The organism is Methanoculleus sp. 10 (assembly GCF_913757945.1).
In the GTDB taxonomy this organism is placed as follows: domain Archaea; phylum Halobacteriota; class Methanomicrobia; order Methanomicrobiales; family Methanoculleaceae; genus Methanoculleus.
This window is the reverse complement of record NZ_CAJYDP010000001.1, coordinates 279,636-336,349: the sequence shown is the minus strand read 5'-3', so window position 1 is coordinate 336,349 and position 56,714 is coordinate 279,636. Positions and strand designations below refer to the sequence as shown.

55 protein-coding genes and 2 tRNA genes (1 of these 57 only partly in view) are annotated in these 56,714 nt (G+C 59.3%); 15 read left to right on the top strand and 42 right to left on the bottom strand.

All coding sequences use genetic code 11. The annotated features are described in order from the left end of the window. The 4 genes from QZ408_RS01735 to QZ408_RS01720 form a co-directional block, all read right to left on the bottom strand. Window positions 1-783: the 5' portion of a site-specific DNA-methyltransferase gene (locus QZ408_RS01735; RefSeq protein ID WP_292489170.1), read on the bottom strand. It extends 90 nt beyond the left edge of the window; 783 of the gene's 873 nt are visible here — the first part of the coding sequence; the start codon lies at window positions 781-783; the stop codon falls past the left edge of the window. Window positions 784-874: 91 nt separating this feature from the next. Beyond that, the gene (locus QZ408_RS01730; protein ID WP_292489169.1) at window positions 875-1,147 is read right to left on the bottom strand and encodes a hypothetical protein; all 273 of its coding nucleotides are present in this window, start codon (window positions 1,145-1,147) and stop codon (window positions 875-877) included. Between the two features lie 316 nt (window positions 1,148-1,463). Further along, window positions 1,464-1,536, bottom strand: a tRNA-Thr gene (locus QZ408_RS01725). A gap of 71 nt (window positions 1,537-1,607) precedes the next feature. Next, window positions 1,608-1,892, bottom strand: coding sequence for a DUF504 domain-containing protein (locus QZ408_RS01720; RefSeq protein WP_292489167.1), 285 nt, complete (start codon window positions 1,890-1,892; stop codon window positions 1,608-1,610). Window positions 1,893-2,036: 144 nt separating this feature from the next. On the opposite strand from QZ408_RS01720, the gene QZ408_RS01715 reads away from it, so the two are divergent. Then, a complete protein-coding gene (locus QZ408_RS01715; protein WP_292489165.1) occupies window positions 2,037-2,849 on the top strand; it encodes a DUF6544 family protein in 813 nt (270 codons plus the stop codon). A gap of 94 nt (window positions 2,850-2,943) precedes the next feature. After that, window positions 2,944-4,170 carry a methyl coenzyme M reductase-arginine methyltransferase Mmp10 gene (gene mmp10, locus QZ408_RS01710; protein WP_292489162.1) on the top strand — a complete coding sequence of 409 codons (1,227 nt, stop codon included), beginning with the start codon at window positions 2,944-2,946 and terminating at the stop codon, window positions 4,168-4,170. On the opposite strand, the gene QZ408_RS01705 is transcribed toward mmp10, so the two are convergent. The 3 genes from QZ408_RS01705 to QZ408_RS01695 form a co-directional block, all read right to left on the bottom strand. After that, a complete protein-coding gene (locus tag QZ408_RS01705; RefSeq protein WP_292489160.1) occupies window positions 4,151-6,061 on the bottom strand; it encodes an ATP-binding protein in 1,911 nt (636 codons plus the stop codon). The two genes, mmp10 and QZ408_RS01705, sit on opposite strands and share 20 nt — an antisense overlap. Window positions 6,062-6,174: 113 nt before the next feature. Next, the gene (locus QZ408_RS01700; RefSeq protein WP_292489159.1) at window positions 6,175-6,741 is read right to left on the bottom strand and encodes a hypothetical protein; all 567 of its coding nucleotides are present in this window, start codon (window positions 6,739-6,741) and stop codon (window positions 6,175-6,177) included. After that, window positions 6,738-7,418 carry a diphthine--ammonia ligase gene (locus QZ408_RS01695; RefSeq protein WP_292489157.1) on the bottom strand — a complete coding sequence of 227 codons (681 nt, stop codon included), beginning with the start codon at window positions 7,416-7,418 and terminating at the stop codon, window positions 6,738-6,740. Before QZ408_RS01695 ends, QZ408_RS01700 begins: the two co-directional genes overlap by 4 nt. 291 nt (window positions 7,419-7,709) lie before the next feature. Between QZ408_RS01695 and QZ408_RS01690 the strand changes: the two genes are divergently transcribed. Together QZ408_RS01690 and QZ408_RS01685 are read left to right on the top strand one after the other, a co-directional pair. Beyond that, window positions 7,710-7,901, top strand: coding sequence for a hypothetical protein (locus QZ408_RS01690; RefSeq protein WP_292489155.1), 192 nt, complete (start codon window positions 7,710-7,712; stop codon window positions 7,899-7,901). A gap of 213 nt (window positions 7,902-8,114) precedes the next feature. Beyond that, window positions 8,115-9,266 carry a cytochrome c biogenesis protein CcdA gene (locus tag QZ408_RS01685; RefSeq protein WP_292489153.1) on the top strand — a complete coding sequence of 384 codons (1,152 nt, stop codon included), beginning with the start codon at window positions 8,115-8,117 and terminating at the stop codon, window positions 9,264-9,266. Between the two features lie 104 nt (window positions 9,267-9,370). Here QZ408_RS01685 and QZ408_RS01680 read toward each other — a convergent pair. Then, window positions 9,371-9,455 (bottom strand) — tRNA-Leu (locus QZ408_RS01680). A 330-nt stretch (window positions 9,456-9,785) separates the two neighbouring features. Between QZ408_RS01680 and QZ408_RS01675 the strand changes: the two genes are divergently transcribed. Further along, entirely contained in the window at window positions 9,786-10,136 is a 351-nt protein-coding gene (locus QZ408_RS01675) for a rubredoxin (RefSeq protein ID WP_292489151.1), read from the top strand. A gap of 22 nt (window positions 10,137-10,158) precedes the next feature. Here QZ408_RS01675 and QZ408_RS01670 read toward each other — a convergent pair whose 3' ends face one another. From QZ408_RS01670 to QZ408_RS01650, 5 genes are all read right to left on the bottom strand, one after another. Next, window positions 10,159-12,087: a DUF4118 domain-containing protein gene (locus tag QZ408_RS01670; protein ID WP_292489149.1), complete on the bottom strand. Its 1,929-nt coding sequence runs from the start codon at window positions 12,085-12,087 to the stop codon at window positions 10,159-10,161. Continuing rightward, window positions 12,074-12,652 (bottom strand): potassium-transporting ATPase subunit KdpC, encoded by a 579-nt coding sequence (gene kdpC / locus QZ408_RS01665; protein ID WP_292489147.1) that lies wholly within the window; start codon window positions 12,650-12,652, stop codon window positions 12,074-12,076. Before kdpC ends, QZ408_RS01670 begins: the two co-directional genes overlap by 14 nt. Before the next feature lie 2 nt (window positions 12,653-12,654). Next, window positions 12,655-14,721: a potassium-transporting ATPase subunit KdpB gene (gene kdpB / locus QZ408_RS01660; protein ID WP_292489145.1), complete on the bottom strand. Its 2,067-nt coding sequence runs from the start codon at window positions 14,719-14,721 to the stop codon at window positions 12,655-12,657. A 4-nt stretch (window positions 14,722-14,725) separates the two neighbouring features. Further along, window positions 14,726-16,405, bottom strand: coding sequence for a potassium-transporting ATPase subunit KdpA (kdpA, locus tag QZ408_RS01655; RefSeq protein ID WP_292489143.1), 1,680 nt, complete (start codon window positions 16,403-16,405; stop codon window positions 14,726-14,728). A 235-nt stretch (window positions 16,406-16,640) separates the two neighbouring features. Further along, the gene (locus tag QZ408_RS01650) at window positions 16,641-16,763 is read right to left on the bottom strand and encodes a hypothetical protein (protein WP_292489141.1); all 123 of its coding nucleotides are present in this window, start codon (window positions 16,761-16,763) and stop codon (window positions 16,641-16,643) included. A 246-nt stretch (window positions 16,764-17,009) separates the two neighbouring features. Here QZ408_RS01650 and QZ408_RS01645 point away from each other — a divergent pair, with 246 nt between their 5' ends. Both QZ408_RS01645 and QZ408_RS01640 read left to right on the top strand, forming a co-directional pair. Further along, complete coding sequence (locus tag QZ408_RS01645) at window positions 17,010-17,567, top strand: nucleotidyltransferase domain-containing protein (protein ID WP_292489139.1); 558 nt, start codon at window positions 17,010-17,012, stop codon at window positions 17,565-17,567. Then, window positions 17,554-18,009, top strand: a complete 456-nt coding sequence (locus QZ408_RS01640) for a HEPN domain-containing protein (protein WP_292489137.1) — start codon at window positions 17,554-17,556, stop codon at window positions 18,007-18,009. Before QZ408_RS01645 ends, QZ408_RS01640 begins: the two co-directional genes overlap by 14 nt. 203 nt (window positions 18,010-18,212) lie before the next feature. Here QZ408_RS01640 and QZ408_RS01635 read toward each other — a convergent pair whose 3' ends face one another. The 17 genes from QZ408_RS01635 to QZ408_RS01555 all read right to left on the bottom strand — a co-directional run bounded on the left by QZ408_RS01635 (window position 18,213) and on the right by QZ408_RS01555 (window position 34,858). After that, entirely contained in the window at window positions 18,213-18,530 is a 318-nt protein-coding gene (locus tag QZ408_RS01635) for a nucleotidyltransferase domain-containing protein (protein ID WP_292489135.1), read from the bottom strand. Window positions 18,531-18,975: 445 nt separating this feature from the next. After that, the gene (locus QZ408_RS01630) at window positions 18,976-19,308 is read right to left on the bottom strand and encodes a hypothetical protein (RefSeq protein ID WP_292489133.1); all 333 of its coding nucleotides are present in this window, start codon (window positions 19,306-19,308) and stop codon (window positions 18,976-18,978) included. After that, entirely contained in the window at window positions 19,305-19,577 is a 273-nt protein-coding gene (locus tag QZ408_RS01625) for a hypothetical protein (RefSeq protein WP_292489131.1), read from the bottom strand. Before QZ408_RS01625 ends, QZ408_RS01630 begins: the two co-directional genes overlap by 4 nt. A 159-nt stretch (window positions 19,578-19,736) precedes the next feature. Continuing rightward, on the bottom strand, window positions 19,737-20,855 hold the full coding sequence (locus tag QZ408_RS01620; protein ID WP_292489129.1) for a hypothetical protein: 1,119 nt from the start codon (window positions 20,853-20,855) through the stop codon (window positions 19,737-19,739). A 173-nt stretch (window positions 20,856-21,028) separates the two neighbouring features. Continuing rightward, window positions 21,029-21,283, bottom strand: coding sequence for a type II toxin-antitoxin system HicB family antitoxin (locus QZ408_RS01615; RefSeq protein WP_292489127.1), 255 nt, complete (start codon window positions 21,281-21,283; stop codon window positions 21,029-21,031). 46 nt (window positions 21,284-21,329) lie between these two features. Further along, entirely contained in the window at window positions 21,330-21,899 is a 570-nt protein-coding gene (locus QZ408_RS01610; RefSeq protein ID WP_292489126.1) for a nucleotidyl transferase AbiEii/AbiGii toxin family protein, read from the bottom strand. Further along, window positions 21,863-22,219 carry a nucleotidyl transferase AbiEii/AbiGii toxin family protein gene (locus QZ408_RS01605; RefSeq protein WP_292489124.1) on the bottom strand — a complete coding sequence of 119 codons (357 nt, stop codon included), beginning with the start codon at window positions 22,217-22,219 and terminating at the stop codon, window positions 21,863-21,865. Before QZ408_RS01605 ends, QZ408_RS01610 begins: the two co-directional genes overlap by 37 nt. A gap of 8 nt (window positions 22,220-22,227) precedes the next feature. Continuing rightward, window positions 22,228-22,986 carry a type IV toxin-antitoxin system AbiEi family antitoxin gene (locus tag QZ408_RS01600; protein WP_292489122.1) on the bottom strand — a complete coding sequence of 253 codons (759 nt, stop codon included), beginning with the start codon at window positions 22,984-22,986 and terminating at the stop codon, window positions 22,228-22,230. 191 nt (window positions 22,987-23,177) lie between these two features. Next, window positions 23,178-23,498: a nucleotidyltransferase family protein gene (locus QZ408_RS01595; RefSeq protein WP_292489120.1), complete on the bottom strand. Its 321-nt coding sequence runs from the start codon at window positions 23,496-23,498 to the stop codon at window positions 23,178-23,180. Window positions 23,499-23,647: 149 nt separating this feature from the next. Further along, entirely contained in the window at window positions 23,648-26,650 is a 3,003-nt protein-coding gene (locus QZ408_RS01590) for a type I restriction endonuclease subunit R (protein WP_292489118.1), read from the bottom strand. A 246-nt stretch (window positions 26,651-26,896) separates the two neighbouring features. Beyond that, entirely contained in the window at window positions 26,897-27,049 is a 153-nt protein-coding gene (locus QZ408_RS01585) for a hypothetical protein (protein WP_292489117.1), read from the bottom strand. A 20-nt stretch (window positions 27,050-27,069) separates the two neighbouring features. Further along, entirely contained in the window at window positions 27,070-27,669 is a 600-nt protein-coding gene (locus tag QZ408_RS01580; RefSeq protein WP_292489115.1) for a DUF4276 family protein, read from the bottom strand. Further along, on the bottom strand, window positions 27,666-28,886 hold the full coding sequence (locus QZ408_RS01575; protein ID WP_292489113.1) for an AAA family ATPase: 1,221 nt from the start codon (window positions 28,884-28,886) through the stop codon (window positions 27,666-27,668). The genes QZ408_RS01580 and QZ408_RS01575 overlap by 4 nt, the downstream gene beginning before the upstream one ends. Before the next feature lie 12 nt (window positions 28,887-28,898). After that, complete coding sequence (locus QZ408_RS01570; RefSeq protein WP_292489111.1) at window positions 28,899-30,275, bottom strand: restriction endonuclease subunit S; 1,377 nt, start codon at window positions 30,273-30,275, stop codon at window positions 28,899-28,901. Next, window positions 30,272-30,715, bottom strand: a complete 444-nt coding sequence (locus tag QZ408_RS01565) for a DUF6508 domain-containing protein (RefSeq protein WP_292489109.1) — start codon at window positions 30,713-30,715, stop codon at window positions 30,272-30,274. The genes QZ408_RS01570 and QZ408_RS01565 overlap by 4 nt, the downstream gene beginning before the upstream one ends. Window positions 30,716-30,782: 67 nt before the next feature. Continuing rightward, entirely contained in the window at window positions 30,783-32,876 is a 2,094-nt protein-coding gene (locus QZ408_RS01560; RefSeq protein ID WP_292489107.1) for a DUF262 and DUF1524 domain-containing protein, read from the bottom strand. Beyond that, window positions 32,873-34,858 carry a class I SAM-dependent DNA methyltransferase gene (locus QZ408_RS01555; RefSeq protein WP_292489105.1) on the bottom strand — a complete coding sequence of 662 codons (1,986 nt, stop codon included), beginning with the start codon at window positions 34,856-34,858 and terminating at the stop codon, window positions 32,873-32,875. The genes QZ408_RS01560 and QZ408_RS01555 overlap by 4 nt, the downstream gene beginning before the upstream one ends. Window positions 34,859-35,958: 1,100 nt before the next feature. Here QZ408_RS01555 and QZ408_RS01550 point away from each other — a divergent pair. Beyond that, window positions 35,959-36,735, top strand: coding sequence for a HEPN domain-containing protein (locus QZ408_RS01550; RefSeq protein ID WP_292489103.1), 777 nt, complete (start codon window positions 35,959-35,961; stop codon window positions 36,733-36,735). 1 nt (window position 36,736) lies between these two features. Here QZ408_RS01550 and QZ408_RS01545 read toward each other — a convergent pair whose 3' ends face one another. Continuing rightward, window positions 36,737-37,612, bottom strand: coding sequence for a hypothetical protein (locus tag QZ408_RS01545; protein ID WP_292489101.1), 876 nt, complete (start codon window positions 37,610-37,612; stop codon window positions 36,737-36,739). A 115-nt stretch (window positions 37,613-37,727) separates the two neighbouring features. Between QZ408_RS01545 and QZ408_RS01540 the strand changes: the two genes are divergently transcribed. Then, the gene (locus tag QZ408_RS01540; RefSeq protein WP_365995312.1) at window positions 37,728-38,156 is read left to right on the top strand and encodes a type I restriction-modification enzyme R subunit C-terminal domain-containing protein; all 429 of its coding nucleotides are present in this window, start codon (window positions 37,728-37,730) and stop codon (window positions 38,154-38,156) included. Window positions 38,157-39,211: 1,055 nt separating this feature from the next. Here the strand turns inward: QZ408_RS01540 and QZ408_RS01535 are convergent. Further along, window positions 39,212-39,454 carry a hypothetical protein gene (locus QZ408_RS01535; RefSeq protein WP_292489098.1) on the bottom strand — a complete coding sequence of 81 codons (243 nt, stop codon included), beginning with the start codon at window positions 39,452-39,454 and terminating at the stop codon, window positions 39,212-39,214. 237 nt (window positions 39,455-39,691) lie between these two features. On the opposite strand from QZ408_RS01535, the gene QZ408_RS01530 reads away from it, so the two are divergent. Then, entirely contained in the window at window positions 39,692-40,198 is a 507-nt protein-coding gene (locus QZ408_RS01530; RefSeq protein ID WP_292489096.1) for a hypothetical protein, read from the top strand. Between the two features lie 217 nt (window positions 40,199-40,415). Here QZ408_RS01530 and QZ408_RS01525 read toward each other — a convergent pair whose 3' ends face one another. Then, window positions 40,416-41,387: a DUF4268 domain-containing protein gene (locus QZ408_RS01525; RefSeq protein WP_014867131.1), complete on the bottom strand. Its 972-nt coding sequence runs from the start codon at window positions 41,385-41,387 to the stop codon at window positions 40,416-40,418. A gap of 179 nt (window positions 41,388-41,566) precedes the next feature. After that, window positions 41,567-42,427, bottom strand: a complete 861-nt coding sequence (locus QZ408_RS01520; protein ID WP_238320542.1) for a DUF6293 family protein — start codon at window positions 42,425-42,427, stop codon at window positions 41,567-41,569. 101 nt (window positions 42,428-42,528) lie between these two features. Between QZ408_RS01520 and QZ408_RS01515 the strand changes: the two genes are divergently transcribed. The 4 genes from QZ408_RS01515 (at window position 42,529) to QZ408_RS01500 (ending at window position 46,442) form a co-directional block, all read left to right on the top strand. Beyond that, entirely contained in the window at window positions 42,529-43,257 is a 729-nt protein-coding gene (locus tag QZ408_RS01515; RefSeq protein ID WP_292384372.1) for a hypothetical protein, read from the top strand. Between the two features lies 1 nt (window position 43,258). After that, window positions 43,259-44,569, top strand: coding sequence for a tetratricopeptide repeat protein (locus QZ408_RS01510; RefSeq protein WP_014867127.1), 1,311 nt, complete (start codon window positions 43,259-43,261; stop codon window positions 44,567-44,569). A gap of 27 nt (window positions 44,570-44,596) precedes the next feature. Beyond that, entirely contained in the window at window positions 44,597-45,001 is a 405-nt protein-coding gene (locus QZ408_RS01505; RefSeq protein ID WP_014867126.1) for a hypothetical protein, read from the top strand. Window positions 45,002-45,671: 670 nt separating this feature from the next. Then, window positions 45,672-46,442 carry an integrase gene (locus QZ408_RS01500; RefSeq protein ID WP_292489091.1) on the top strand — a complete coding sequence of 257 codons (771 nt, stop codon included), beginning with the start codon at window positions 45,672-45,674 and terminating at the stop codon, window positions 46,440-46,442. Between the two features lie 59 nt (window positions 46,443-46,501). Here the strand turns inward: QZ408_RS01500 and QZ408_RS01495 are convergent, their stop codons facing one another. From QZ408_RS01495 to QZ408_RS01475, 5 genes are read right to left on the bottom strand one after another with little or no spacing between them, the layout of a single operon-like run. Continuing rightward, window positions 46,502-47,464, bottom strand: a complete 963-nt coding sequence (locus tag QZ408_RS01495) for a zincin-like metallopeptidase domain-containing protein (RefSeq protein WP_292489089.1) — start codon at window positions 47,462-47,464, stop codon at window positions 46,502-46,504. 3 nt (window positions 47,465-47,467) lie between these two features. Beyond that, on the bottom strand, window positions 47,468-47,623 hold the full coding sequence (locus QZ408_RS01490; protein WP_292489087.1) for a hypothetical protein: 156 nt from the start codon (window positions 47,621-47,623) through the stop codon (window positions 47,468-47,470). Continuing rightward, complete coding sequence (locus QZ408_RS01485) at window positions 47,620-47,763, bottom strand: hypothetical protein (RefSeq protein ID WP_292489085.1); 144 nt, start codon at window positions 47,761-47,763, stop codon at window positions 47,620-47,622. Before QZ408_RS01485 ends, QZ408_RS01490 begins: the two co-directional genes overlap by 4 nt. After that, complete coding sequence (locus QZ408_RS01480) at window positions 47,763-48,089, bottom strand: hypothetical protein (RefSeq protein ID WP_292489083.1); 327 nt, start codon at window positions 48,087-48,089, stop codon at window positions 47,763-47,765. The genes QZ408_RS01485 and QZ408_RS01480 overlap by 1 nt, the downstream gene beginning before the upstream one ends. Further along, window positions 48,090-48,353 (bottom strand): hypothetical protein, encoded by a 264-nt coding sequence (locus QZ408_RS01475; RefSeq protein WP_292489082.1) that lies wholly within the window; start codon window positions 48,351-48,353, stop codon window positions 48,090-48,092. It lies immediately after the preceding gene. Window positions 48,354-48,489: 136 nt separating this feature from the next. On the opposite strand from QZ408_RS01475, the gene QZ408_RS01470 reads away from it, so the two are divergent. Next, entirely contained in the window at window positions 48,490-48,639 is a 150-nt protein-coding gene (locus QZ408_RS01470) for a DUF2080 family transposase-associated protein (protein ID WP_250317314.1), read from the top strand. Window positions 48,640-49,316: 677 nt separating this feature from the next. Here QZ408_RS01470 and QZ408_RS01465 read toward each other — a convergent pair. The 3 genes from QZ408_RS01465 to QZ408_RS01455 all read right to left on the bottom strand — a co-directional run bounded on the left by QZ408_RS01465 (window position 49,317) and on the right by QZ408_RS01455 (window position 56,482). Further along, window positions 49,317-50,747: a competence protein CoiA family protein gene (locus QZ408_RS01465; protein ID WP_292489078.1), complete on the bottom strand. Its 1,431-nt coding sequence runs from the start codon at window positions 50,745-50,747 to the stop codon at window positions 49,317-49,319. A gap of 188 nt (window positions 50,748-50,935) precedes the next feature. After that, window positions 50,936-53,752, bottom strand: a complete 2,817-nt coding sequence (locus QZ408_RS01460; RefSeq protein ID WP_292489076.1) for a BPTD_3080 family restriction endonuclease — start codon at window positions 53,750-53,752, stop codon at window positions 50,936-50,938. A gap of 3 nt (window positions 53,753-53,755) precedes the next feature. Further along, window positions 53,756-56,482, bottom strand: coding sequence for a site-specific DNA-methyltransferase (locus QZ408_RS01455; protein WP_292489074.1), 2,727 nt, complete (start codon window positions 56,480-56,482; stop codon window positions 53,756-53,758). Window positions 56,483-56,714 lie beyond the last annotated feature (232 nt).

Below are 56,714 nucleotides of genomic sequence, written 5' to 3'. Positions count from 1 at the left end.
GGCGCCGAGGGCGATTGCCGCAAGCGCCGTGCTCCCGATGCCCATGAAGGGGTCAAGGACCAGTATCCCGGGCCGGCAGCCGTGGAGCCGGATGCACATCTCGGGGAGTTTCTCCGGGAAACTGGTTGGGTGGGGCCGGGAGGAGCGGACGGTCCGGTAGGGGATGAACCAGGTATTCCCCCGGTCCCGGAGGTCGCGCTCCGCCGCTTTCCACCGCCCGATGTTGCTCTTATCCTGGTAGGGCACGCCGATGCCCAGTTTTTCGAGGGCGACGTCTCCCTCCTTCGTGAAGTGGAAGATGTGCTCATGGCACTGGCTCAGGTACCGGGAGCTGTTCACCGGCTGGTAATGGCCGACGGCGACATCACCGGCGATATTCTCGTAATTGCCCGCGTCCTCCTTCGCGATGGCGATCGACTTGACCCAGTGGATGACGTTCTGCAGCGTAAAGTGGGGGCGGAACCGCTGGACCACATCAAAGGGTATCCAGGGGTCCCGGGGTTTGCCGCCGATGTTGAGGAAGAACGAGCCGTCGTCGGCGAGAACCCGCGCCGCCCCGCTGGCGACCCGCTCCATCCAGTCGAGGTAGTCATCCCGGGGTTTCTGGTCGTCGTAAGAATTGTATGCCTTCCCGATGTTGTAGGGCGGCGACGTGACGATGATATCAACCGAGCCTGCCGGGAGGCGCTGCATGCCCTCTATGCAGTCCATGGTATGGATAGCGTTTCGGGCAAGCCCGCCGGACCCGCACACCCCTCTCTCCTCTTCTGCCACTCCGATCACCTACAGGTTCGCGGTCCTCCGCAAAAAGGTGAACGAATCGGGGGCCGGTTGCCGGTGCCACACGGCCGGACCGCGCCTGCCGGAGAGGGCGTCAGGGGGTGTTGCCGCCCTCAAGCGCCCTCTGCCGTGTCTTCTCGAGCGTATCGACGAAGTCTTCGACCTCATAGGGGTTGAGCCCCCCGGCTCCTTCAGGTTCGAGGCGTATGACCTGGAGGAGCGCGTCCTTGAGGATCTCAAGACGACTCTCCAGCGGGAGGATGATCTCGAACCGGCGGAAGATGCGGTCCGGGACACAGACAAAGTCCCCGTGGACGGACGCGAACGAGAGGATCTCGTCTGCGGAAGGGACGTCTCCCTGGTCCACCTCGATCTCGAGGACCGCCGGCGAAACCGCGGGCGTGTCGGCGTCCTCTTCTTCAAAACAGCGGGTGACCCTGATCTTCGTGGCTGCTCCTCCTCCGGTTCCGGTTGAACTATTCTCTCCGGGAGATAATATAGTTACGACGGCGAAGATGGCGGGCCGGCGGGATAGATGCCCGTTTCATCGTAACGCCACACCGCGCGTTGGGACGCCGATGGGGTTGAGCACGACCAGACGGTATGTATTTTCATGGGCTGGAGACAAATAATGCCTGGGGAACAACCCGTTCTGGAAACGGGCTTTACACAAAAGGGTAAAGAGCCCCAGCCGTGATTTGAACACGGGACCTGCTGATTACAAGTCAGCCGCTCTGCCAGCTAAGCCACTGGGGCATACTCTATATTATTGGTCGTCTGCGGTAAAAAAGGTGGCGTCGAAATCCTCTCGCGGCTCCCGGGCGCACTCAGGGCCCTTCGGGTTTCCCACGCCCCGCCGCTGGCGGAGCGCCGCGTTCCCACACGGTCCCGCCGTCGTAGAGGATGCGCCGGACCCGGTGGTAGGGAATAGAGGCGACATGGGTCCCGGCGTCCACCTCCAGGTACTGCGCATCGAGCGCGAGGACCCGGTCGCCCTGCACCGTCGAGCGGTCGCCGGGCGCCCCTCTGTCGACGTACTCGATCTCGACCCGGGAGAAGTCATAGCCGGGGTCATGGTAGAGCCGGAGCAGCAGCCGGTGGCTCGTTCTCATCTCTGGTTAGAGGGAGTTCACATAGTATAAAACCCTCCGCAGACAAACGGCAGTTCTGCAGGTACTCCTCGACCGTAGGGGAGCACGATGCGCCGATCCAAACAGGGGCCGACAGGACAGGATGAGCATTGCAGGTGTGAGGAGATGAATCTCGTAACTACGATAATCATCATCGTGGCCGTTCTTCTCGCCCTCCTCCTCGTGGGCTGGGTGGGATTGCAGGTAGAACCCGCTCCCTTTCCACCGCCGGTGGGGTCAGCGGCCGCACCAGAGACGGTCCCGTTGCCGGAGGGGCTGCCTCAACCCGTGGAGCGTTTCTACCGCACTCTCTACGGCAGCGATCTGCCGCTGATCGAGTCGGCAGGGATCGGCGGGCGCGGCACCATGCGCATCGGCGGGATCACATTCCCGGCGCGGTTCCGGTTTACCCACAAGACCGGGCGGAACTACCACCACTACATCGAGAACACGTTCTTCGGGCTGCCGGTGATGAAGGTCAACGAGTATTACACCAACGGCACCGCCCGCCTGGAACTGCCGTTCGGCGTCGTCGCGGGTCCGAAGATCGACCAGGGCGCCAATCTTGCCCTATGGGCCGAGGCCGTCTGGATGCCGGCCGTGTGGGTCACCGATCCACGAGCGCACTTTGAGCCCGTGAACGAGCATACGGCAGAGCTGGTGATCCCGTTCGGCAATGCAGAGGAGCGGATCATCCTGCGCTTCGACCCGAAGACCGCCCTGCTGCAGGAGATGCGGTCGATGCGCTACAAGGGCGAGGAGACCGAGAAGAAGATCCTGTGGCTGAACGAAGTCAGGGAATGGAGCAGGATAGACGGGCGGCTGCTCCCCGGGACCGTCGCGATTGCCTGGGAGGACGAGGCCTCCCCCTGGGCGGTGCTCACAACCGAAGAGGTCACGTATAACGCGCAGGAGCCCCTTCGAACCGGTGGGATGTAACCGCAAGGCAAACGCCTGACCATAACGGTGCAGGATGCCGCCGGAAGGCGGGTCTACAAGGTTCATAACAGAAGAGCGCAGAAGTACCAACAGAATGTCGCATCTCACCGTCGATCTCGGGGGCCGGCCCGGCCTCGACTGCCGGGGATTCTGTTCGTACTGCTACTTCAAACACGTCCAGGGGACGACGTCGTTTGGCTGCAAATACTGCCTCCCCTTCCAGAAAGGCTGCGACTACTGCACCCGGGGCGTGCGTGAGGGGTACGCGGGGTTCAAAGACCTCCGGACCGTCGCCGACGAAGTACTGGGCAACCTCCAGGTGATGGGCGACGACGTCGACCGGATCACCATCAGCGGCGGCGGGGACCCTAGCTGCTACCCCGACTTCTGCGACCTCGTCGAACTGCTCGCGAGCATGGAGGCGCCGCTCCACATCGGCTACACCAGCGGGAAAGGATTCGACGACCCGGGCATAGCCGACTTCCTCATCGAGAACGGCCTCTCCGAGGTCTCGTACACCGTCTTTGCCGCCGACCCCGGCCTCCGGCGGCGCTGGATGCACGACCCGACCCCGGAAGCCTCGCTCGCGGTCCTCGACCGGCTCTGCGGCGCGATTGACGTCTACGCCGCCGCAGTCGTCATACCGGGCGTGAACGACGGCGAAACCCTTGAGAAGACCTGTACGTGGCTCGAGGGGCGGGGCGCAAAAGGGCTGATCCTGATGCGGTTTGCCAACCGGACCGACCAGGGGCTCATCCTCGGCAACACGCCGCTCATCGAGGGGCAGCAGGTCCATACCGTCGACGAGTTCCACGAGCTCGTCACCGACCTCAACGAGCGGTTCTCGATGAAGATCAGCGGGACACCCCTCGGGGACCCCTCGATCGGGTCCCCGTTCGCGATCCTCCATGAACCCGACCTCTTGAAGAAGCTCCCCCGGGTCCAGAGACGTGCGACGGTGATCACCGGGAGCATCGCCGCCCCCTTCATCCAGCGGGTCCTCTCGATCCGCGGCTACCGCTCACGGGTCGTCAGGGTCAGAAAGGAGATTGCCTGCCTCATCACCGCCGAAGACCTCGCCGGGGTAAACCTGACGAGGCTTGAGGACGTCGTGATCATCCCCGGCCGGGCGTTCGTCCACGACGCCGAGGCCCGGACAATCCTCTCCGCCGACGGCGTCGACCGCGAGGTGGTGCGCGGCCCCGAGATGCTGACGGCCGATGCAGAGACGAGCATGGGCATGACCCGGACCGAAGTGCTCGAGAAAGAGATGGAAGGGTTCTCGGCCCTGATCAACACGATCAACCAGTACGGCCGGTGATGGGCAGGCAGGCCGGGAGCGTGAACCGGAAGGCGGCGCCGGACTCCGGGTGGCCCGGCACCCGGTCCTCGACCCGTATCCGGCCCCCGTAGCGTTCGATCAGGACGCGGACGATGTAGAGCCCGATTCCTTTGCCGCTCTTTGCCCCGCCTTTTCTGAACTTCTCAAAGACCCGGGGTTTCTCGGCGTCCGGTATCCCCGGGCCGGTATCTTCGACCGAGACTACAACGGTCCCGTCCTCCTCCCGGGTACTGATCCGGATCGAGACGCCGGGGCCGCCGAACTTGGCGGCGTTGCCGACGAGGTTTATGAAGACCTCCGACAGGAGGTCGTCGGCAGCGACCCACCGGCCCTGCGGCTCGTAGACGATGTCGGCGTCCGGAAAGAGGCAGATGACGTTCTGGATCACGGCATCGAGGTCCACCGGCCGGGGCACGAGGCTCTCCTGCGCGATCCGCCGGATCGCCGAGACGTTCCTGATGATCTCTGCGCTCTGCCTGACAGCGGCCGTGAGCTTCCCGGCAAGGTTCTTCTCCGGCCCGGAGAGCATCTCGCGGAGGAGCATCGCGTAGCCGATGGCGGCGGTGTTCGCGTTGTTGATGTCGTGCGTCAGGAGATCCAGGTAGAAGTTCGCCTGTTCGTGCGCTTTCTCCAGCCCTTCGCGGAGCCGCATCCGCTCGACGGCGCTCCCGATCTCCTGGCTGATGGAGGTGAGCAGTTCCCGCTCGGCGGGGGAGAAGATATGTGGACTCCGGCTGGCCAGGTTGACGGCGCCGATGACCTTCCCTTCGGCGGTGATGGGGATGCTCGCAAACGCCCGGATTCCGTCACCGGCGCCCTCCGGGTAGTCCTCCACGAAATGCGGGATGCCCTGCCCGATGACCGCGTCGTATGGCGGGATGTCCAGGTCGACGATCCGCTGCCGGAGCGAGTCCCCCTCCGGGAGCCCGGTCTCGGCGACCAGTTCGGCCCTCGACCGGCCGGGGTCGATCAGGTACACGCCGCCTCCTTCAAAACCGAGGAGTTCCAGGGTCTTTTCGAGCACGCCTGCCAACAGTTCGTCCATGTCCGCCGACGCCGCGGCGGTCCTCACCACCTGGTTGATGGCGTCGAGCTGGGCGTTCCTGCGCCTGACCTTCTCCTCGGCGGTCTTTTGCCCGGTGATGTCCGCAACACCGATGGCCATACCCGGGTGTTCCTCGCCCCCGGCGGTGACCGGGGAGGCAGCAACCCTCGCGGCAACCGCCTCGCCATCAGAGCGCCGGAGCCGGAGTTCAGCCTCCTTCCGCCCGTCCTCGCTCCACCGCCCGATCAGGGCCGCCGCCCGCGGCGCGTCGTCCTGGTCGACGAAGGAGAGGAAGGAAGTCCCCGGCAACTCGCCCGCGGGATAGCCGAGGATCTCCGCCATCCGGGCGCTGGCGAACATGATGACGCCTCCCCGGTCGACCACCAGCACCCCTTCGTGCAGGCTCCCGCCGATCTCGCGCCACATGCCCTCCACCCTCCCGAGCGCTGCCTCCGCACGCTTCAGCGCGAGGGCGTGGCGGAGGGTGCAGGCAAGGAGTTCGGGCGTGATCTCCTCCCGGACCAGATAATCGTCCGCACCGCGCCAGAGCGCCCTGACCGCCAGGTCGAGGTCATCGCGCGAGACGAGGAGGATGACCGGGATCCCGGGGGTCTGGCCGCTCACCCGCGCCGCCGCCCCGGGATCCCGGCCGGGGTCGAGCAGGACGACATCAAACGATTCTTGCCGGAGCGCATCGAGACCTTCGTCAAACCGCCGGCATGAGGCTGCCTCGAACGGGAGTCCGGTCTTCCGGAGCGCCTCCAGGACCAGGGAAGCGTCGTCCGGGCTCCCGGTGACGATAAGCAGCCTGAGCGGGTCCGGCACCCTCTCATCCCCCCGCCGGCATGGGCCGGGTATGGCGTAACCTCGATTTCATCCCTGTCCCGGGTGCCCGGGGGCACCTCTACCTCATCTACCGGGGCCCGTGGGGATAAGTGTTACTGAGTGTTCTCCACCTGCTGGAGGAACCGCTCGATGACCCACTCGTTCCTGACCTCCGGGTGGAAGAGGAGACCGTAGAGCGGGAGCGAGCGGTGCCGGATCGCCTGGACACACCGGTCCGAGACGGCGAGGGGTATGAACCCGCGAGGGGTTTCCACGGCGCGTTCATGCAGTTCATATGCGGGAAAGCCCGTCATCCCGGCAAAGAGGGGATCCGGCGCGGTCACCCGGACATCCGTCATACCGATCTCGCAGCACGGCACGGTGCCGCCGCCGAATGCCGCCGCGAGGGCCAGCATGCCCGAGGAGATGCCGAGCACCGGGCGTTCGAACGCAGGCAGCCACCGGAACCGCCCGGGGTGCTCCGCAAAACCCGTGTCCTTCAACGCCGTCCCGCAGAGGACCGCCCCATCCGCACCCTCGATATCCGGTGCGCTGACGGCGGTGTAGTGACGGACGACGGGCTCTGCTCCGGCCCCCCGGAGAAACCGTTCGACCGGCCCGACGAACTCGGCGCGGGAGAGCGAGCCGTCACGGTAGCAGAGGTCGACGACCAGGATCACTTCTCCACCAGCCCCGCCCGCTCGATCCGGAGGACGCCGTTGTAGTTCCGGCAGACCGCCGATGCCTCCTCGATCGCTATCCGCCGGGAGAAGAAGGGGGCATCGATGACGAACGTCTCAAACTCCCCGCCTTCGCCGGTGAGGGTGATCCGGTACTTCCGGGCGGCCTTTCGGAGGTCGTCGAGGGTGCGGCGGTCGATCTCCCTCCCGAGCCAGGATGCGTCGAAAGGGCAGGAGAAGATGCCCGCGATGATCACCCGGAACCCGGCGCCGATGAGTTCCTCCATGTAGGCCTCCTGGTCCGTGTGCCAGAGCGGGTTGAAGCACCAGAGGTCCAGTTCGCGGCAGATCCGCTGGATCCGTGCGGCCTGGTAGATCGAGAGGATCGCCCCGGTGACGACCCCCTCGATCCCGAACCGTTCCCGGGCCAGGAGGAGAGCCCGCGCGAGATCCAGGAGTTCCGCCTCCTGCTCGCCCGCCGTCTCCACCTCCACGAGGGGGAGCCCCGCCGCCACGGCCTGCAGCCCGGCAAGGTGGATGTTCGGGGTGTGGAACATGTAACTCTCGGGGTTCTGGGAGACGACCGTGATCAGGCAGGTCACCTCCTCCTGCTGCATCGCCTTCCAGCAGGCGAAGAGAGAGTCTTTCCCGCCCGAGAAGAGCACGCCGAGTCTCATGGTCGTTCGCGTACCCGTTCTCTTTTGGGCATGATAACCCCTGCGGCGGCATCCGGCAGGCGGTTCGCGGACCCGGGGTGCCCCCCGGCAGCAGCCTGACACCTCCTGCCGGATACGAGGTCGCCCGAAACCCGGCCGGTATGGCTGCGAAGGCGCCTGCTGACCGCCGGCATCGCTTTCCGGGCTGATCCGGGCCTGCCGGGTGCTGTCGGCCGGGGATGATCAGGATTATAAGGTGTCGGATCTCTCAGTCATGTGAGCGCCCCGGGCGCGTATCAGAGGGTATGGAGTATGACAGGAAACGACGAAGATCCGGAAGAACGGATAGGAGTGGTGGTTGATTGCATCCTGGTCGACTACCGGGGCGACCCGGAGTCGCGAGGCCGGATTGCACAGGCGGTCCTTGCGTGGGCCGAAGAACACCCCGACGAGTGGGACGAGCTGCAGGCACGGTGCCGGCAGCGTCACGAAGTGCTGGTTTAAGCCATTCCGGTCTGACATCTCTTCTTTCGGCCCGGAGTCGAAGAACCGGCCGGCATGCTTTCACGTGATGCACGACTTCCACCCTCTTTCCGCGGGCGTATGCAGGGGGAGGCACGTCCCCGCAACCAGTCAGCATAGGGTTAAGTATTCCTGAGCTCTCCTGGAGAGCGAGGCCCAGGGGGGACCGATACCGCTCGCATTCTCCCCGGGCGGATGAAGACCATGCAAAGCCGCCGCCTCCGGGCAATCATCGGTGTTGCCCTGGCCCTGCTCTGTGTTGCTGCAGGGGTTGCAGCCGGTCAGAGAATGGATACCGCAGGTCCATCCGCCGATCCTGTGGTATCCATCCCTCCCGACGCACGTCACCAGGTGACCGTCTTCTACAGTTCCCACTGCTCGGCATGTACCCAGGTCATGCCCGCCGTCCGGGATATCGCCGCCGCCCACCCGGACATCCGGTTCGTCTTCTACGACACTGCTTCCGGCGGCGACGCATACCGGATGTACTCGGCCTTCGATGCGGCATACGGCTCCTTAACCCCCGCGCTCCCGGTGGTCTTTGCCGGCGATACCGTTGTACTCACCGGGGAGGAGGAGGTCCGGGATAACCTCGGGGAGGTGGTCGTCGCCCTCGAGTACGGTCTCATCCCGTCCGCCGACTACGAGGAGCGGTGGAGAGAGCCGGGCCGGGACGAACCCGTGGCGCTCACCCTCCCCCTGGTGCTCTCTGCCGGCCTCCTTGACGGCATCAACCCCTGCGCCTTCGCGGTGTTGGTCTTTCTGCTGGTCGGCGTCCTCGGTGCCGGCACGCGGGGCCGGGTCTTCGCCGCCGGGGCCGCCTATTCGCTGGCGGTCTTTGCAGTCTACTTCCTCTCGGGGTTCGGCCTGTTTGCTGCGGTCCGGTCGTTCGAGGTCATGGGCCTCTTCTCGACCTTCGCGGGGTGCATCGCCATCGTTGCAGGAGTCCTGCAGATCGCTTCCGCCTTTACGCGCGACCTGCCGGTTACGCTCGCGATCCCGGTGAGGAGGAGGGAGCGCCTCGCCCCCCTGCTCCGGGAAGCAACCATACCCGCCGCGTGCCTCCTCGGTGTGCTTGCCGGGGTCTTCGAGCTCCCCTGCACCGGCGGGGTGTACCTTGCGGTCCTTGCCCTCCTCTCGGAGCACGCGACCGTTGTGGAGGGGATCCCGTACCTTCTTGCCTACAACGTGATGTTCGTCCTGCCGCTCCTTGCCATCACCGCAGGCATCGGTCTCGGCATCCCGCCGGAGCGGATCGATACGTGGCGACTCAAGCACCGGAGGGCACTCAGGTTCTCGATCGGGGTGTTCCTCCTCGGGATAGGCGCGGTGACGCTGGCGATCTGAGCGGGGATTCGCCATGAAACCTCCCGGAATACGGCGGCCGGGGTATATCAGGGAGTCATGCCTGGTGACAGTTACCCTTAGTCCACAGACACATACAAAACAAGTGCGAGGGGAGCGATTCGAACGCTCGAACTCCTACGAGACTAGGCCCTCAACCTAGCGCCTTTGACCTGGCTTGGCAACCCTCGCCCGGGGGGAAGAACATGATAAACGCGGGATGGAGGATGCACTGATTACGCTTTCGCGCCCCGCTTACCCTACTTAGTCTGTTGTCATACATGAAATACCTTTGTGCGGGGCAGCACCGGCTCCGGAAGGCGAGCTCTCCCCGGCTCCTCCACGAACCCGGGAAGAAGGGAGCCGGGAGTTCGTGAGCGTGGCACGGTTCCCGGGTGCCGGGGATCGCCGGTGCATCTCCCTGGTGAATGCCCCGGAGGAAAGGATTATATTGAGGGGCTCATCATTACCGCGCAGGGTACCGGCGCGACCCGGTATCTGGTTTCCTCGAGGAGATAACCAATGGCAAAGAGCATGCAACCTTATCGTTGTGGAGTGTGTGGCTACATCTACGAGCCCGGGCGGGGAGAGCCAGGGCAGAAGATTCCGCCCGGGACTGCTTTTGAAGAACTGCCGGCAGACTACACGTGCCCGGTCTGCGGAGCGGGGCCGCGGTCGTTCCTGCTCCTGGCCGTACGAACAGGCAGATACCTCTGCGTGGCCTGCGGGTACATCTACGACCCTGAACGGGGAGAGCCCAAACGGGGCATAGCCGCGGGGACGGCCTTCCGGGACCTGCCCGAGAGTTATATATGTCCCGTCTGCGGCGTCTACGCCAAAGTTGGGAAACAGGCCTTCATAGCCATCGATTAACCCTTTTTTTCGCCGCACCCGGTCAATTCATCCGCTCCAGGGTCAGCGCCGCAAGGAGCGCCATCGTCTGGAAGATCTCCTTGTTCTCCGGGGTGAGCACCTCCTCCGGGTCGGCGAAGACGAACGCCATGACACCAAAGGTGAGTCGGTGCACCCTGACCGGGATGTAGTGCCCCGTCCCGGAGGGGAGGTTATCGGTTCCCCGGCCTGCGGCCTCGCCATTCTCGTAAGACCACCGCGCGATCGACCGCTCCTTCGCGTCGAGCGGGTAACCGGGGTCGCCTGCCAGGACGTGCAGCCCGGCAGGGCCCGGGGCGAGCACCGCAGACGACCCGGGTCCAAACCCCTGCATGTGGCGGGCAAGGGTATCGAAGGCCTCCTCCCTTGTTGCGGCCCGGGCAAGGTCACGGGAGAGTCCGGCGACCGCCTCTACCTCGGCCTCGCTCTCCCTCATCTGGGGGAGCAGACGGCGCAGCCGGGAGGCAAGCCGGCTGACCACGAGAGCGATGACGACGTAGCCGGCAAACGCGGCAAAGTAGCCCCAGTCATCTACCGTCAGGGAGTAGTAGGGCTTGACGAAGATGAGGTCGAATGCAAGGATACTCACAACCGCTGCAAGCAGCGCGGCTCCCCGCCGGAAGAAGAGCGCGGTCACGACGACGGGCAGGAGCTGGAGGACCAGGAGGAGTTCGGGCTGGGCGATCCCCTGGAGGAGGATGCTCGCCCCCCAGGCGGCGGCTATCAGGACGAGGCTTGCGGCGTAGTCCCAGGAGAGGAGGTGCGGGACCTGCCGGAGGATGGGGATACGCACGACGTCCTCTTTGGGCTCATAGAGGACGATATCGATACCCCGCGACCGGCGCAGGACCCTGTAGACGGGGGAGAAGAGGCTATCGACCCCACGGGGCTTACCGAGCATGATCATGGTGACGTTGTTCCGCCGGGCGTAGCGGAGGATCTCGTCGGCGACATCCTCGCCGCGAAGGCGGACGATCCGGCCCCCGAGCCTCCTCCCGGTCTCCAGCGCCGCCGTGAGCCAGGCGCGCTCCCTGAGCGTGAGCGCCCGCTCGCTCTCCAGGTCCACCGTGAGCACCACCCAGTCGGCGTCGAGCCGGACGGCAAGCCGGTATCCCGCCCGCACCAGCTGCCCGGCCGTCGGGCCCGGCCGGATCCCGACCAGGAGCCGCTCGGCTGCCGGCCACGGGCCCGGGATGGCGCGGGCCCGCATATGGCCGACCATCTGCCGGTCGGTGGCGGTCGCCACATAGCGCAGGGCAAGCTGCCGGAGAGCGAGGAGGTTTCCGGTGCTGAAGAACCGGCCTATCGCCGCTTCGGCCATATCCCTGACGTAGACCTTCCCCGCCCTGAGACGGAGCCGCAGCTCCTCGGGGGTGACGTCGACGAGCCGGATCTCGTCGGCCCCGGAGAGGAACGTATCGGGCACGGTCTCCAGAACCCGGACGCCGGTGATCTGGGCGACAGCGTCGCTCTGGCTCTCGACGTGCTGGATGTTGACGGTCGTGTAGACTGATATGCCGGCATGGAGGAGTTCCTCGACGTCCTCGTAGCGCTTGACGTGGCGGCTCCCCGGCGCGTTGGTGTGGGCAAGTTCGTCGACGAGGGCGACCTCGGGGCGCCGCTCAAGAACCGCGTCAAGGTTCATCTCCCGCAGGGTGAGGCCCTGGTAGTCGATGGTTGCGGGAGGCACGGCCTCAAGCCGCGCGGCGAGGGCCCCGGTCTCGGGCCGGCCGTGGGTCTCCACGTAGCCGATGACGATATCGACCCCCTCCCCCCGCCGCTGGAGGGCGTCCTCAAGCATCGTATAGGTCTTCCCCACGCCGGCGGCGTAGCCGAGGTAGACCGTCAGCCGCCCTCTCCCCTCCTCCGAGCGGCGGGCGATGGCGAGCAGGTCCTCGGGAAGAGGCCGCACCTCCTCCTCAACGGCCGCCATGCTCTCCTCCTTTACGGTCCAGCGCCCGGTTGAGCGAGAGGACGTTGACGTAGGTCCCCGCGAACGGCGAATCGACGGCCTCAGCCATAACAAGCGCCCGGACCTCCTCTTCGGGGAGGCCGCGCGCCTTTGCAACCGCCGGGACCTGCACCAGCGCCGCGTCAAGGCTGATATGCGGGTCAAGCCCGCTCCCCGATGCCATGACCAGGTCGGCGGGGATCGGGCCGGTCACACCGGTTTCCCTGAGCGCCTGCACCCTTTCTGCAACCTGGCCGAGGAGGAGGGGGTTCGTCGGCCCCAGGTTCGAGCCGCCGGAGTGCGAGGCGTTGTACGGGGTCACCGGCGTCGCCGACGGGCGGCCCCGGAAGTAGAACGGCGCGGTGAAGTTCTGCCCGATGAGCACCGACCCGGTGACCTGACCGTCGTCGCCGGCAACAAGGCTCCCGTGCGCCTGGAAGGGGAAAGCAACCCCGGCTATGAGCGTCACCGCGAGGGGGTAGGCGACCCCCGTGACGGCCGCAAGCAGGACAAAGAGGAGTGTGGCGCGCGCGAGCGTCTCTTTCACCGCTACCACCCCATACCGGCGATCGCGAGGTCGATCATCTTGATACCGATGAACGGCACGACGACGCCCCCGAGGCCGAAGATGATCAGGTTGTAGACGAAGAGCTGCGATGCCGGCATCGGCCTGAACCTGACCCCGGTGAGGGCGAGCGGGATCAGGAGCGGTATGACCAGCGCGTTGAAGATGACCGCCGAGAGGATGGCCGACCCGGGTGTTGCCAGGGCCATGATATTCAGGACCGCAAGCCGCGGGTAGACCCCGACGAGCGCGGCGGGGATGATGGCGAAGTACTTGGCGACGTCGTTTGCTATCGAGAAGGTGGTCAGGGCGCCCCGGGTCGTCAGGATCTCCTTGCCGACCTCGATGATATCCAGGAGTTTTGTCGGGTCGCTGTCGAGATCGATGATGTTCGCCGCTTCCCGTGCGGGCTGGGTGCCGCTGTTCATCGCGACCGCCACGTCGGCCTGGGCAAGGGCGGGTGCGTCGTTGGTCCCGTCGCCGGTCATGGCGACCATGTAACCCTCTTCCTGGTACTCGCGGATCAACCGGAGTTTGTCATCCGGTTTTGCCTCGGCCAGGTAATCGTCCACGCCTGCCTCCGCCGCGATGGCTGCGGCGGTGAGCGGGTTATCGCCAGTGATCATCACCGTCCGGATACCGATCCGGCGGAGATCCATAAACCGTTCCCGGATACCGGTCTTCAGGATATCCTTGAGGTAGATGACCCCGAGGATCGTCGAGTCGCGGGCAACGACGAGCGGCGTGCCGCCGGCCGATGCGATCCCGGTCACCTTCGCCGCGAGGTCCGGGGGCACGGTTCCGCCGTGTTCCCGGACCGCCTTCACCACCGCGTCGGCGGCGCCCTTCAGGTAGGTCGTCCCGCGGCACTCTGCGCCGCTCACCCGGGTCACCGCCGAGAAGGGGATGAACGTTGCTCCGGGAGGACAGGTGACGTCGGTCCCGGTCTTCTCCCGGATGAGGGCGACGATGCTCCTCCCTTCAGGCGTCTCGTCGGCGGCGGACGAGAGGAGGGCGGCCTCCATCAGGTCCGCCCGGCTCTGCCCCTCCACCGGGACGAACCCGGTCGCCTCCCGGTTGCCGAGGGTGATCGTCCCGGTCTTGTCGAGGAGGAGGATGTTCACGTCGCCTGCGGCCTCGATTGCCCGTCCCGAGAGGGCGACGACGTTCCTCTGGAAGAGCCGGTCCATCCCCGCGATACCGATCGCCGGCAGGAGTGCCGCGATGGTCGTGGGCGCGAGGCAGACAAAGAGCGCGACGAGCACCACGGGGCCGACGGGGGCGCCCGTGCCGCTTGCGGCTGCGCTGTAGGCGGAGGCAGGGTAGATGTTTGCGACGGCCAGGAGAAAGACCCCGGTCAGGGCGAGGATCAGGATATCGAGCGCGACCTCGTTCGGGGTCTTGCGCCGCTGCGCCCCCTCGACCATGGCGATCATCCGGTCGAGGAACGTCTGCCCGGGTTCGGCGGTGATCCTGACGATGATCTCGTTTGCGATCACCGTGGTCCCCCCGGTCACGGCGCTCCGGTCACCACCGGCCTCACGCACCACCGGGGCGGACTCACCGGTTATAGCCGCCTCGTTGACCAGGGCGGCACCCTTCACCACCTCGCCGTCGCCCGGGACGACCTCGACCGCCCGCACCAGGACGAGGTCGCCCGGCCTGAGGTCCGAGGACGGCACCTCGACGGCCGGGGCGTCGAACGCCTCTTCCCTGAGCCTGCGGGCCGGGACGGCGGCCCTTGACTCCCGGAGCGACGCGGCCCGTGCCTTCCCACGGCCTTCGGAGAGCGACGCGGCAAAGTTTGCAAAGAGCACGGTCAGCCAGAGCCAGACCGAGACCATGCCGGGAAAGAAGACTCCCCCGGCGGTCGGGGTAACGAACCCGGCGAGGGCGATCAGGGTCGTGATGATACCGCCGATCTCCACGAGGAGCATCACCGGGTTTCCGGCGAGCCTTCGGGGGTCCAGTCTCTGCACGGCGCCGACGAGAGCGCTACGGATCAGTTCCGGCTCAAACGCGGCGATGCCGGGGTATCGTTTCCGGGCCATCTTCTCACATCCCGCCTGCCATCATCAGGTACTCTGCAACCGGGCCCATCGCGAGGAGCGGGAAGAACGTGAGCCCGCCGACGAGCAGGATGATGATGACCGTCCAGGCCACAAACGCCGGGGAGGCGGTCGGGAGCGTCCCGGGGCCGGGGGGGACGGCCTTCTTCTCCGCCATCGACCCCGCGAGGGCCAGCATGGCGACGGCCGGTGCGAACCTCCCGACGGCCATCGCGAGCGCGCCTGCGAGAAGGTAGAATGGTTCCGTGGCGTCAAGCCCGGCAAAAGCGCTCCCGTTGTTGTTGGACATGGACGCGAAGGCGTAGACCACCTCCGAGAGCCCGTGCGGACCCGGGTTTCCCATCGCTCCGGGGAGAGCGAGCGCGATGCCGGAGAACAGGAGCACGAGCACCCCCGGAACGAGGACGGTGACGACGGCCATCTGCATCTCCGCGGCCTCGACCTTCTTGCCGAGGAACTCAGGCGTCCGGCCGATCATCAGGCCGGCTATGAAGACGGCGACCACCAGAAAACCGGTGATGGTGTAGAACCCCGAACCCGCCCCGCCGAAGACGACCTCGCCGAGGAGGATCAGGAACAGCGGGACCATGCCCCCGAGCGGGGTGAGCGAGTCGTGCATGGCGTCGACCGCACCGCAGGACGTCGCGGTCGTCGAGGCGGTAAAGAGCGCCGTGCCCATGAGACCGAACCTGACCTCTTTTCCCTCCATGGAGATCCCGGAGACCCCGAGTTCGCCCACCAGCGGGTTTCCGGCGAGTTCTGCGGCGTAGAGGGTGCCGAGGGCTGCAACATAGATCGCGAGCATAACGGCGTAGATAGCCCACCCCTGCCGCATGGCCCCGGCCATCCGGCCGAAGACGAAGGGGAGGGCGGCGGGAACGAGCAGGATCAGGAAGGCCTCGATGAGGTTGGTGACCGGAGTCGGGTTCTCGTAGGGGTGCGCGGAGTTTGCGGCGAAGAACCCGCCGCCGTTCGTGCCGAGGAGTTTTATCGCCTCCTGGGAGGCGACCGGGCCCATGGCGATTGTCTGCGGCCCGGCCGTGACGTAAGCGTCCAGGTTCTGGATGACGCCCTGGGAGGCGAGCAGGAGGGCGGCGGCGAGGGCGACGGGGAGCAGGATGTAGAGGACGGAGCGGGTCATATCCACCCAGAAGTTTCCTATCCGGTCGGTCGACCGGCGGGTGAGCCCCCGCATCACCGCGACCGCGACAGAGATCCCGGTGGCGGCCGAGAGGAAGTTCTGGACGGTAAAGCCCGCCATCTGGGAGAGGTAACTCGCCGAGACCTCCCCGCTGTAGACCTGCCAGTTCGTGTTCGTGACGAAACTGACGGCGGCGTTCAGTGCTGCCAGGAGGTCGAATGCCCCGGCACCCCCGGGGTTGAGCGGGAGGATGCCCTGCAGGAGGAGGAGAGCAAAGAGGGCGATAAACCCGATGCCGTTGAAGATGAGCAGGTCCCGGGTGTAGCCCCGCCATCCTGTCTCCTCATCAGTGCTGGTCCCGATGAACCGGTAGACCGCCCGCTCGATCGCGCCGGGGAGACCCGAGGATACTCCTCCGGAGAAGACCCGGTGGATGTAGCCGCCGAAGAGAAACGCCGCCCCGGTGACGAGGAGGAGGAAGAGGGCGGCGGCTACGGCATCCATGAGGGGATCGGGGGGCGTCACGGCCCGTCACCGCCGGGGGCAAGGGTCTTCGTTGAGGGGCTACGGGGCATTGGATCTCTCCCGGTGTCGATTGTGGCGGATAGCACGGCCTCCCTATAAAAAGGCTTTTCCTGGGGAGATCGCCTGCGGAGAGAGGGATGACTGGCTGGTGCCGGGGATAAATAAGACAGACCTGGAGGCCCTCTGTGGGGGGTCTCATCAGGGAGTATCCTCGACTGAATGCGGTGTCGGGCAATCAGTGGGAGCGAGCGGCTGCAATCTCCCGGAAGAGTTTGTTGATGTGGATCTCGCTTGTGGGGTGAGTGAGGAACCAGGCAAAGAGCCGGAATCCGACATACTTCTCAGACGTCTGGAGCATGCAATTTATTGAACGATCGTTCGATACATTGAATGACTGCTGAACAAGAGATGTGGCAGGGGGTTGCGTTGGATGGCAAGATTACTTTTCTGTGCGAGGACCGGCGGCGACGGCTGGGCAGGGCTTAAGAACTCTGTGGACGGCTGCGGGTACCGCGGGTGGCTCTGTCCCTGTCCCCCCATGTTTCCGATCCGGAAACATTTTGTTTCCAGAGCAGAAACATTCTCTTCACGAGGCAGAAACAACATGGGAAAACCGGTGTTAACCGAACTCTTCAAGACCGAGGAACGGATACGCATCCTCCGGTATGTTGCCGGGCAACGTCAGATAACAACAACTGCAGTTGCCGGGGCAACCGGGACCTCAAAACCTCTTGTCTCACGCTACCTGCGCCTGCTTGTCAAAGGCGGTTTCTGTACACAACGTGACCGGGCATACACCTGGAATGAGAACGCCCGAAGTCTGGCAGTGAAACGCCTGCTTAACATCGACCTCCTTGCGGCATCGGTTCCGCTCCCGGAGTGGGGCCGGGGGATAGGTATCTACGGGAGCTATGCGGAGGGGACGAACACGGCCGACAGCGACCTTGACCTCTGGGTGCTCGTTGATGAGTATACACCCGATCTCGAGATCCTTGCAGCGAGAGTCGAGAAAGACGCGAGTGCGGCAGCAGGGACCGAGGCAAACCTGCTCATCCTCACCCCGGAGAGGCTGTCTGACCTGAAAGAGACCGATCAACCGTTCTACATCAATCTCATCCGGTCAAGCGTAACCCTTGAAGGTGCATCCCTTGACAACGCTTGAGGATTGCTTCAGGGAGAAGATGCTCCGCAGGGTCACGCCTTCCGCGGAGAAAGCCAAAGAATCGTTGAGCCTCGCCCAATCTTATCTTGACGAGGCACGGCAGATTGCCGGTATCGGTGCGAGGCGGATGAGCCTGACCGGGGCGTATATGGCATGGTTCCATGCCGCCCGTGCAGTGCTCTTCCGCGACGGTATCCGCGAGAAGAGCCATTATTGCATCGAATTGTACCTCAACCACTATGCGCAGTCAGGAGATCTCGAAGGGGAGTGGGTGCTGATGTTTGGCAGGCTGAGAACACAGCGCCATGAGAGCCAGTATTCGTTCGTCCCGGCGCCGACCGATGCAGAGGTTTTAGCCGCCATCGAGCATGCTGGTCAGTTCATCGAGAGAATACAGCGCTTGTTCTCTGAGACGCGCAGAAGGGAATGGAAAGGGAGCTAATCGAGGAAAGACGGATCATGCTTCACACCAGACTATCTCCCGCTCCACGTACGGCTGAATGAGGGGAGCGAGACCGCCGACGGTGACAGGATCCCTCTGGCCTGAAGGGATCCTCAAGATAGAATGTCGGCGAGTGACCCGGGGGCACGCTCCTTTGCCCCCTGGTCGGAGCGGATAAGACCCCGATCGACACTCCCGCCACCTCATAAGGCAGCTCCCGTGACGAGCACGTGATTCCGCAGAACGCTGGCGACAAAGGGGTCACCTGCCTCTTTCATCTGCTCCCACCGATAGTAGGGGACGGCCGTCACCTGCACCTCACGGCCGGTCTCCGCCTCCAGTGCCAGCACCCGGTCGTGATCGACCTGACCTTCGTCACCGATGATCAGGATGTCAATGTCGCTCTGCTCATCGAAGGTCCCCGCCGATGTGCTCCCGTATATCGCGACCGCGATGCTTCCCGGCGCTATCTCCTCGATTCCGGCCCGGGCGAGGAGAAGGACCACGCGGGTCCGCTTCAATTCCCGGACGGCGAAGGAGTCGTTATTGAGAGAGAGGATCCTTGCTGTGCCGAGGAGAGTGACGGTGAGAAGTCCGTCCCGCTCGAAGGCATCGGCATATGACTTGACACTCCCGGGGCTGACCCCGATCCCCCGGGCGAGCCTGCTGATATGGATCTCGCCTGTGGGGTAGGTGAGGAATCAGGTGAGGATCCGGAACCCGACGAACTTCTCGAACTCGCGGAGCATGTAATGTAGTGAACGATCGTTCACTATATTAAACGGTTGCTGGGGCATGACCCGGCGGACGGTGGCAGTCTTGCCGGTGCCGCCCAGGCGAGGAGGGCGAGTTCACGGGTCTGGGCGTCGCGCTGGTGGAACTCGTCAGGCAGGTAGGTGAACTCGAAGACCTCGTGATCGCGAAAGAGTGTCTGGTTGAAAGAGGGGGTTGCCGAAAAAGCCGCCCTCAGTACCCGAACCGACGATCGTAGCCGGTGTGGTCCAACCACTCGATGATGACCGCGTTTACATCGTCATCGCGGGCTACGGTATACACGAGCCGCCACGAACGGGTGAGATTATACTTCCAGAGATTCTTCAGCGGCCCGTGTTTCTTGTGGCAGTCTTTCGGGATCAACTTCTTTGGCACCTGGATCCCGCAGAAGGCATCTGCCGCGATTCTGCCGAGAGCCCGGACCAGCAGTTCAGCTAGCCGACGTTCCCCGGGATCCTGGGAGGCCTGAAGAGCCTGGAAGGCCTCCCGCACCTGCTCGTCTGCAAAATAGATTTGGCACTTCATCGGAACCGCAGGTCTTCGCGCATTGCATACTTCCGGACCATATCTGGGTCGTGAATCCAGCAGATTGTCCCCCGCGAATCGCTTGCTATCTTCCCCGACTCCAGAAGATACTCGATGATCGTCTTGAACGTCTGGTACATCATTTTCTTCGGCAGGTTCTCCCACAAGGCCCGCCGTTTGTATTCGCCGCTGTGCTCCTGAATGAACTCTTCAACCATCTGGATCGTGTTGAGTGTGGGAGAGTGGGCGGATCCGGCGCTCGCAGACATGATCTCACGATTGTTGTATGAAGATATATAACAAACGGTCCCGGTCGCGGTCATCTCTTGAGGGGCGTCACGCTCCCGGGATAGCGAGTACTGCTTCCAGGAGGAACCAGCACCGCCCTGACTTTACCGATATGCACCGGAGGCGGTCAAGCTACGTGATCACTGCTGCCTGAGCTTCTGGTACACCCACTCCACCGCGTCGATGAACTGTCGATAGTTCGCTTCATCCATCAGCACTTTGAGCGGGATGCTGGGGAGACGGTGAATTCCATCTTCCGGTATCTGAACCCCCGGAAGCGCGTTGAGTTTATGGAAGAACTTCCAAAGCCCCTCCCCCTCGATGAACGCGGAATATCTTTTCAGGTACTTGAACTCAACCTCGATCTTGCCGGTCGTCCATACCGCAAAGACCTGGTAGTTCTTGCCGGGTGTACTGAGGAGCGGGTAGAAAGATCCGCTATGCTTCCCTTTGCCCCACCAGATGTAAAGGCGCTGGTTGTTCGCCCATGCCAGGAGATTTCTCGCTACCGGAACCAACGTAGGGTGCTGCTGCCCGAGTTCGGTCATGAACTCGGTTTCATTCCATCTCCGCGCATCCGGAGCGCCTTTCCGTTGCTCTGCCTTTGCCGACTGGCCGATAACCCTGGGAGCGACCATCCGCACGCCACCGTCTCCGGTGAACTGGCGCACCTCGATTGCCAGCACTTCGGCAGGGTCCATCTGCTCGTTCAGGAACTCGACAACCCGGCGGAGACGATTGGGAATTGTGTCGGCAGCAAAGATCAGGCGCACTTTGCCCGCCTGGAGATTGGTCTTCACCTTCTCCCAGAACATATCGGGATCGACAGTGTTTCCAAGGAAATTTGCCAGAGCCTCATCCGGGTCCGCTCCCTGCTTTTCACACGTTGCAGTGTACATCCCCCGCAGCCGGTCAATCGACCAGTATGCCACGGCATTTGCCGCGTAGTCAAGCATCTGCCCGATGACCTCCCGTCGAATACGAGTGTCGGTGCTCCGCTTCACCTCAACGAGCGTGGGAACCCCTTCCCGATCAAGGAAGAGATGGTCGAGGGAGAAATTGTCCCCTTCGTTCTCATCCCCGGGGACGCCGACTTCCTGCTTTACGAGCAGGAGTTCCGGTGCATCTTCAGCAGTTGAGAGCAGGAGTTCCGGGTGGTTCGCAAGGAGCCCCTGCAGTTCGGCCTCATACTCGTAGGGCGTCTCTCTCATCGGTACCAGAGTGTCATCTTCAGAGACGAGGTAAACAGGATCAGTCATGTAACTCCCTTCCCGGTGGACGTATCTCTGGGCTGCTCTGGTTATTGCTGAACAGAGTGCTATGGGGCATTCGCGTGTGCCTGTCCGCCCTGTGGAATAGTGTAAACGCCTGATACCTAAAGGTGCCGAATTGTTTGGGTGAGAAACGCCATCTCACCCCTCAAAATGAGTGATCACGCCATCTGTTCGCGGGGGACACCCTTCCCCGCAAGAATATCCCGCAAATGCTCCCGGCCGCCCGGCTCCGGGATCTCCCGTCCCTCCTTCCGGGCGGTATCGAGCCGGAGGCCGAGAGCCGCCTTCACTCCGGAGAGAGCCTCCTCTTCGGTCTCGCCGAACGCGGAGCAGCCGGCAAGCTCCGGGACGACGGCGATGAACCCCTCGTCCTCGTCGCTATAGAATATCTCGATTGCGCATGTATGCGGCATCTCAATCACCCCGATCATTACCCCGACCACGCGGGAGCTCGCCCGGTCACCGGGTGTAGAGTTCGACACAATCCAGCGCCCTTCCAAATGCCTCCTCGAAATCCGGGACGGCCTTCATCTGATGCCGGAGCGACGCGTTCCATGCTGCTAAGAACAGTTTACGCTTTTCCGCGAGCACGGAGGTGTCCGGCACGACCTCCTTGCATTCGCATTTCCGGTGGAGAATGGCCCTCACGGCATCGGGGTCCACGCGGTCGGCCAGGTGCCGGATATCGTAGATATCCCGGGGACGTACCCGCTGGAAGAGAGAGCGGATCTTCTCGGCCATGATCTCCTCCAGGCAGTAACAGGTCACCCGGGCAGTGAGGTTGTCAGAGTACGGGTGGTAGATCTGCCTCTTCTCAACGGGGAGCAGAATGCTCTCGTTATGCATGGTCGTGAGGTCGATGACGATCCTGATCGGGGTAGATGCGTTCATAGGGATGATCCTGAACAGGGTTGTCGCCCGGAATCCGGTCGTCGTCTCGATGATGTCGATATCCTCCTCGAACCTGATACCGCTCTCCTCTCGCGCGCGGGCTACCGGATCCCTGCGCTGGTCTGGGCGCTGGAACAACACCGCTCTCCTCTCGCGCGCGGGCTACCGATCTGGTGTTCGAGCATCAGCCCGACGGCATCCCCGCTCTCCTCTCGCGCGCGGGCTACCGCATCCTTCACCGCCTCCTGCAGCGTCTCTTTCTCGTACGGTTCCAGCAGGGTGAAGTCGAGATCGTCCGAGAAGCGGTAGTTCTCGATGAAAACTTTCCGGATTCCTGTCCCCCCTTTCAACGCCATGGGGAGGGCACTCAGATGAGCGAGGAGCCAGTTCTGAGCATAGTCCCGCTCGATGGTCGAGGGCGGAACCCCGAAGGCACGGGCGACCTCTTTAATCTCCACAATCGATATCACCCGGAGTCCCCCTGCCGTGTGATCTCGGTGTTGATGACCAGCCGCCACCTCGGGTCGTTCTCTCCCTGGCGCGGCATCGTAGGATCGAGGAGGAGGTAGTTCCTGGATGTCGGGAGAGGCAGGTCCAGCGGAATTCCCAGGTGTTCGCTCAGGTACCCAAGCCTCCGGACAACAGCGTTGTTCCCGAGCTGCCGGGCGTATCGACTCAGGGTCTCGCGATCCGGTGATGCGCTCTCCAGCGCCTTAGCGACCTCGACGATCCCTCCCGCGTATTCGGGTCTGTCGAGGCAGTCGATCACTGTCTTCTCCCTGTCGGTAACGACGACCTGTGTCTCCTCGATCCACTCCTTCTTGAACCCAAAGAACTTCTCCGGCTTTACCCGCACAATCCGGTAGTCCACGCCGAACACCTCAAGTTGGTTCTTCTTCTTCCGCGCCGTCGTCTGGACGAAGACCGTTATCGGGATCTGCTCTGTCAGGCCGTGGTAGTGGAGAGCGCTCCAGTATGCAATCGCGGACGGCCGGACGAGGTGCGATGCAATCACGAACTCGTGGAGCGTATACTTGCCCTTTTCGCTCTCAAGCGGGATGATTAGATATTTCCCCCTCTCGATTCGCTCGACGAAGCCCCGATCTTCCCACCGGGAGAGCATCACGGAAAGCACGTTTTTCGGGATCTGTGTCTGCCGGTGCAACTGCTCGAGGGTGAATACCTGCCCGTTGCGGGCGATGGACTTCAGGATCTCAATTGTCACTTGCCGCCCCTCACTTTCCTCATTTAGTACACCAACCTTATCATAATTGTTAATTTCGGTGTACTGGATGATGATAGCACACCCTGTTAAAGCGCAGAAACGCAATCGTACCTGTATCTCTGGATCGGAATAAGCGAGATATATCCGACCTTCCGGTTTATTCGTGGGGCATGTGGCGGAGGAAAATTTCGTCATGTCTCACACCAGACCACCTCACCCTCCACATCCTGCCGGATGAGAGGGTCGATCCCTCCGACGGTGAGCAGGTCGACCTTCCGCCCGTACAGCTCCTCCAGGAAATCTGCGAGCGCGGTGAAGTTCCGGAACGTGAGGTGGTCCGGCGACAGCTCGACCAGCACATCCACATCGCTCTCGGGCCGGCCATCGCCCCGGGCGGTCGATCCGAAGATGCCGATCTTCGTCACGCCGAACCGCTCCTGAATCTCCGGGAGCACTTCTTCGAGCTTCACGACGAAGTTGCTCTTCTCCTCACGCTGTGCCCGGACAGCCATACGGGTTCTGCTCGCCTCCTGATCGTACCTGGGGGTGAGGAGCAGATGAGCGTTGTCGTTCCCCGCCAACAGCAGGGAGTCGATCCGCGAGACAGAGGCGGGGCACCCTAAGTTCGGGGAGCCGCAGGTGCAAGTTGCACCCGGGCAGATTAGACCTTCGCTTCGGTGTACGTCAGCGCGAATATGGCATCGGACAACCATCGCCGGAACCCTTCGTTGTCGCTGAACTGTTTGAAGAGTTCCGTGTCATCCTTGAGTACGGCAGTCATCACGCGAAGTAGCGCCCTGTCGTGCTCGATACGGGCGTTCTGCTTATCGGAATTCTTGCGAGCGTTCAGGTATGCGCTGTCGGCAGCAACCCTGGCCGGGATCTCTTCGGTGAGCAGACGATGGACCCGGTCGGCGTCGCTCCAGGGGATGTTGCCGAATTGATCGTTGAATATCTTGAGGATGCTTGAGAGCCTGTCAAGCTCCGGCTCAGGCTTGCGTCCCCCACCGCTGGTGGGGATTGGATCAATCAGGGCATCTGCATCAGGGAGCTGGATCGCTATTGCCGCCTTTTTCTCGACCCGATAACTGTCCATATCTATCATCTCAAGGATACCCTTCGAGAGGTCTTCCTCCCGGGGTGCGGGGAGCCCGGGCACCAGGAGATTCAACAGTATCGAGAGTTTCTCCCACTCGGCGTTAGTATAGGGGAGGATCGAGGCGAGGAAGCCATAGGTGCGGATGAAACCCTTCGCCTTGCTCTTGAAGTCCACCTGACTATCCTCATCGAGGGTTTCTTTGTAGGTGTCAATGCAGGTATTGAGGATCGGGTCGAGCCGGTCCCTATCCGCGCCGCCCAGGTATAACTCAACCAGTGTCTCGATCTGGTCCGGCGTGTACACCTGATAGTTGTCGAGTTCCCCTTTCAAATCGTGCAGTTTATTCGGATCGGTCTCCTCAGAGAGGATCGTTGTGCGATAGTAGGCGGAGAACGCCTCGTGAATGGTGTCGGAGTCATTCATGAAGTCGAGCACGAAGGTGTCATGCTTCAGCGGGTTCGCCCGGTTCAGGCGGGAGAGTGTCTGCACGGCCTTGATGCCCGAGAGCATCTTGTCCACGTACATGGTGTGGAGCAGCGGCTCGTCATAGCCGGTCTGGAACTTGTCGGCGCAGATCAGGAACCGGTACGGATGTTCCTGGATCTTATCGGCGATCTTGTTCGAGGGGAACCCGTTGAGCGAGGCTTCGGTCACTTTTGTGCCGCCATACTCATGCTCGCCTGAGAAGGCGACGATAGCCCGGTATGGACTCCTGCGCTCGATCAGGTACTCCTCGATAGCATGGTAATACTGGATGGCGCGTTCGATGCCGCTCGTCACCACCATCGCCCGTGCCTCTCCGCCGATCCTCCCGAGCCCGACCACCTGCTCATGGAAGTGGTCCACCACGATCTCGGCCTTGAGCCGGATAGCATGGTCGTGGCTCTCGACGTAGCGGCGGAGTTTCTTCTTCGCCCGCTTGGTGTCGAACTCCGGGTCTCCTTCGACCGTCTTGACCAGCCGGTAGTAACTGTTCACCGGTGTGTAACTTTTCAGAACATCGAGGATGAAACCCTCCTGTATTGCCTGCTTCATAGTGTAGCTGTGGAAGGGCCGGTGCATGATCTGCCCGCCTTCCTCAAACGGCTCGCCGAAGAGTTCAAGGGTCTTGTTCTTGGGCGTGGCGGTGAAGGCGAAGTAGCTCGCGTTGGGCAGGAGCTTGCGCGACTCCATGATGCGGTTGATGGCATCCTCGGGAGTTTCATCCTCTTCCGCGGCCCCGGCCCTGGAGAGCGCCATGCTGACGGCTGTCGATGTCTTTCCACCCTGGCTTGAGTGCGCCTCGTCGATGACGATGGCGAAGCGGCGGCCCCGGTGCTCGCCTCCGATCTCATCGAGGATAAAGGGGAACTTCTGGACGGTGGTGATGATGATCTTCTTATTGGCCTCGATGAACTGGCGGAGATCGCCGGAGCGCTCGGCATGACCCACCGTCGAGGAGACCTGGGCGAACTGCTTGATGGTGTCCCGTATCTGCTGGTCAAGGATGCGCCGGTCGGTGACGACGATGATGGAATCGAAGACTTCTTTCTCATCCTTTTTGAGACCAATGAGCTGGTGGGCGAGCCAGGCGATCGAGTTCGACTTGCCGCTGCCTGCCGAGTGCTGGATCAGGTAGCGGCGGCCGGCACCGGTCCGCCCGGCGTGGGCGAGGAGTTTACGAACTACGTCGAGCTGGTGGTAGCGCGGAAAGATCTGTTCACGTCTCTTTCTGCCGGTCTTTTCGTCTTTTTTCTCGACGATCTGTGCGTAGTTCTCCAGGATATCGGTCAGGCTCTCACGGGTGAGGACGTGTTTCCAGAGGAAGTCCGTCTCGAGCCCGTATGGGTTCGGGGGGTTGCCGGCACCGTCGTTGTAGCCCAGGTTGAAGGGGAGGAACCACGACGTCTTCCCTGCAAGATGGGTGCAGAAACGCACCCCGTGTTCGTCCACGGCGAAGTGTGCGACGCAGCGACCGAACTCGAAGAGTTTCTCCCGCGGGTCGCGGTCGCGTTTGTACTGCTGGACTGCGTCCTCGACGGTCTGTTTGGTCAGGTTGTTCTTCAACTCGAATGTGGCGACCGGCAGGCCGTTAATGAAGAGGCAGAGGTCGAGGGCATACCGTGTTTCATCACGGCTGTAGCGGAGCTGGCGCGTGACGCTGAACCGGTTGAGAGCATAGCGTTCGGCGGCTTTCGCGTTCCCCGGCGAGGGGGTGCCGTAAAAAAGGTCGATGTGGTGCGGGCCGTGCTTGAGCCCGTTGCGCAGCACGTCGATGGTGCCGCGCCTGGCGATCTCGCCCTGGAGCCTGGCGAGGAACTTGCGCCGGGTGGGGTTGTCGCTGTTGAGTTCGAGCGCTTCGGCAACCTCGGGCTGTGTCGCACGCAGGAAGAGGCAGAACTGCACAAGATCGACGCAGTACTCGCGGTCGTAGTCTCCGGGGCGGCCGCAGATGTACCCGGCACCGCCGTAGGGGGCTGGTGGGTAGGCTACCGTGCCCCCGCTCTGCTGCGCGTCGCAGGGTGCGCCGGTCAGGGCGGTGCAGATCAGGCGTTCGAGGCCGCGCTCGGTGGTGTCGGTGGTCATGACCGTATCCCCATGTTGTGGATCAAGTACCCATCAAGTAAGGAAACTCCCGGCAGAACATTGAGCAAACACAGATTACCGCACAGATTGATGGCTTTATTCTTGGAGTACGGGCACTCTGAACACATACTCATCAAGTATCCCTCCCGCCTGATGCCGCCCACCAGGGAACGTATTTCATCATCTTTGGGCTGCTCACGGTCGTCGCAAGCGGGCTCGCGAGGTAATCGACAGGGTGCTCGGTTGTCATGCCCCGACCTCCCCTGCTTCAACATAGAGGTCTACATCTTCAGCAAACAGTTCATCTTCTGCCAGGGCATCCACATCGTCACAGGACTCAGGCTCCCTGGTTCTTGCGGGAAGGCCTGCCGCCGCACGCACATTGAGCCGCTCCAACATATTTTCACCGGCGCCTGAAGTCATTGCAGTTTTTCATTCAAGATGCGTTTCGTGCGTCGGAAAGCCGCTAGGTGAGTCTCAAGTGTTGTTGGGTTAAGTTTGCCCAGCACTTCGAAGGAACGCAGATTCTTTTGATAGGCGTTTGAGCAGTTGCATGTAGCTTCTTTCAGCCTCTCCTGAATATCATGACGATCGTGTTGCTCGATATTGTGGAGCGGCGGCAAAGCAGATTGCTGGAAACAATTGCCGTAGTGCTGCCGGAGGGTATCCATGTCACTTGCAATCCAGGTCTCCATGCAGGTCGTCATGAACAATACCTGCTCGTCGTTACTCCCATCAGGCTGTTCCCAACCGTCACGTGCTTTCAGGTGATCCCAGGTCTTTTCTGGATCTGCCACAGGCTCCTCGCTATCCACCAGCATTGCGACATAATCTGCATTGGAGTTTGTGTATGCCGTTTTAAAATCACAGTATGTCGAATCGCGGCTGCCGCAAGCAATGAGCTGCGGCATCTTCCCCTTGAAACCTGCCGATTCCAGCAATTTTCTGAAACCCTCGCGGCAACGAATACGCAATTCTCTGGAGTCGCCCCCGCCTTCCAGATAGAGCTTTGCTTTCACCAGCGAGTCCCTCCTATTTCTCCCTTGAGCCAGAGTTCGCCCAGACGGTACTTATTCAGCCATTGGGCGAGGTCTTCGCGATTCAGACGCTGCATCTCGGTTTTTCCGTCCATTTTCTCGCATATAATAACTGATTCCGGTGTCCCGGTCAGGGCATCCACCAGCACATCCGAATGAGTCGTCACAATCAACTGGCAGCGCTCCGATGCTGCGATCATCAGGTCAGCCAGATGAGGCAGGACGTCGGGGTGCAAGCCTAATTCAGGTTCTTCGATGCAGACCAGCGGTGGGGGGGTAGGATGGCAAAGGATCGCTATCAGACAGAGATACCGTAATGTGCCGTCAGAAAGGCGGGTTGCCGGGATGCTGAATGCTCCTTCTTCCAGATACAGTTGAACCCATCCTCCCTCGATCTGAACATTGAAGTCGTCGATTGCGGGGAAGAGGTAATTCAATGCTTCAATTATCTCAGATTTGACACGCGGTCGCAGTGAATTTAACACAAGGGGTAAATTCTCGCATGTTTCCAGCAGATATTCGGTGGGAAGGTCGGCTTTTTGCGGTTGTCGCGGAGGAGTATAACGCCCGAATGTCCATTCTCGATAAAGACGGAAAGAATCGTAAATCTCTGTTAAATAGGCAAGCGTGGGGTAACGTTCGGGGTCCCGGACTTGGGAGAGAACAGATTTTTCCGGATCGATCTTCTCTCTGGGGAGTTGTCTCTCTTCACTCTCTCCCCGCTCTGAAAATACCCTGTCTTGATACTGCGGTTTCCCCTTCAGTTTGATATACCCGTTTTCGTTTCGATAAAAAAAGAAAGGGTCCCGGTATGAAGGAAAAGGCTCTCGATTCTCAATCCGTTCCGCCGTCACTTCAAATCGCTTGCCATGCTCCACAAATGAAAAGCTGTGCCGGATGGGCATGTTAGGGCTAGCTTGGTTATGGATGATCACCTCAATAGAAGCAGTAGGATTCTTTGCACCTTTCCATAGCCAGTCATGGACCCCCCCTGCCTCCTTGACCGGAGCCGAAAGGTCTTTGGGCGCTGCTCGCAACAGACCAATTACTTCGAGCAGGTTAGACTTACCTGAACCGTTGGGGCCGATCAACACATTAAGTGGCCCGAGCGGAAGCGGCTTGGTATCCGGCCCAAACGACAATATATTCCTCAAATGAATTTCTTTCAATACGGGTTCATTCATGAGCGCCACCTCCATTTTATTAAATAATTATTCTTCTATCTCCACGGCACATTCGACTTCGGCAAGTGCGCACGTCTCATTGTCGAGGGGTTCTACGTCCTCTCCAAAGATTGTTTCGATATTGCTCTCGTCAGGCAATGAGATATGACGGACATCCACCTTGCCGGTAACGACGTCGGCAATGAGGTGGGTGCGGTATTCGCGGAGGAGGGAGATTTCGCGTTTGGAGTGATTGATGGTAGCGCTTAGCGAGGATGTCTTCTTAGCTGTAATCCCTACGATTCGGTCTTGCTCCTCTCTGGGAGGCACAGCAATCGCAATGTTCATTAATCGGTCTTGTGTGAGCTTCGGTTGTGCAGCTCCTGAAATCCAGGGCATATAGTTCAACCACTCCATCACCGCCGCGAGATACTCAAGATTACCAAACTTTGGCTTCAGGATATGTGCATGGTTGTTCACCCAAAACTTCCCACGGGCGATGATAGCTAACGGCAAGTTCCGCAGAACGAGGTTCGCACCGTCTTCCGCGATGAGCAGCAGTTCATCGTCGAATAGATAGCCATCAACCTTGTCGATCACACCGGACGCACCGTAGTAGTCATAACGACGCAAGGTCATCGCACCTCGCTCAATGCCACTCAAAGGCACCCGACGTGAGTTCAGGCAGTCGAATTCGTTCTTGACGCGAGACACTTCCCAATGCTCCGGCACCTCTCCGAGCCACTCCACGCCAGAATCTTTCATTGGAACATTCGGGTCGAGGCCGCGGGTGACGGCCTGGTGGATGATGGCCTGCTTCTGCTCGTTCAGAAGCTCGATTAGTTTCCGCTTGGCATGAATGGAGCGCCGGATGCGCTGGTCGATGTAGTTGAGGAAGCGGACGATGGCGACTTGCTCGGAGATGGGTGGGGCGCAACAGGGAAGATATTTGAAGTCCCTCCAATCAAGATTTTGTCTAAGACCAGATCCTAGACCATAGAAGACCTTCCTCAGATCATATGCATGTAGCAGGAGATGTCCATAACTCCGATCTAATACCCCCTTCGTGTGAAAACACATGTAGGCCGATGTGATGATGCCACGGTGATGAGAGAGTCCAAAGCGAAGGCTGTTCCAATCGTTCTGGAGATCGGTCGGCCGGATGATAATATCACCCGGATCAACGATCTGATACGTTTCAAATGATGCAGGTACAAGACCATGAAGTTTCTCTTCTGGCTTAATGACAATCTGCCCGTAACTTAGAGAAAGAACCGTTTTTTCTTTCAGTCCAGTATTCGGCTCCTTCTTTTCGTAATAGCAGGCACGACCAGGAAGCACCTTCCAATGCTCCGGCACTTCTCCGAGCCACGGCACGCCGGAGTCTCTGTACGCAGGATAGGAGGGGCGCAGATCCATTGTCATGCCATCCCTCCGTCCACCTCGGATTCAAGTTGAGCGGCACGGCGGCAGATCGCAGTGATTAGACCGGATTCAAAGGCATCGGCGAGCGCCCCCTCGCAGAATCGATCTTGGCGGGCGACCGCAGTGAGCACCCAGGAAAGTTGCTCCGGTGTGGCTCTGCTCAGGGCCCCAGCATCGTCGCGGAGCTGTACTGCCTCCGGCGTCTGCGCCCAGGCGGGCCAGTCAAAGTCAAGGCGGACCCATCCGAGGCCGTAGGCTGCCCGTATGAACTTGCTGGCAACAGCGGAGAACGAGAAGTACGGCATCGTCAGCACGCCGGGCGTGATTTCCTTGGTCTCTTCCCAGTGACCAAATCTAAAGCTAGGCTCTTCAAACTGCGGAAGGAATCTCACCAGTCCATGCAGGCGCTGTGGAAGTGTCAGCGTCTCCTTCTGTGTCATCGACCTTCTCCACCCATTTCTTCCACCAGATCCCCGCCCTCATATTGGTTTACTTGAGAACTGGCAATCATGCCTCCACCTCCCCGTTTCCCATCTGCTTCTCGAAGGCCTGCCGCACCAATCCCATTATATAAGGCAACTCTTCGAGTTTTTTCAGCGTCAGCGCCACATCGCCATTTAACCGGTGTCCGGTTATGTCTCGACATAGATGCCTGGGATCATCAATTTCGTGGAACTGCATGTTGATCGTAAGTCGCAGCTGGGAAGCTTGTGGATAGACATCCACAAAGTTGGTCTCGGCCTTGAAGGCGACGTAGTACTTGAGAAACTCCTCGGTCACGCATGGATCAAGGGCAATGACCTCCTTGCGAAACACCTCGAACACTGAACGCATGGGACTATCGTTGGCGAGGTGAGGGTGGTCGTCAATGGTGTAGCCAGCCGCCCTTTCGACGTTCGGTCGGTAGGTTTCGAGGATCTCGGCTGGGAGCATAGGTGCCGCCCAGACCTCGGTTGCCAATGCGGCAAGCCGTACGGCACGCTCTTGGATGGTTGTTTCATCCCATGTTTCGAGCGTGGCGAGCCCCTCATTAAGCCGCAACGGACTCTGCTTGAAACCGCCCACCATGTCACGCTTCTCGACAAATGGGCGGTCGCTATACTCAGCGTTGTAGCCAGTGAGCGTCAGATTGCCAAGAGTGTGCAGCCACCTCTCCTGGATACTCCGCCACTCAGGGCCCAGAGCCTCGCGCCATTTCACCGAGAGGTTCTCGTTCTGTGGCAGGATGTGCTCAATGGTATACTCATCCACCGGAACGCGTTCCTTACGACCGTAATTTTCCAGACGGCGCAGCCAATAACTGCGGCTGCGGAAGTTATAGAGGTCGCGCAAGGCAAGTTCACGTTTGAACTCCTCGTTGCCCGGGAAGCGCCGGTAGGAAGGAAGTGTCAGCAGATGCACCTGGATACTCTCCAGGTAGCGGTCCTTTCTAAGCGCACGACCAAAGGTAGCGAAGGTCTTGTTGAGCGAGTTGGTGGGAATGGCACACACAGCCCGGCGGAAGACATAACTCTCCACCAACCGAACCGCCTGAATTAATTCTTCCCGTGTCAAAGTCCCAGTGGCGTAGTCGTGGTATAGTTCCAGGAGGAACGGGTAGGCAACCTCGACCTTCAACTCGCGCAGGTCGTGGAAGGCAGATTTGAGTTCGGCGTTTGTCTCAGCACCGAGCGCTATGGCACAATAATACTTGGCGGAGGCGTGGATATCGGCCACCAGCGATTCAACTCCAGTTATCTCGGGCGACCGGGCATATTGTTTGAAGGCTTCGTACACTTCGCGGACGTTCGGAATTTCACCAGTCTTCACCGTCAGGAAATGACGCATGAATCTGTCAAAATGCGTAGCATAGCCTTCCTGCCCGAAATCCACCTCCATTGGCCGCCAGTACCGTTCATAGAGCCGTGTCTGGAGCTGCGGCTCCAGTCCCATAAGAATAAAATTGCGGATTAAGTCCGCTTGACTTAACTCACGACCGGTGGAATTGAGGCTCTCAAAGATAAGTTGCGGGTTATCCTGATCACGGTTGAGAGAGATGTCCACGATCACCAGCTTGGCTATACCCTTACAGAGAGCCTCCAGTTCATTCCTGATCTCGGCTACCCGTTCCTTGAAAAAACTGAAGTTTTCTTCCACGCGGATGGAGTGCTCCCTGGGTCTCGGCTGTTGGTCAAGCAGTGCCACGAGCGATGCCTTGTCTGTCTGTGAAAGTATCAGTTTGTACCGGCGGTCCCCCTCTTCAAGGGGATTGAGTAGATAGTAATTCCGGAGTTTTTTGGAGGAAAAACCATCTATCGGTTCGCTGTCGCCCAGACTGCGGGCCAGAGCTTCGATTAGTAGGGTTAGCGTCGTGAGGCGCTGCTGGCCGTCAATTACCAGGAGCGGCGACTGGCTCGACACATTGTAAAGGCCCTTTTCCACATAAACAATAGAGCCGACGAAGTGCGCAGATACCGCATCGTTACGGCCTGTGCGCAGAATATCATCCCACAACTGCCGACATTCCCGTTCGCCCCAACTGTAAGTGCGCTGGTAAATGGGAATGACGAACTGCGGCGATTTTTTGAGGAACTCAAGAAGTTTAGCCTCGGTTGCCTTCATCGCCCGCCACCCCCAAGGATTTCATCCAGCAGCCCCTCGCTCTCCCTCCGCACCGTCAGGATCTCGGCCCGTATCTCCTCTAACGTCCGCATCGGCTGGGGCTTGTAGAAGTAGCGGTTGAAACTGATCTCGTAGCCAATCCTTACGCTCGACTCGTCGAACCAGGCATCGGGCACATAGGGGAGCACCTCGCGGCGGAGGAAGGCCTCGATGCCGCCTTCTTCCAGGAGCGGTATCTGCTCGGTGTCGCGAAGGTCACCGTCAGGCTCATATTCCACAACACAGCGTCTGCCGTCGATGACGGCCTCGAAGAGCCCGCGGAGCGGATCCGGCTCGACCTTACCGGGCTTGTGAATCTTCTTGATCACTGCTGGCGCCGCCTCATCGCGCTCGCACTGCTCCCTGAGCGCTTTGATCTCTTTGGGGCTATAGGCGCGATCTCCGTCGATGCCCCTGAGCCGCAGGGGGCGCTCGACCGTCACCTTCCAGTAGCCGAACGCAGCGTTTTCGAAGATCTTCGACTGCTCGGTCTCCTCAAACGCGAGGAAGACATCGCAGATCCGCTGGCAGTCCTCCTCAGAGAACTGGCAGTTCTTTTTGCCCAGGTTCTTTCGGAGCGGCTTGTACCACTGTGTGGCGTCGATGAGCTGCACCTTGCCGCGCCGGTGTTCCGGCTTGCGGTTTGAGAGCACCCAGACATAGGTAGCGATGCCGGTGTTGTAGAACATGTTCAGTGGCAGCGCAACGATCGCTTCGAGCCAGTCGTTCTCGATGATCCAGCGACGAATGTTGCTCTCGCCCTGGCCGGCATCTCCGGTGAAGAGCGACGAGCCGTTGTGGACTTCAGCGATACGGCTGCCAAGCCGGGTGCCGTGCTTCATCTTGGAGAGCATGTTTGCGAGGAAGAGCATCTGACCGTCGCTTGACCGGGTGACGAGCGAATACTCCGGATCGCCCGCGTGCTCGATGATGAACCGTGGATCCTTCATCCCGCTCTTGCTGCCCATGCGCTCCAGATCGGTCTTCCAGCTCTTGCCGTAGGGCGGGTTGGAGAGCATAAAGTCAAACTCGTGGGAAGGGAAGGCATCGTTCGCGAGCGTCGAATACTCGGGGCCGCCGACCAGATTATCTGCCTGGTCGCCGTCCCCTTTGAGCAGGAAGTCGGCCTTGGCGATGGCATAGGTCTCGGCGTTGATCTCCTGGCCGTAGAGATGGGTCGTAACCTGCTTCCCACGCTCGCGGGCAATCTCCGTCAGCGTCCCTTCGGCCACCGTGAGCATCCCGCCGGTCCCGCAGGCGCCGTCGTAGAGCAGGTAGGTTCCCGAATCGATCTCATCGGCGACCGGCAGGAAGACGAGCCGTGCCATCAGCCTCACAGCGTCGCGGGGCGTCCAGTGTTCGCCGGCTTCTTCGTTGTTCTCTTCGTTAAAACGGCGTATGAGTTCCTCGAAGATCGTGCCCATGGCATGATTGTCGAGGCCGGGAAGCCTTATCGATCCATCGGGCGCGTGGACCGGGTCGGGGCTCAGGTTGATCGCCGGGTCGAGGAACTTCTCGATAAGGGTTCCAAGCCTGTCGGCTTTCGAGAGACGGGGGATCTGGTTGCGAAACTCGAAGTTGTCGAGGATTTCCTGTACGTTTGGGGAGAATCCATCGAGATAGGCCTCGAAGTCTGCCTTGAGCTGCTGCTGGCTTGAACGAGCACGGAGGTCTTGGAGCGTGAACGATGAAGTGTTGTAGAATGCCTGCCCTGCAGCCTGCCTGAGGGCCTGATCCTGGTTGGTGATCCCGGCCGCATCGAGTGTGCTCTTCATCTCGAGCACAGCCTGCTTTGTCGGCTCGAGCACGGTATCCAGGCGCCGTATGACAGTCATCGGCAGGATAACGTCGCGGTATTTACCACGAACGTAGAGGTCGCGGAGAACATCGTCTGCGATTCCCCAGATGAAATTAACGATCCAGTTCAGCTGTGATTGTTCCATGATCGGCTCCAGGAGGTGGCAGATAAACCATCGAACCACCGGGATGAGATATTTTACTCTCCGACAATTCTCCCCAATCCTTCAGGAAAGGCTTTGGAGAACGGAAGACGTGGACAGACTATTTTCCTATTGGACGTCCTCATGCCCATTTATCGGTTTATACAACATATCTATACCTCCACTTATTATGTGTCTTACTAATTTGTCGCCTCTCCATCGAGGAGATCGATCGCTGAAATTATCTCAAGACCGTGCGGGTGCAAGTCATCCAGGGATAATATGGCAGAACCGCTAGTTCTGAATTTTACTCGCTCGGCAGAAAGCAAACGCTATCAGAAAAAACAATCTCAAAGGGAAATGCTCTCAAAATGAGAACCCAAAAACCAATGCTGCGGGTGAGTTTTCCCGATTGGGGGTAGATTCTGCCCAGGATTGGATTTTTGACCTCTTTGCTGATCTGCAATCTGTCGCCAAAATAGAAAAATTTTGTGCGCGTAGGATCATATCCGCATTCTTCTTGATTTGTGCCCATTTTGGGCTAAATAGCCCTTCAGCATCTCGATTTCATGGAGCCGAACACCCGTTGTGCCGGCGCCACCGAAAACCCGATCGCGTGAGGTGCCGCATCCTCCACATTTTCTCATCTAGGAGACGTGCCGATGACAGATGAAGTTCCCGTCAAGTTCCACCACTCGACATCTGAAGAGACACCGACTGTTGCAGCCATCTCAACGATGCAGTACAGGAGGGTGCGATTGTGCGACCATCTTATCTTTTTGAGGAGAAGGTGTCCTATCTCATCGACACTCCGGAAGACCGTCTCCCGTGCTTTTCGCTGCTCGAGCGGGTGACCATCATCGCGCTGAAGGCTATGTGGAAGGGCAAGTTCGAGACAGAAGGCAGTTGTGCCTGCAACAGCGATGATAGAACTGGAGGGGGACGATCGTGGACGCGAGCATACCGCTTTTGGATTACTTCAGTTACAGCCAGATCGCCTTCCCCAGCAGCACGAATATTCTTTTCAACCCCAAAAGGGCGCCCATCGAGGATTCTAAAAGGTGAAAACATTTATTCATTCCTTTGGAGAAAATCCCATATTAATGACAGAGGCGACAGATCCTAATCCCCTTGACGATCCGGAAGTTGCTAATCGTGCCTTTCAGCAAGTAATGGATCTATTCATTCTGCCTGAAGTTGAGCGTCGGCAGGAGATAGGAGACCTTCCGAAACCTCTGGTTATCCAGAAAGTCCAATTGGTATTCTTTCCAGATGATCGAAAAACAATGGTCCGATTTAATGATGAGGTCGATGCACTGGTGAAGGTCAAGCTGAAAGAAGGTATCAGTAAAGAAAAGGGAGATCCGGTTTATAGCCACGAAATTGAAGGGCTTAAAGAAATTGAACTAACAGAAGACGACGATCCTGACTGTGCTCATGTTATAATTTTTCATATCGGCGAGAAGTGGCTCCTCCACTTTGATTTCAGATATAATAAAGACTTGAGTAGCCGGTATATCGAACGTGCAAGTGAATTCATCAAAGGGGCTGAATTCTACTATACTCAAAACCACATGGCGCCATTTGCCGATAACTTGTACAGTGCAATAGAACTTTTGGCACAGGCTATTCTAATGTTATTCCGAGACCGGGTGGTTACCGAAAGCAAATCACATGGTCCGCTCAAGAATAGGTTTAACCATTATGTCTACTTGGGCAATTTAAAACCCGAATACGCTCAGGCATTCAATTCTTTAGCCACTCAACGGAGCAAGGGCAGATATTTGCGAGGCGAGATTCGTATTACCCAAGAGGACGCAGCAACCCTGTTGGAGCATGTGAAAGGAATGAGAGATGATGCTATAGCAATGCTGCAATGAGCTATCGCCCTTTCAACGTCTGTAGCCTAGTCAATAACCCTTCTTTCAGTTCTCCTCTCCCCTCGTTGTTATTGTGGTACAACAAAACTCTGTGGTGATGCAGATCAAATGGGATATCGCCATCATTTTGAGCAATTGGAATTACCTCTTTCCCTAACGTATGTGCTATCCCAACTTCGTAGAAAACATTTGGATTTCTTTGAGAAAAATCTGCAATTACTATGGCTGACGTGAAAATCAGCTCGAATATATCTTGAACAATTTCAGAGTTGTTCCAGACTTCATCAACTCTTTGACAATTTAAATCCGCGCTTGCACAAGCAGATCGAATTGCATCGTATACGCCTTGGAAGTCTTTTGAAAATGGCATCATTACCGATACCAAATTCTGATCGACAGGGTTCTTTGGTAGTTTGAAAAATTTTGGGACGATGCACAGGCAATCATCTTCTCCGTCACTACCTTGACCTGACGCAGATCTAGTTCTCCGTTTTCTACTACGGTTTACTACTGACAGATCGCCATCAAAAGGAACGACAATATTGTTATTGTCAAGTAGTGTTTTCAGTTCTTTCTTTGCTTTCTCTAAATTTGAGAATCGATCACAATAGTAATCAGGATCAACCAGTGCTTTAATCACTGCCATAAGTTCAGGCGAAGGCGAATTATCGTGCTCGTTAGAATTAACATCCAACTCTGCTAATACGCCAGAAACCCATAGTCCTCTGCGGCTACCATCGTGCTTATAGTTTAAGTTCAAATTCTCAAAGAAAGAAGTCAATTGTGACGTATTTCGATATGGAAATATTTTTCTATATGGTTTATCCCCACAAATCATCATCGCCAAATGCGAACGGACATGCTTACTCAGTTTCATTCGCCATCGATTTAGTTGAATGAATGTTCAGGCAAAAACCTTTCCCTTTTCTTCGGGTGGTCCGGTCTCTTGTTTGTTGATTGTGGAAAATTAACGTCGGTAGAATGACCACAGGATGTACCACACAGGAGTCCGGCGCTCTTCCAAGACCCGAGCGTCTTTGCTGTCGATTATGTTCCCGAACCGTTACCAAGCCGCCTGGCTCCGATGGAGCAACTCGCCTTCAAACCGGGCACGGGAATGGTCGGCGCGACACCGATGCACGTCATCTGCAGGAGCCCGTCGGGCAGCGGAGAGACCGCATATCATCTATGCACTAGGGGGTTTCATCGAAGGAAAAACGTTCACTGCGAACCAGATTGAGTTCGTCAACCTGATCCTGAACTACCTGACCGAGCACGGGGTTATGAAACCCGCCCTACTCTACGAGTCGCCGTTCACGGACATCACGCCGCAAGGACCGGAAGGTCTGTTCCAGTCGGCTGATATGGATGAGCTCATCCAGGTGCTCGAGGCTGTGCGGGCGACGGCTGTGGCAGCATAATTTGGTTGCCCGCAACAGGGGTGGTGTCTTGCCAGATCCCAAACTGTGGGAATACCTGCATCCTTTGAAACGCCAGCACCTGCAAACAGAACATATTACTTCTCGCCAGGAAGTGCGTTTGCAGCAAGACGGATTAATGAGTTCATTTCTATCACCAGAAACCAAATTTAAATTCAGATCTGTCTCCCATTTACTTTAATCGTTTCATAAACTCTTCCGAGTGAGATCATGAACGTTGTAACCTTTCGGCTTAAGATTCAAATTAGAGGATACCCGCCATACAACCACTTTGGTATGGATATCAGGGAACTGAAACTCGCCTTAAGGTAACGTAAGAGCATTTCCATCAAACGACCCTTGATTATGAGAGTAAGGTTTAGATAAGAGAACCCACCCCCGCCCCCTCCGAGGAGGGGGGCAGTCCGTGGCGATAGCCCGTAACCGAGAGCCATCCACCGGCAGACCTCCCTCCCTCCGGTCAGCGAGGGTCGCGCCTCCGGCGCTGCACTCCGTGCCCCCTCGCCGCCCTCCAGTCGTGGCGTCTGCCTGGTCTTCTCTTCCTGCCCGGGACCTTAGACGACCATGACCGGCTCGGAACTCGCCGGTCATCGTCTGTTGGAAAGTGCTCGTCGCGTCGTGCTCCGCACCACGCTCCTCGCACGGAGGGGTGGCACAGGGCCACCCCTCAAACGGACCCCCACCGCCCGGCGCTCCGCGCCTCCTCCCGCCCCCTCGGGGGGCGGGCAGTCCGTGGCGATAGGTCATGGATGGGGATAAATAACCGGCTGAACCGGATCGAGCACCTGAAACACTCGCAATAGAGGGGGTGGCCCCGCGGGGCCACTGCCTCCCGCGCGGAGCACGGTGCGATAGCACGGTGCGGAGCGCGCAACCCTGCAGGCGGCGGCCGGTGAGCTTCGAGCCGGCCGCGGCCGTCAGAGAACCCAAACAGGAAGAAGAGATCAGGCAGACGCCACGACCAAAGGGAGTGTGGTCTGCCGGTTGGGGTACCGTTGGCCGACTTACCGCACCAAAAAGGGATCAGCCAGCCGGGCTCACCCGCCGAGCACCTTCACCAGCACCGCCACCACCCCGCCGACGACCCCGCCGGCCCCGGCGCTGATCGTGGAAACTCTCCGCTCCTCACCCACTTTCTCGGCCCGCCACCCCTCCAGCGCCCGGAGCCGGCTCTCAAACGCCTCGTCCTGCGCCTCCATCCGCTGGAGCGCCCGGCAGATCCACTTCACATCCCGGTTCGTCTCGTAGACGAGTTCCCGGGTGGTCTTTTCCCCGGTCATCCTGGTAACCCTCCCGGAGGACTATGTGCCACCGGACCCCAAAAGGCTGACCGTAAAGGATATACACGGGAATCCCGGCCAAATCTGCGGTCTAAGATAAAGTCAGGCTAATATTACTGGAAGGCATATCCTATGCTTGTCTGTCATATTCCCGGGAGCATGCAGGCACGGAAGGCGCCTTGCGTCTTCCTATCAGGCACAGCCCTAGGAGGATTGTGCCGCAAAGGAGAACCAACCATGGCAGACTTCGTGCAGAAGACCGTCAACAAGACGGCGGTCCGGGACCTCGCCGTCCCGATCGCCGATGTAACGTCGTTTGACAACCTCATCGAGACCGTCATCGATGACAATCCCTTCGGGTGTGTCGGGTATACCGGCTCTGACGGCCAGCCCGTCGCTGCGGTCGTCCGGAACCGCGAGCACTATACCGCGAAGGTGGACTTCATCGACGGCGAGGGGAAGCGCGTCGGGAACGTCTCGCTCCAGTCCCCCTCGATCACCGCCTTCAACGCGAACGCCGCGGAGGCCCTCGCCAACGCGACCCTCGCGGCCGCGATGGGCGGGGACGCCGAGCGCAACTTTGCCGGCGAAACCTACTACTGCCAGCTCAAGTGCCACGACCCGTCCGGTGACGACTACTACGTCACCTTCACCAGGAAGACCGTCCGGATCTCGTCCTACCAGGACGACGCTATCCGGACCGCGGTCGAGACCTGGGCGGACGCCGTGCCCGCTCTGGCGTGAGAGGGGGAGAATCCCCCTTTCCTGCCAGAGAAAAGTTCATTTTGTCAAACTTACTTCCAACTCTATCACTGTTACTGGCCACAGGATTAACGCCATATTTTCAGCCAAATTTTGGAAAATATTAGGTTTTATCCGAGATCTTGTGAACCTACGAGATGTCGAAACGCCGTGAGTCTACACTAAACGAGGGAGGGCGCCTTGAACCAAAAATCGGTCGTTAGTCTCCACCTTCATTTACGTTCAGACTTTTAATTATCGGGGAGAAGAACTCACGAAACATCTTAAGATTATTTTCTATCCACTCGAATTGTTCGTGCCATTCAGAAGTGTCTGCAGGATCCGTCATCGGTCGAACCAACCGGATGAGGTGATCAATCCGCTCTGGCCGATAGATCCACTCAATATGGGGATTCAGTTTCTCTGCCGCAACCTGCTCAAAGTTTTCCTTTATTTGCTGGAAATATTCATTTTTGTGCTGACCTCCAACCCAAATCTCGACATCAATCCATTTTTCACGCTGATGAATTTTTGCGGCCAGTGTAAAGCCGCTTTTTCCAATCCCATATGCTATCCAATTCTGCGGATACGGTTTCCGGGGTTTCAGCTTTGAGCAGACGCTTTCGAGATACTCGTTAAAGCCACTCCAATACTCTAACTGGATTCCTTGCGAATCCGTCAATTCCGAAGGTTGTCTTGATGCATGAATCGACTTCGTCCATTCATTGGGTTTGGATACGACATTGAATCGAGGTGCGGGTGAGGAATCTCCAATTCTCCATAATTCAACCTCAATGCCAAAAAAATTGAGCGACTCTTCTGAGATTTGATTGAGCCAATCGAGTGCAGCACGATGCTCATCGGTAAACCTTCTGGCGATCCAGACGATGGTCTTCGCCTCAAGTCCAGCACTATACGTAATTATCTGGCCAAGGTGCGAGTGATCTGTCTTCTCAAGCTGGTTTTCAATGAGCACGTATGTATTGGTGGCCGGATCTCTTGCAAGAATGTCAGCTTTGTAAGGACCCACCCCCTGCTCAGTACTGACGGGTTCCAGTTCCATCCCAAGAGCATCACCCAAGATCTCAAGGTTTTCAGTCTGGGCAAGCCAGGGCGTAAAATCCCGCGCCTCATCTAACCAACCAGCGCGGAGATCAACCTCTTCTAGTCTCCCAAAATGATTTCTAACCATTCATCTCGCTCCGTTTAGAAGGGGTATTTGAATTAACTCGGGAACAACAATAGTAAGTCTAAACCTTTCCTAAAATTTATAATTGCCCGCCTGTGCCTATTGCTCAATCACCGCTTCCAAATCCCCCATCAGTTCACTACACCTGATATAGAGGGAGTTGTAAGCCATCTACTTCCAGTTTATGTGGCGTCACCCTCAAGCAGACCGCTCACACAGGCAATGTACCTCCCGGCATCGGTGATGTGAACAGAAAAGCGCCTGCCGCTCCAGATGCGCGTGATGTAGCCTGCAGCCTCCAGTTTGTACAGGTATTTTCGGTTCGTCCTGTTGAGAAGTTCCCGGTTCTTCGAGCCCGAGCTGTATTCGCCAGACTTGTTTCTCTTTTCGGGCGGCAATTCGTCATATCCTTCAAATCCTTGCTTGTGGAAAAAGCCGAAGAGGTCCTCGCTGGTCATCCCCTCCCCCCGCCGGTAGAGCTCGCACAGCAGCAGCTGGCACTCGGCGTCCGGCATCATGATGGAGAAGTTATACAGCGGTTCGACCTGCCCGGTCTCCACGATACTCAGACCGTGGTCCGCCTCGAGTGCGGCATCGTCACCCGTTGCATAGCGGTCCGCATGCACATAGTACGCCCTAACCCCATGCACCATCGCCGCCATGGTGACGGCCACCGACGTCATCCTGCCGCAGGCCGACATGTTGATGAGGACATCGTTCCCCTGCCGCTTCTCTCTCACAATCAGGGAGGAGACGACCCGGAGCACATCAAGGATGTCAAACATATTGCAGTAGGCGACCTCAGGGCGGACACCTGCCGCCAGCAGCCCCTCACAGACCCTCTTCGTATAGTGGCGCTGCTTCTCCAGCATCTGCTCATCCAGGTCGGCGTTGTCCGGGACCACGATGACGTACGCACGCTCGGCCCGGTATGTATTAAACGGCTTTACGGCCCGGTCGATCTCGTGGCCGAGCGGGATCAGGTGAACCCGCTCGTTCAGGCCATCGGCCCTGGCAGGCCGGATCGGATCAGAAGTTTTCACAATATTCACAATAGTCACGTGAATTTTTTAATTGTTTCCCTGTGCGTATACAACAATGGGACAGGGCGACGGGGGAGCCCTGCTCACACGAGGAACCAGAAATGAACAACCAGAATCTCAAAACATCGGTAAAAGACTGTATCGACGACCTGATCGAGACCTGCGACTTCCCGGATCTCTACCGCACGTATGCGTGGAAGCGGGATCTCTGGCAGAACGGATTCCCTGACATCTGCCGGCTTGAGCGTGAGGTTGGCGACGCTGCAAGAGCCGGGACGCTCTCTGAGGAACACCTGAAAGCGATCGCGCGGTGGGGCGGGTTGCCGAACATCGAGCGGATCCGGGCGCCTGCTCCGATCCGGATCGCCCTCTTTGAGGATGGAAAGGTTGCCCGATGGGCGCGGGAGAGCCCGGAGAACGCTATCCGTGTACTTGGCGGCCAGATCCGGGGGTTTGGCCCCACTTATACCAGCAAGCTCCTGCGGTTCGCAGCGCCGGAACTTTTTGGAGCGATCGACACCCGGATTGTCCGGGTCTTCGGTGCGGGGGACACCGCCCACCTGCACCTCCTCGACCTGACCGCAACACCCGTCGATGGGCGCTGGGCGATCCTCTCCGGCCAACAGGGCTGGCCGGAAGAATACGGCACATGGACCGCCATCCTGACCTACGCAGCAGCAGAGCTCAATGCAGCAGGCCAACCATGCCCGCATCCGGAGGCGCTCACCAATGCGGGTCTTCGCGAGCGCGGGATCTGGCTGAACGCCGATGTGGAGATGGCATTCTTTAATTATGCCTCGGAGAAAATCCAGAACATAAGGAGGGATTGACATGGATACCCCTGAAGAACGCTCACAGGAAGCAAACAAACTGAGAAAGAACGGAAGGTACGAGGATGCCCTGGAGATCTATCGTGAACTCTGGGACAGCCAGCATCACAATGGATATACTGCTGCAGGCCTGCTGCACTGTCTCAGGAAACTGCGCCCCATCAGCGAGGCGATGACCTTCGCCGACGATATCGCCGCGCGTTACCCCGATCACAACTGGGTAAACCTGGAGGTCGCATGGACATATGTCGGCTATGTCGAAGAGATGGCAGATAACGGGGCATCTGTCCCGGTGCTCCACGCCTGCGGAGAGAAGGCCCTCTCCAGAAACCCACCCCCACAGGCGGTGAGCCATATCGCCTTCGCCATCATGAAACCGGCAAAGGGTTCCAAAGACTGGAATCTGCTGGCAACATGGACGTCCCGGGTCGATCCCTCGCTGCTCAGCCCGGCGGGGATGAAACTCCCCGATGGAAAAGAAGGTTGGAGTTACCTTGCCCGCTGGTATCACTACCGGAACTTGGGGCTCATTGGCACCGGGCGCGCGCAAGAAGCCCTTCCCCTCTGCCGTGAAGCGATCGAGAAGTTCCCCAACCAGTACAAATTCTTTGCATCCGACCTCGCCAAAGCGTATGCAGGCATCGGTGAATACGAAAAGGCGGCAGAAACGTTTGACGAGCTCTGCCGGAACGTCCGGCCGGACTACTACGACCTCTTTGAGTATGGAAAAGTTGTCCACCAGCTCGGCCGCCCGGAAGAGGCGCTGGCACTGATGGCCCGGGCCGTGAAAGCAGGGCAGCGCCCGGAGTTCATGGTCGGCTACTTCATGGAGATGGGTGACATCTTCAAGCAGGTCGGTCGCCTGGACGCGGCCCGGGACCACTATACGCTGGTCACAGCCCTGCGGATGCGGATGTCGTGGTCCATCCCTCCTGAATTGCAGCAGCGCCTCGATGAGAACGCCATCTCTTCAATCGAGGATTCTGTCGAGGAACTCACCTATCGGTGCAGCCGCCACTGGAGCAGCTGCGAAACCGAGCAGAGTCCCCTGACGGTGCAGCATGAGCGGGAAAAGCCGCTTGCAGAGGGGGTAGTTGGCAGGATCTTTCTCGGGCATCCGGAGCGCGAGTACTTCTTCATCAACCCGCCGGACGCTGACGGATACATCGGGTTCAAGAACGAGCTCACCTGGGCACCGGAGGACCTGAGCCAGGTTGTATTCGACGTTGTTCCATCGTTTAACCGGAAGAAGAATGAGTGGGCTGCAAAGGCGGTGAACGTCCGGCCGATGGACGATACTGCAGCGAGATAAGGCATAAGAGACAGGAGCGTGCCAGATGTGCAGATAACCATCATCGCCGGGTTCGAGGCGGGCGATATCGATACCTATGAGATCGCACCGGCGGTCCTCGAGATAGTGGTCGATCCGGAGAGAGGGCATGCCGTGAACGACCTCCTCCTTGACCACTCGATCAGGGGGAACTTCCGGTACACTGCAGAGCCGATACTCGACCGGTTCCGGATTGCAATCGGCCAGTATAGCGACCTTGACCGCATTGAGGAGGCGCTCGCGGAGATCGCAGCACTGGAATACGATGAGGCTTCATACAACGCCATCGATGTCTATGCCGTACGGGATCTTGTCAGGGAACTGCGGCAGCAGCGGGAGGAGACGATCGCGAGAAAGGAGACTGACACGATCGAGGATGAGATCGCGACAGGGGTCTACGGCGGCGAGTATTGAGATCCCTTCTTTTCAAAGTGAGCGATTGTTTGTAGGAGGGTCAGTGTTGGCACTCTTTTCGTAAACAGCCGCCACGAAGCGAGGCCTCGCTGAGCGAGTGAGGGCGTCTGCGGTTCCGTACACCGGGAAGAACTAGGGTGATGTTCCGAAGCGAGCACCGCGAGTGAGGAATCTCGCCCGATCGCACAGTTTGTGCATCCAAGAACCTAAGTATTCAAACTCAGTCAGTTTGGGAGCAAAAAGGGTATTTATGGCGGAAACTCGATTTATCACGCATGGCTCGCGAGATAAGCATAAGGGGGCGAGAGGTACTGGGGAAAAGCAGCAACGTAAACGAATCAGAAAACCGTTGCAAATTACCCTATCCGACGAAGCTCTCAGCATCCTGAAAAGTACGGGTTACCCAGCTTCCCGTGTAATTGAAAAACTCATCTTAAACACATATTCGGAAACGCATCCGATTTGCCTGCAATTAGGGATATCAAGATGTGCTTGCTGTAATGCAAACGGGAGAACCCCGCCGTGCGGAGGCAACTCATCCCCACAATTGAAAACAGATCGCAATCTCTCCGCAGTTTCACGGACCCAAACGAAGAAAGAACTCCTGCCGGAAGCGCCGCTCCCGCAAGAGACGCTCAACGCCGTATGGGAGCAGCACAGAGATCCCTGGATGGCGTGGCTGAATAACCGCGTAATGGGCAAGAAGTTGTCGGACAGGAGCGCCAAGGACTATTTCACAGGTGTACGGACGCTTTTCGAAACGAACCGTATCGGCAAGCCCTCAGCGTGCGATGCGATCGCATTTGGGGACAAACAATCGAGAGGGTTGCGAAATTTCTTCAATTACTTGGAGGACGAGGAGATCACGTATCTTGCAGGCTACTCGTTAGAGAATTGGAGACGGAAAGTACGGATCACGGCATCGGGAAAGGATAGGGTATTCCCCGAGACCGAAGATATCATCGAGGCGTATATGCATCTTCCCGATGAGGTAGCCACCGAATTCAAGCTTCTGGTCTATACCGGGTGCCGGTTCTCCCATGGCTATGAGGTGCTGAAGAATATCCATCATCTGAAGATAGAGAGAGCCGGGAACATTGCATACATCAACACGGAGCCGCTAACGAAGCATACGAAGCAGACGTTCGCCATTTTTTTCCCTGCCAGTTTCATCGAAGAGTTACAGGACTTCAACCCGGATTCGATGCAGCATCCATCAACCATAGTGAGGAAGATCCAGCACGAGAAAGTGTCCGTCAAAACCATTCGGAAATGGCATTTCAACGTCTTGAGGAAGAAGGCCCGGATAGATTCTGCGATCGCGAACTTCATGCATGGTAGAGGGCAGTCGAATGTCGGTGATGATGTCTACCTTGAACAGATCGGGTTTGCAATAGAAGAGTATCCGAAGGTATTGCCGTTTATCCCAAATTTCAATTAGACGAAGAATAAACGAAGAGAAAAATGCCAAACGGTGGATTGAGAATGTGCGAACTGCCGTTACGCTGCGAGGTCGCGCCGAGCGAGTGAGGGCGCCGGCGATCCCGGACACCGCAAAAAACCAGGGCGATGTTCTGCAGCGACCACCGGGATCAAAGAAGCTCGCCCGGCCACGCCGCCCGAAAAAGAAGAACCCTCCTCACCACCCCCGGTGAGGAAGTCCGCCGCCCGCTGCGCATCCGCAGCGGCCCGGATCACATCTGCCGCCGAACCGTCCCTGATATGCCGGAGCCACCCGGCGATGTAGGCCGCCTGATTCTCCGCCACCGGCACGTCGGTGCCGGTCATGGCGCAGAGGAACGCGGCGCCCATCTCCGCGGTCAACTCTTCCCGGCTGTACCGCTCACTTCCGAACCGGATCGGCTCGGTGATTCCCAGCCGGTTCAGCCGGGAGGCGTGCCCGGTCCAGTGGGTCAACTCGTGGAAGAAGGCCGCGTAGTAGGCCTCCGGGGAGACGAACCGGTCCGGTGCCGGCACGGTGATCCGGTCGCCGGCCGGGTAGTAGGCCGGCTCGCCCGGACCGACCCGGGGCCGGTTGCGGGCGATGAGGTCCTCGCAGGTGGCGACCGGCCGGACCTCCCCGGCCTGCTCGACCTCGATGCCCTCGCACTGCGAGAGGTTGAAGACCTTGTAGTAGCGGACCAGCGGCCGGTCACGCTGGAGCGCCACCGTCACCTGGTCGCCGTTCTCGTTCGTGATCTTCTCCGTGTCGTAACAGGACCAGAAGACCACCATCCCGCTCGCCTTCTCCCCGCGCCGGACGTGGCCGCCCGCCCGCCGGATCTGGTTGTAGGTGCCCCACCAGGTGTGGCCGGAGAGGAGGAGACGGTTGATCCCCCGGTAGGGTTTGCCGGTGGCAATGTTCATCGGGGAGAGGCTCTGCCAGGTCTGCCGCCAGGGGACGGTGCCGGCCTCGAGGGAGGAGAGGATCCGGTCCCGGACCACCTCATAGACCGAGACCATGTCTCAGGCCTCCCACTCGTAGCCGCACTCGGGGCAGACGTAGGCAGCGATCACCGTGTAGGAGTAGGGCGCTCCCCAGAAGGTCTCCCGCTCCCGGTGTATCCGGCAGTGCTCTTCCCCGACGACGGCGCCGCACCTGTCGCAGGTGGTCGTTATCATTCGTCTCCCCTCCGACGGGGGACCAGCACGGCCCGCGGGCCGGTCTCGTAGGGCGACACGAGGACGACGAGGTCCGGGGCGCCGTGCTCGTCCTGCTCATCGTCGCCGTGTCGAAAAACAGGGAGGGTGAGGGACGGCATCAGAAGAACCTCCCGTTGCCGTACCGCTCGTCCTCCTCCGCGGCCTGCCGGACGCAGGATGCAAGGCCGTGCTCCGCGACCAGGCTCCGGTAGTGCTCCCGGATCCGCTCGGCCTTCTGCCGGCACTCCTCGGCCGCCAGCCTGGAGAGCCGGTCCCGGAACCCATCGAGTTCTGCAGCCCGCTCGTCGTACTCCGCCATCTTCAGCAGGTCGCGGTAGGGGATCGCGTCGATAAAAGAGAGAGGGCGCCCGGAAGGGTTAAGGGGCTGCCCGCCGATCATTTCTGTGCAGGGGCTCGCGGTGGCTGTTGCGTCTGTCCAGGACATTTACGCCACCTCGAACACTGCCGCTTTTCCGATACTCCCCCTGACGACCTGCAGGAGCTGTGACTTGATCACCGTGCAGAGTGCTCCTTCGGTCAGGTGCAGGTTCACCGCCTTTCCCGTCGCGCTCGGCATCGCGTAGCCGTGCTGCCGGCCGTCCTCGCCGACCAGGCAGTTGTTGTCGAAGTGGAACGATCCGACCGTGTCGATCTCCACCCGGAGCCGGCCGTCGCAGAGGGCCAGCCTGCCGATTTTCTTGAATGTCATCTCTCGATTCCTCCAGTGAGTGCTTCTCGTCTCACTATTATAGTATAGGGCGGCTGAGTATTTAAATGTTTATACTTTGTATATACATTGTATATTTTTAGTTAGACTTTAATGATACGACGGTCATATTATGAGTATGGAGAAGGTGGACGTCACCGTCAGCGGATACGAAGTGCGGGAGAAGACCGTTACCAAAACCGGGAACAGCGGTCATGTTATGGTGCCGGTCTCGTGGGTTGGCAAGCGGGTGAAGATCGTCCTGCTCGACCCGGTCGAGGAAGAGTAAGGAGCGGCCGGGTCCCGCCGGACGGGCGAGCATTCTCGGTCAACCGCGCTTGCTCGTAATCGCTTCAGAACAGCGCTATCATTTTTTTGCGTTTTGGTATTTCGGGCGCCCTCCCTCGCTTGTCGCGGCCTCGCGGCGCAACGGCTGCCCCCGCGTTTGCTCCATAATGGAGGGGAACACAGATCCCCATGAACAGGCCGGAGGGATACTCGCCTATCCCCCCGGCCGGGTCCTATCGCCACGGACTGCCCGCCCCCCGAGGGGGCGGAACGACGCTCCATCAGGAGCGGAGTTTGAGCACCGTCAGGTGCGAGTGAGGAGGCGCGAAGCGCGGGCGGTGGGGGTCGTTTGAGGGGTGGCCCTGCGCCACCCCTCTGTGCGAGGAGCGCGGTGCGGAGCACGACGCGACGAGCACTTCCTGGCAGACGATGACCGGCGAGTTCCGAGCCGGTCATGGTCGTCTGAGGTCCCGGACAGGAAGAAGAGATCAGGCAGACGCCACGACCGGAGGGCGGCGAGGGGGCACGAAGTGCAGCGCCGGAGGCGCGACCCTCGCTGACCGGAGGGAGTGTGGTCTGCCGGTTGAGGGTCCAGACCCACGGCTTTTCCCCCAGGTAGGCCGTGAACTGCACCACTCGGCCAGAACTCGCAGTGGCGGGTGATGCGTTGAAAAATTCTTAAGGCGAGTCTCGTTTTACAATTTTTCCGTAGCCTATTTGCTCAAACTCTATTGCATCGTCCTTATTGATAGGCCACGTACATCCGTATGGATTGATGTATTTCCATCCACGTTGCGATACGAGGTCGGGCATGGGCAGCACTTTCACAAATTCGAAGTACACCTTCTCTTCCTGTTCTCGCTTTCTATCGTTTGGTTTGTGGATCACTTGTTCTTGTTTTTTATTGTCCGGCTTATGGGTCACTTGCTCGATATCGTCCGGTTTATGGAGCGTCCCTCTCTCGATTGTGCGTACCACAGTCTTGTTCTTTCTGCCATTATGTTCGAGATAGTGATCCAGGTCGTTGAATATCGACGAAAACATTGATTCGAGTTCTTTAAGGTCTCTCACCTGCTCACGGATCGAGGCTATCTGATTCTCTGAGACGAGGTCGAGTTCCTGATATTTACACTCAGAATAGGAATCGGTCTTCCATACGAACCCGTTTCTTGGGGAGTAGATCTTCCAGAGAGCATCCTTGAATCCCTTAAATGACGCGTACATTAATTTGATCTCTTCTCTCAGAGTTGTAGGATTGTCCCAGGTATTGCTTTTAAACACCGCATAGAGTCTCTTCAGGTCGCGTCGATAATAGTAGTATTTGTCCTTTAACTCGGTGAGATCGTCCAGGACGGGTAACACAGAGTCTCTTAATCTGGCACATCTCTGGTGTTGCGCCTTAACATCAGCGAGATAATGCGAGTAATCCCCGTTCAGCACATACCAGACCCATTCCCTCAATCCTGTCGACGGGTTTTTTGTTGTACACAGCGTCTTGTTGTCGGAGTTGATGCCGATAGTACGGATGCCTTTTCGAACGTAGTAAAGCCTTTCGTGAGTTAAACGGAGGTCGTTTCTATCGATATTCTGAAAGTTCAAAGGGATCTCGTAGTCCCCCCACGTTTCATAATAGGGCTGAAGATCCAGGTAATTTCTCAAGAGCCAGTAGGACTCGATTCCATCCCGGGCGTACTTCTCCTCCCGTTCCTGAAGTTCCTCCTGGCTGATCTTACTGAGCTGGATCTCAAACACCACGCTCCGTTCTCCCCTCGTTGCGTAGACATCTGCCCGCCAGTCGCCGGCCGGCGACTGGTATTCGGGTTGAGCATCCCATCCTTCTGCTTTGCAGATCTGGTAAATCTGGTTCTTGAGTCTTAAGTGGTCGAGCGATTCCGGCTCTCTCCCACACTCATCAGATCTGTGAGCATGGTAGAAGTGTTTGAGGCCGCACTTCGATATTCTGGCATGCCCGCTCATCCCGCAGCAGGGCATTGTTATAGTGAGGCCTTTTCTATGCTGAGCCTTGAGTTCGCTCCATTCGCTATCAGACAGATCAGGCCCGATAACCCTTTCACCGTTGATGATTGCTGAAAGCGGAATGTTGACCACATCCTTAGGCTCGATGGGAAATCAGGGCACTCCTGTGCTGGACCTATAGGGTATCGGCTCCTGCATCAGACCGCCCCTTCCACAACCGCGATCTCCTCCTCCGTGAGCCCATAGAATGGGGATGAATCCGGAAGAGATTGGAAAAGTAAGACCCATTCCAGTCCTCCTACTCTGGTTGTAACACCCGGTCATACGGTCAAACTCTCCACATGCCCGGTAGGCTGCTTATCGGGGGTGTATTTCGCAATGATTCCCTCGACATCAGCCGTGTTGAATGAAACATCACAGTGCCAGGTGCCGAACCCACCGTGCCCGTTGACGGCTCGAACCCATTCAGCAAGGGCGGCCCGCTTTGCCTTATTCTGCTGGCTGTCCTGGCCCTTCGTCTCCAGCACCAGGTATTCGCCGTTCTCAAGCCGGATCAGGTAGTCCGGGCGATACCTTCGCACGACACCCTGGTAGAGATAAAAGACCTCAAACCCGAGATGATCGTTCTTGGCCCATGCCTGCACCGCAGGGTTCCGGTCAAGGGCGAAGGCCTCGGTGGCCTCCCAGGTGCTGTCGTAGACGCAGAAGTTGATCTGCGATTTTGCGGTCTCACCACAGGGTTTGGTGGTGTACCAGATCGGCATGTCGGCGGTCGAGCGGATGGGGCGTGCCGGGTCGAGGACCGGCACGATGGCTTCGGTGTTCATCTCGCGGATCTGCTCGTAGATGTGCTGGACAACCTTGTTCATGTTGAGGATGAGCAGGACCCGCCGGCGCGTGTCGTCGGTGCTGAAGATGAGGGGGGCGAATTTGACCTTATCGGAGCGGAGGAACCGATCGATGATGCCGACCAGCTGCCCGACGAGGTCAGCGGCGGTACCCCGCCACTCCGGGCGCATCTGGTCGAGGAGGTCCCGGGTTGTCTCGAAGATGATCCGCTGGAGCCTGATCCGGCCGAGTTCCTCAAGGTCAATGGTGGTGATCTGGTCGACAGCGGGTTTGCCGTCGATGACCGGGGCGAGTTCGGCGATCCGCGGCGTCTGGGCGGCGTCGAGGACGAGGGGTTTTGCGGTCTCGATATCGAGGGCGAGCCGTGGCCGGTAGGTGTGCTCGACCCGGAGCACGTTCGGCCAGGTGATCTCGTGCTTCCGGCGGGAGGGGAGCGACTCGATCCGGGTCTTGGGTTTCTCCGGCCTCGGCGGGGCGTCGTCTCCCCCTTCATGGGGGAGGAAGGTGAAGGGGATGCCGAAGATGTTGACATACTCAGGCGAGAAGAGGCCGGTCTCCTCGTCGACATCGTAACTAGTGCGCCGGAGGCCCCGGCCGATGACCTGTTCGCAGAGGAGCTGGCTGGAGAAAGCCCGGAGCCCCATGATATGCGTGACCGTCCTGGCGTCCCAGCCCTCGGAGAGCATGCCGACGGAGATGACGTTCTGGATCTTCTCGCCCGCCTCTCCATACTTCCCGACGGTGTCGACCTGCTGCCGGAGATAGAGGGCCATCTCCTTCTTGGTGCGGGGCCGGTTCTCCTCTTCGCCCTCGCTCTCGGAAACGGTCGGGGATTCGTCCAGCGCCTCGGCTTCCTTGAGCACTTTCGAGTCGATGTGGAGGATCCTGCCACCGTCGCAGAGGTCATCGATGCGGATCTTTCTGTGGGTGAAGGCGTAGGCGATTCTCGCGGCGGTCTCAGTGGTGTTCGCGACGGTGATCATGACCGGCGGGGTCCGGTAGCCGGCTGCAACCCATTCCATCTTCTTCTCCTGCCAGTCGAGGCCGAGGAAGTAGTAGGCGGTGTTGAGGAGATCGGGGAGGGGCTCGGACTCTTCGGCGCCCTTGCGGGTGAGGTCGTCGTAGACCTCAGGATCCGTGTAGAGGTGGTAGAAGCGGGACCTGTAGTCGTCGGGCCGCGGGTTGGCGTCGTCGCGGATGACGACGCGGGGGGTCTTGACGAGGCCCGACTCGATGGCGTCGTTTAAGGAGAAGTCGCTGACGATCCAGGTGAAGAGGGCTTCTTCGTCGCTCCTCTTTCCACTCGGGGCGAAGGGCGTGGCGGTGAAGTCGAAGCAGGAGAGGATGTTCCTTGCCTGGTGGATGCGGTCGAGGCCCTGAACCCAGACGGTGGCCTGATCGATCTCGTCTTTTGCGACCCCTTTGACCTTCGACTCGGCCGGGACTCGCCAGGCATGGTGAGCCTCGTCGTTGATGACAATGAGGTTGTTGTGCCGGGCCATGTCGCCGAGGACTTCACGGACGTAGGCCTCGTCGCTCTTTGGACCGCGTTTGTCGACGCTCTTCCTCTTCTGGATCTGCTCTGCGCTCTCCCAGGCGAGCGCGTGCCAGTTCTGGACGAGGACCTTCCCCTGCCTGAGGCTTTCTGCAAGGCCGGGCGGGACGATGGCGAAGGCATCGTAGTAGTTGCCCTCGGAGGAGGGGACGAGGACGGAGAGGCGGCTTTTGACGGTGAGGCCGGGGGCGATGACGAGGACGTTTCTGGAGTAACGGGGGTCGGCGGGGTAGGCGGTCTTGTTGAGGACCTGCCAGGCGATGAGCATGGCCATGACAACGGTCTTGCCGGTGCCGGTGGCCATCTTGCAGCAGTACCTGGAGAAGCCGCCGCCGTCACCCTCGATATCGATCCCGGTCTTTTCCGCGGCCGGCGCCTCGGTGAGCCAGATGAGCGTCTCGATGGCCTCGAGCTGGCAGAAGAAGAAGGGCATGCCTCCCCGTTCCTGGTCCCGCCAGTACTCGAGGAGGCGGCGGGTGATGCCGGTGACGCCGGGGTAGCCGGCCTCCCGCCAGGCCCTGACGCGGGGCCGGATCCGGTTGACGAGGAGGATCTCGTAGAAGACGCCGGGGTCATCGAAGGCGCTGGAGCCCTGCGTGGCGACGATGTAACCCGCCTTGCGCCGGCCTTCCGCGAGGTCGAATGTGCGGGTGGTCCGGTCGTAGTGCCAGTGGCAGGCGGGTTCGGTATAGGGCGAGGCGACGATGAGGCGGTCGATGGTCTTCTGCGGCATGGGTTATGCCCCCGGGACGTCCAGCTCCCGCTCGACGATGGACTCGATGCCCCGGTCGTCGATGATCTTGACGGCGATGCGCCGCTTTTTGCCGGGTTTGAAGGGGAGGGAGACGGTGCCGCGGTAGGCCTCGATCTTCTCTTCGTCGAGTTCGGCCTTGAGGCTCTTCTTGAGTTTTGCCCAGCCGTCGTCTTTGCCGGCCATGGGGAAGAAGACCTGCCTGGGAAAGAGGCTGCGGCCGTCGTAATCGGTGTCGAGCATCCACATGGCAATCTTCTCGGGACCGCCGCCGTCGACGGTGCCTTTGCGGGTGTCGTAGTAGTCGAAACCGTTGACGGAGAGGAGGATCGTGCCGGCCTCAGGCCCCTCGGTGATCAGGTTCAGGGTGACGTCGGGCTGGCCGATGAGCCAGAAACTCTCGTTGCTGGAGCGTTTCTTCTTGAGGTCGTCGGTCTGGAGGTCGGTGTTCATCTGGACTTTGAGGAGGGTGACACCGGGCCAGTTGGTCTCGTCGATGTCTTTTGCGGCTTCGGGATCGAACTGGAAGGCGGCGAAGACGAGGATCTCGGGGCGGGGGACAAGGCGCTGTGCCTCTTTGAGCGCCATCTCGACCTGCCGGGCATCGAGGGCGGCGTGTTCGGGGCCGAAGGAGACAGCGACCTGCTGTTGGGTGTCGTCCGCGGTCTCGCCACGGGCGTGGAGCCACCGGGTACCGCCGAGGGGTTCGAGTCGGGCGAAGGCGATCCGCTGGCCGCTCCTGCCGCGGATGCCGGTGGCAAGGAGTTCGGTGCGCCATTCGTCCTGCCGGAGGGACTCGCCGGTGCGGGCGGCGGAGTCATCGGCCGGGAGGGGTGCGGGGGTGTCGCCGGTGAGCGGTTCGACGGTGGGAGCGGGGACAGCCTCGACAGTGAAGGGACCGGTGACACGGACTTTCGTCCTGTCGACCTGCGGCTGGTCGTAGAGGGTCTCCTGGGGGGCGTTCTTCTGGATGCTCGCGTCGGTCTCGGTCTGCCGCTTCTGTCGGGCGGCGAGGAACTTCTTATGGGCTTTCTGTGCCGCTTCCGGCCAGGCTGGGTCGGGGTCGAAGGGAACTTCCCATTCCTCGTAGGAGGTCTTCGCGGCGGCGTTGAGGGCGGCGAGGGCGGCCTCGACCTTCGGCCGGTGCTTCTCGTGGATGGCGTCGATCTCGGGGTTGTTCGCGATGGACTTGAGGGTGATGTGCGGGACGGTCTTATACACAAATCCACTCCCGACACCCTCCTCGGGGTGGGCGAGGTCGTAATAGTCGAAAGCGGCGGTCATGAGCCGCTGCTTGGCGAGGGTTATCGCGACACGGGAGGTGTCGCAGGTGATCCAGCGCCGGCCCCACTTCTCGGCGACGTAGGCGGTGGTCCCGGAGCCGCAGGTGGGGTCGAGGACGAGGTCGCCGGGGTCGGTGGTCATGAGGAGGCAGCGTTCGATGACTTGCTCTGTTGTTTGGACAACATATGATTTTTTATACGATACACCTACGTCAAGCCATAGATTCGTGAATTTATTATAAGGAAAATCATCAAGATACAATCTATAACTGACACTAGAACCTTCTTTTTGAAGCCTATTCGCAAACTTTAGGCGGTCTAACTTTACCTGATCAACAACCCAGCAACTCTTACTTGGTGGTGGATAATTATGCCCACAAAAATTGTACTCAAAATCGGTGTTTTCGTTGTATGATGGTGCAATTAGTGAAAATAAACGGAAATACCGAGTCTCTTTAATATTCTCATTCAATTTAATCTCATGTGATCGTATTTTTTTAACTTGCCCATCAGGTAAACTCGTAAATTTCCAATGAGATGTTAATTTATTGAAAAAATTAAAAATATGCCTATACTTGTGCTTTGATTTATCTTTTGAATAAAATAATATATGATCGTGCATTGTTTCAAGGCTTTTTGCACCCAATGGCAGACTTTTTTTACGGAATATTATATCTGCAATAAAATTATCGGGGCCGAAAATTTCGTTTAAGATCATCCTCACAAAAGGACAATTCTCAGAATTGATCTGCACGAACACGCTCCCGCTCTCGGTGAGCAGTTCCCGGGCGAGCAACAACCGGTCACGAAGGTATGTGAGGTACGAGTGAATCCCTAACTCCCAGGTGTCCCGGAAGGCCCTGATCATCTCAGGCTCCTGGGTGAGATCCTCGTCCTTCCTGTCCTTTACGTCCCGCTTGTTCACAAAGGGCTGGAAGTTCGAGCCGTACTTGATTCCGTAGGGCGGGTCGATGTAGACCATCTGCACCTTCCCGGCCATCCCCTCCTTCTCCAGCAGGGAGTTCATGACGAGCAGGGAGTCGCCGGCGACGAGGCGGTTGCTCCAGTTGTGCCTGTGGCGGTAGAACTCCACCGCCTCCCGCAGCGGCGGGTTCTCGATCGAGAACTCAAAGAGCGAGGCCTGCCGGTGGTCGCCGTTGCTGCCCTTCGCCGCCCTGATGATCGTCCGCGGGTCGATCCGTTCGTGGACGTGAAGGGATACCGTCGGGACCTCGAACGACGTATGCTCGGCCTTCCCCGCCCACTGGAGCTGCGGGTCGAGGTGAGGGTCATAGGAGTAGGGCTTTGTGCCGTAATTGGGTTCGGTTGCCGCGCTGACCAGTCCCGCCGGCGGGTTATTCAGCCGGCAGGTCCCCTTATGGTCGTATTGCTCGATTGGTTTCGTCTGCGGGGATGATTTCTTTGCCATGGGTTACATTGGGCGTTCTCGCTCAAGCCATTTAAATCGTTTCGATAGTGATTTCAATAGTTCACGTGAATCCTTTCGCTAGAATAGGCAAATTAAGGGGGATATTTTAAAAGAGTATATGTGTGTGGGCTATTTCGGCTGCAAAGTCTCCATGGAGATCGCGGAAAGGTGATGCGCGCCGAGCCTCCAGAGACATTCCCGCATCATGTCCCCAGGAAGGACCCCCGGCTCC

What these genes read in the sequence shown, in the direction of transcription:
- QZ408_RS01720 (WP_292489167.1), bottom strand. Translation starts at nt 1,892, where the DNA reads ATGAGAACGAGCCACCGGCTGCTGCTCCGGCTCTACCATGACCCCGGC.
- QZ408_RS01715 (WP_292489165.1), top strand. Translation starts at nt 2,037, where the DNA reads ATGAATCTCGTAACTACGATAATCATCATCGTGGCCGTTCTTCTCGCC.
- mmp10 (WP_292489162.1), top strand. Translation starts at nt 2,944, where the DNA reads ATGTCGCATCTCACCGTCGATCTCGGGGGCCGGCCCGGCCTCGACTGC.
- QZ408_RS01695 (WP_292489157.1), bottom strand. Translation starts at nt 7,418, where the DNA reads ATGAGACTCGGCGTGCTCTTCTCGGGCGGGAAAGACTCTCTCTTCGCC.
- QZ408_RS01690 (WP_292489155.1), top strand. Translation starts at nt 7,710, where the DNA reads ATGACAGGAAACGACGAAGATCCGGAAGAACGGATAGGAGTGGTGGTT.
- QZ408_RS01685 (WP_292489153.1), top strand. Translation starts at nt 8,115, where the DNA reads ATGAAGACCATGCAAAGCCGCCGCCTCCGGGCAATCATCGGTGTTGCC.
- QZ408_RS01675 (WP_292489151.1), top strand. Translation starts at nt 9,786, where the DNA reads ATGGCAAAGAGCATGCAACCTTATCGTTGTGGAGTGTGTGGCTACATC.
- QZ408_RS01670 (WP_292489149.1), bottom strand. Translation starts at nt 12,087, where the DNA reads ATGGCGGCCGTTGAGGAGGAGGTGCGGCCTCTTCCCGAGGACCTGCTC.
- kdpB (WP_292489145.1), bottom strand. Translation starts at nt 14,721, where the DNA reads ATGGCCCGGAAACGATACCCCGGCATCGCCGCGTTTGAGCCGGAACTG.
- QZ408_RS01650 (WP_292489141.1), bottom strand. Translation starts at nt 16,763, where the DNA reads ATGCTCCAGACGTCTGAGAAGTATGTCGGATTCCGGCTCTTTGCCTGG.
- QZ408_RS01645 (WP_292489139.1), top strand. Translation starts at nt 17,010, where the DNA reads ATGGGAAAACCGGTGTTAACCGAACTCTTCAAGACCGAGGAACGGATA.
- QZ408_RS01630 (WP_292489133.1), bottom strand. Translation starts at nt 19,308, where the DNA reads ATGAAGTGCCAAATCTATTTTGCAGACGAGCAGGTGCGGGAGGCCTTC.
- QZ408_RS01625 (WP_292489131.1), bottom strand. Translation starts at nt 19,577, where the DNA reads ATGTCTGCGAGCGCCGGATCCGCCCACTCTCCCACACTCAACACGATC.
- QZ408_RS01620 (WP_292489129.1), bottom strand. Translation starts at nt 20,855, where the DNA reads ATGACTGATCCTGTTTACCTCGTCTCTGAAGATGACACTCTGGTACCG.
- QZ408_RS01615 (WP_292489127.1), bottom strand. Translation starts at nt 21,283, where the DNA reads ATGCCGCATACATGCGCAATCGAGATATTCTATAGCGACGAGGACGAG.
- QZ408_RS01595 (WP_292489120.1), bottom strand. Translation starts at nt 23,498, where the DNA reads ATGGCTGTCCGGGCACAGCGTGAGGAGAAGAGCAACTTCGTCGTGAAG.
- QZ408_RS01590 (WP_292489118.1), bottom strand. Translation starts at nt 26,650, where the DNA reads ATGACCACCGACACCACCGAGCGCGGCCTCGAACGCCTGATCTGCACC.
- QZ408_RS01585 (WP_292489117.1), bottom strand. Translation starts at nt 27,049, where the DNA reads ATGTTGGAGCGGCTCAATGTGCGTGCGGCGGCAGGCCTTCCCGCAAGA.
- QZ408_RS01575 (WP_292489113.1), bottom strand. Translation starts at nt 28,886, where the DNA reads ATGGAGGTGGCGCTCATGAATGAACCCGTATTGAAAGAAATTCATTTG.
- QZ408_RS01570 (WP_292489111.1), bottom strand. Translation starts at nt 30,275, where the DNA reads ATGACAATGGATCTGCGCCCCTCCTATCCTGCGTACAGAGACTCCGGC.
- QZ408_RS01565 (WP_292489109.1), bottom strand. Translation starts at nt 30,715, where the DNA reads ATGACACAGAAGGAGACGCTGACACTTCCACAGCGCCTGCATGGACTG.
- QZ408_RS01560 (WP_292489107.1), bottom strand. Translation starts at nt 32,876, where the DNA reads ATGAAGGCAACCGAGGCTAAACTTCTTGAGTTCCTCAAAAAATCGCCG.
- QZ408_RS01555 (WP_292489105.1), bottom strand. Translation starts at nt 34,858, where the DNA reads ATGGAACAATCACAGCTGAACTGGATCGTTAATTTCATCTGGGGAATC.
- QZ408_RS01550 (WP_292489103.1), top strand. Translation starts at nt 35,959, where the DNA reads ATGACAGAGGCGACAGATCCTAATCCCCTTGACGATCCGGAAGTTGCT.
- QZ408_RS01545 (WP_292489101.1), bottom strand. Translation starts at nt 37,612, where the DNA reads ATGAAACTGAGTAAGCATGTCCGTTCGCATTTGGCGATGATGATTTGT.
- QZ408_RS01540 (WP_365995312.1), top strand. Translation starts at nt 37,728, where the DNA reads ATGTACCACACAGGAGTCCGGCGCTCTTCCAAGACCCGAGCGTCTTTG.
- QZ408_RS01535 (WP_292489098.1), bottom strand. Translation starts at nt 39,454, where the DNA reads ATGACCGGGGAAAAGACCACCCGGGAACTCGTCTACGAGACGAACCGG.
- QZ408_RS01530 (WP_292489096.1), top strand. Translation starts at nt 39,692, where the DNA reads ATGGCAGACTTCGTGCAGAAGACCGTCAACAAGACGGCGGTCCGGGAC.
- QZ408_RS01525 (WP_014867131.1), bottom strand. Translation starts at nt 41,387, where the DNA reads ATGGTTAGAAATCATTTTGGGAGACTAGAAGAGGTTGATCTCCGCGCT.
- QZ408_RS01515 (WP_292384372.1), top strand. Translation starts at nt 42,529, where the DNA reads ATGAACAACCAGAATCTCAAAACATCGGTAAAAGACTGTATCGACGAC.
- QZ408_RS01510 (WP_014867127.1), top strand. Translation starts at nt 43,259, where the DNA reads ATGGATACCCCTGAAGAACGCTCACAGGAAGCAAACAAACTGAGAAAG.
- QZ408_RS01500 (WP_292489091.1), top strand. Translation starts at nt 45,672, where the DNA reads ATGGCGTGGCTGAATAACCGCGTAATGGGCAAGAAGTTGTCGGACAGG.
- QZ408_RS01495 (WP_292489089.1), bottom strand. Translation starts at nt 47,464, where the DNA reads ATGGTCTCGGTCTATGAGGTGGTCCGGGACCGGATCCTCTCCTCCCTC.
- QZ408_RS01490 (WP_292489087.1), bottom strand. Translation starts at nt 47,623, where the DNA reads ATGATAACGACCACCTGCGACAGGTGCGGCGCCGTCGTCGGGGAAGAG.
- QZ408_RS01485 (WP_292489085.1), bottom strand. Translation starts at nt 47,763, where the DNA reads ATGCCGTCCCTCACCCTCCCTGTTTTTCGACACGGCGACGATGAGCAG.
- QZ408_RS01480 (WP_292489083.1), bottom strand. Translation starts at nt 48,089, where the DNA reads ATGTCCTGGACAGACGCAACAGCCACCGCGAGCCCCTGCACAGAAATG.
- QZ408_RS01475 (WP_292489082.1), bottom strand. Translation starts at nt 48,353, where the DNA reads ATGACATTCAAGAAAATCGGCAGGCTGGCCCTCTGCGACGGCCGGCTC.
- QZ408_RS01470 (WP_250317314.1), top strand. Translation starts at nt 48,490, where the DNA reads ATGGAGAAGGTGGACGTCACCGTCAGCGGATACGAAGTGCGGGAGAAG.
- QZ408_RS01460 (WP_292489076.1), bottom strand. Translation starts at nt 53,752, where the DNA reads ATGCCGCAGAAGACCATCGACCGCCTCATCGTCGCCTCGCCCTATACC.
- QZ408_RS01455 (WP_292489074.1), bottom strand. Translation starts at nt 56,482, where the DNA reads ATGGCAAAGAAATCATCCCCGCAGACGAAACCAATCGAGCAATACGAC.